General features: G+C 63.9%; 43 protein-coding genes (1 of these 43 running past the window's edge). 14 read left to right on the top strand and 29 right to left on the bottom strand.

What is annotated here, in order from left to right:
* Positions 1–3,216: the 3' portion of a DUF748 domain-containing protein gene (locus MJ606_RS14025; protein ID WP_243050157.1), read on the top strand. 441 nt of this gene lie to the left of the window's left edge; 3,216 of the gene's 3,657 nt are visible here — the last part of the coding sequence; its start codon lies beyond the left edge, outside the window; it ends in the stop codon at positions 3,214–3,216.
* A 69-nt stretch (positions 3,217–3,285) separates the two neighbouring features.
* Positions 3,286–4,479 carry a glycine C-acetyltransferase gene (gene kbl / locus MJ606_RS14020; protein ID WP_243050156.1) on the top strand — a complete coding sequence of 398 codons (1,194 nt, stop codon included), beginning with the start codon at positions 3,286–3,288 and terminating at the stop codon, positions 4,477–4,479.
* Between the two features lie 40 nt (positions 4,480–4,519).
* On the opposite strand, the gene MJ606_RS14015 is transcribed toward kbl, so the two are convergent.
* From MJ606_RS14015 to MJ606_RS14000, 4 genes are all read right to left on the bottom strand, one after another.
* Positions 4,520–5,272, bottom strand: coding sequence for a pseudouridine synthase (locus tag MJ606_RS14015; protein ID WP_243050155.1), 753 nt, complete (start codon positions 5,270–5,272; stop codon positions 4,520–4,522).
* A 115-nt stretch (positions 5,273–5,387) separates the two neighbouring features.
* Positions 5,388–6,494: an OmpA family protein gene (locus MJ606_RS14010; protein ID WP_243050154.1), complete on the bottom strand. Its 1,107-nt coding sequence runs from the start codon at positions 6,492–6,494 to the stop codon at positions 5,388–5,390.
* A 356-nt stretch (positions 6,495–6,850) separates the two neighbouring features.
* Positions 6,851–7,963 carry an OmpA family protein gene (locus tag MJ606_RS14005; protein ID WP_243050153.1) on the bottom strand — a complete coding sequence of 371 codons (1,113 nt, stop codon included), beginning with the start codon at positions 7,961–7,963 and terminating at the stop codon, positions 6,851–6,853.
* Positions 7,964–8,174: 211 nt separating this feature from the next.
* Complete coding sequence (locus MJ606_RS14000; protein ID WP_243050152.1) at positions 8,175–9,626, bottom strand: bifunctional 2-methylcitrate dehydratase/aconitate hydratase; 1,452 nt, start codon at positions 9,624–9,626, stop codon at positions 8,175–8,177.
* A 490-nt stretch (positions 9,627–10,116) separates the two neighbouring features.
* On the opposite strand from MJ606_RS14000, the gene acnD reads away from it, so the two are divergent.
* From acnD to MJ606_RS13985, 3 genes are all read left to right on the top strand, one after another.
* Positions 10,117–12,726: a Fe/S-dependent 2-methylisocitrate dehydratase AcnD gene (acnD, locus tag MJ606_RS13995; protein WP_243050151.1), complete on the top strand. Its 2,610-nt coding sequence runs from the start codon at positions 10,117–10,119 to the stop codon at positions 12,724–12,726.
* A gap of 228 nt (positions 12,727–12,954) precedes the next feature.
* A complete protein-coding gene (gene prpF, locus MJ606_RS13990; protein WP_243050150.1) occupies positions 12,955–14,139 on the top strand; it encodes a 2-methylaconitate cis-trans isomerase PrpF in 1,185 nt (394 codons plus the stop codon).
* A gap of 322 nt (positions 14,140–14,461) precedes the next feature.
* Positions 14,462–15,157, top strand: a complete 696-nt coding sequence (locus MJ606_RS13985) for a TerC family protein (protein WP_243050149.1) — start codon at positions 14,462–14,464, stop codon at positions 15,155–15,157.
* Here MJ606_RS13985 and MJ606_RS13980 read toward each other — a convergent pair.
* The 7 genes from MJ606_RS13980 to prpB all read right to left on the bottom strand — a co-directional run bounded on the left by MJ606_RS13980 (position 15,154) and on the right by prpB (position 22,064).
* A complete protein-coding gene (locus MJ606_RS13980) occupies positions 15,154–16,551 on the bottom strand; it encodes an acetate kinase (protein WP_243050148.1) in 1,398 nt (465 codons plus the stop codon). The two genes, MJ606_RS13985 and MJ606_RS13980, sit on opposite strands and share 4 nt — an antisense overlap.
* 163 nt (positions 16,552–16,714) lie before the next feature.
* A complete protein-coding gene (locus tag MJ606_RS13975) occupies positions 16,715–17,299 on the bottom strand; it encodes a hypothetical protein (RefSeq protein WP_243050147.1) in 585 nt (194 codons plus the stop codon).
* 12 nt (positions 17,300–17,311) lie between these two features.
* Complete coding sequence (locus MJ606_RS13970) at positions 17,312–17,998, bottom strand: C39 family peptidase (RefSeq protein WP_243050146.1); 687 nt, start codon at positions 17,996–17,998, stop codon at positions 17,312–17,314.
* On the bottom strand, positions 17,995–18,417 hold the full coding sequence (locus tag MJ606_RS13965; protein WP_243050145.1) for a hypothetical protein: 423 nt from the start codon (positions 18,415–18,417) through the stop codon (positions 17,995–17,997). Before MJ606_RS13965 ends, MJ606_RS13970 begins: the two co-directional genes overlap by 4 nt.
* Before the next feature lie 100 nt (positions 18,418–18,517).
* A complete protein-coding gene (locus MJ606_RS18330) occupies positions 18,518–19,504 on the bottom strand; it encodes a hypothetical protein (RefSeq protein ID WP_279236886.1) in 987 nt (328 codons plus the stop codon).
* A 447-nt stretch (positions 19,505–19,951) separates the two neighbouring features.
* Positions 19,952–21,097: a 2-methylcitrate synthase gene (gene prpC / locus MJ606_RS13950; protein ID WP_243050143.1), complete on the bottom strand. Its 1,146-nt coding sequence runs from the start codon at positions 21,095–21,097 to the stop codon at positions 19,952–19,954.
* Between the two features lie 79 nt (positions 21,098–21,176).
* Positions 21,177–22,064: a methylisocitrate lyase gene (prpB, locus tag MJ606_RS13945; RefSeq protein WP_243050142.1), complete on the bottom strand. Its 888-nt coding sequence runs from the start codon at positions 22,062–22,064 to the stop codon at positions 21,177–21,179.
* Between the two features lie 141 nt (positions 22,065–22,205).
* Here prpB and MJ606_RS13940 point away from each other — a divergent pair, with 141 nt between their 5' ends.
* Positions 22,206–23,420 (top strand): citrate synthase family protein, encoded by a 1,215-nt coding sequence (locus tag MJ606_RS13940; protein ID WP_243050141.1) that lies wholly within the window; start codon positions 22,206–22,208, stop codon positions 23,418–23,420.
* Positions 23,421–23,433: 13 nt separating this feature from the next.
* On the opposite strand, the gene prpE is transcribed toward MJ606_RS13940, so the two are convergent.
* The 4 genes from prpE to MJ606_RS13920 form a co-directional block, all read right to left on the bottom strand.
* Positions 23,434–25,350, bottom strand: coding sequence for a propionate--CoA ligase (prpE, locus tag MJ606_RS13935; protein ID WP_343214824.1), 1,917 nt, complete (start codon positions 25,348–25,350; stop codon positions 23,434–23,436).
* A 99-nt stretch (positions 25,351–25,449) separates the two neighbouring features.
* Positions 25,450–25,791 carry a hypothetical protein gene (locus MJ606_RS13930; protein WP_243050139.1) on the bottom strand — a complete coding sequence of 114 codons (342 nt, stop codon included), beginning with the start codon at positions 25,789–25,791 and terminating at the stop codon, positions 25,450–25,452.
* 154 nt (positions 25,792–25,945) lie between these two features.
* Positions 25,946–26,932 (bottom strand): malate dehydrogenase, encoded by a 987-nt coding sequence (locus tag MJ606_RS13925; RefSeq protein WP_243050138.1) that lies wholly within the window; start codon positions 26,930–26,932, stop codon positions 25,946–25,948.
* 76 nt (positions 26,933–27,008) lie between these two features.
* Positions 27,009–28,208, bottom strand: coding sequence for an aminotransferase class I/II-fold pyridoxal phosphate-dependent enzyme (locus tag MJ606_RS13920; RefSeq protein ID WP_243050137.1), 1,200 nt, complete (start codon positions 28,206–28,208; stop codon positions 27,009–27,011).
* Positions 28,209–28,464: 256 nt separating this feature from the next.
* Between MJ606_RS13920 and MJ606_RS13915 the strand changes: the two genes are divergently transcribed.
* Complete coding sequence (locus MJ606_RS13915) at positions 28,465–28,722, top strand: GlsB/YeaQ/YmgE family stress response membrane protein (protein ID WP_243050136.1); 258 nt, start codon at positions 28,465–28,467, stop codon at positions 28,720–28,722.
* Positions 28,723–28,782: 60 nt separating this feature from the next.
* On the opposite strand, the gene MJ606_RS13910 is transcribed toward MJ606_RS13915, so the two are convergent.
* From MJ606_RS13910 to MJ606_RS13900, 3 genes are all read right to left on the bottom strand, one after another.
* On the bottom strand, positions 28,783–29,217 hold the full coding sequence (locus tag MJ606_RS13910) for a YidB family protein (protein ID WP_243050135.1): 435 nt from the start codon (positions 29,215–29,217) through the stop codon (positions 28,783–28,785).
* A 157-nt stretch (positions 29,218–29,374) separates the two neighbouring features.
* Positions 29,375–29,884, bottom strand: coding sequence for a peptidylprolyl isomerase (locus tag MJ606_RS13905; RefSeq protein WP_243050134.1), 510 nt, complete (start codon positions 29,882–29,884; stop codon positions 29,375–29,377).
* 118 nt (positions 29,885–30,002) lie between these two features.
* Positions 30,003–31,868, bottom strand: a complete 1,866-nt coding sequence (locus MJ606_RS13900) for a D-(-)-3-hydroxybutyrate oligomer hydrolase (protein ID WP_243050133.1) — start codon at positions 31,866–31,868, stop codon at positions 30,003–30,005.
* A gap of 131 nt (positions 31,869–31,999) precedes the next feature.
* Here MJ606_RS13900 and MJ606_RS13895 point away from each other — a divergent pair, with 131 nt between their 5' ends.
* The gene (locus MJ606_RS13895; protein WP_243050132.1) at positions 32,000–32,656 is read left to right on the top strand and encodes a response regulator transcription factor; all 657 of its coding nucleotides are present in this window, start codon (positions 32,000–32,002) and stop codon (positions 32,654–32,656) included.
* Positions 32,657–32,665: 9 nt separating this feature from the next.
* Here the strand turns inward: MJ606_RS13895 and MJ606_RS13890 are convergent, their stop codons facing one another.
* The 3 genes from MJ606_RS13890 to MJ606_RS13880 are packed head-to-tail and all read right to left on the bottom strand — an operon-like array spanning position 32,666 to position 39,286.
* On the bottom strand, positions 32,666–35,968 hold the full coding sequence (locus tag MJ606_RS13890) for a PAS-domain containing protein (RefSeq protein WP_243050131.1): 3,303 nt from the start codon (positions 35,966–35,968) through the stop codon (positions 32,666–32,668).
* A gap of 40 nt (positions 35,969–36,008) precedes the next feature.
* Positions 36,009–37,031, bottom strand: a complete 1,023-nt coding sequence (locus MJ606_RS13885; protein WP_243050130.1) for a PHB depolymerase family esterase — start codon at positions 37,029–37,031, stop codon at positions 36,009–36,011.
* Positions 37,032–37,054: 23 nt separating this feature from the next.
* Positions 37,055–39,286 (bottom strand): TonB-dependent receptor, encoded by a 2,232-nt coding sequence (locus MJ606_RS13880; RefSeq protein WP_243050129.1) that lies wholly within the window; start codon positions 39,284–39,286, stop codon positions 37,055–37,057.
* Between the two features lie 177 nt (positions 39,287–39,463).
* Between MJ606_RS13880 and MJ606_RS13875 the strand changes: the two genes are divergently transcribed.
* Together MJ606_RS13875 and typA are read left to right on the top strand one after the other, a co-directional pair.
* On the top strand, positions 39,464–40,861 hold the full coding sequence (locus tag MJ606_RS13875; RefSeq protein ID WP_243050128.1) for a GntP family permease: 1,398 nt from the start codon (positions 39,464–39,466) through the stop codon (positions 40,859–40,861).
* Between the two features lie 369 nt (positions 40,862–41,230).
* A complete protein-coding gene (typA, locus tag MJ606_RS13870; protein ID WP_243050127.1) occupies positions 41,231–43,081 on the top strand; it encodes a translational GTPase TypA in 1,851 nt (616 codons plus the stop codon).
* A 59-nt stretch (positions 43,082–43,140) separates the two neighbouring features.
* On the opposite strand, the gene MJ606_RS13865 is transcribed toward typA, so the two are convergent.
* On the bottom strand, positions 43,141–44,397 hold the full coding sequence (locus MJ606_RS13865; protein WP_243050126.1) for a M48 family metalloprotease: 1,257 nt from the start codon (positions 44,395–44,397) through the stop codon (positions 43,141–43,143).
* A 163-nt stretch (positions 44,398–44,560) separates the two neighbouring features.
* On the opposite strand from MJ606_RS13865, the gene MJ606_RS13860 reads away from it, so the two are divergent.
* On the top strand, positions 44,561–45,457 hold the full coding sequence (locus MJ606_RS13860; protein ID WP_243050125.1) for a LytTR family DNA-binding domain-containing protein: 897 nt from the start codon (positions 44,561–44,563) through the stop codon (positions 45,455–45,457).
* Here the strand turns inward: MJ606_RS13860 and MJ606_RS13855 are convergent.
* Complete coding sequence (locus tag MJ606_RS13855) at positions 45,436–46,065, bottom strand: class I SAM-dependent methyltransferase (RefSeq protein ID WP_243050124.1); 630 nt, start codon at positions 46,063–46,065, stop codon at positions 45,436–45,438. The two genes, MJ606_RS13860 and MJ606_RS13855, sit on opposite strands and share 22 nt — an antisense overlap.
* Before the next feature lie 101 nt (positions 46,066–46,166).
* Between MJ606_RS13855 and MJ606_RS13850 the strand changes: the two genes are divergently transcribed.
* The 3 genes from MJ606_RS13850 (at position 46,167) to MJ606_RS13840 (ending at position 49,366) form a co-directional block, all read left to right on the top strand.
* The gene (locus MJ606_RS13850) at positions 46,167–46,454 is read left to right on the top strand and encodes a hypothetical protein (protein WP_243050376.1); all 288 of its coding nucleotides are present in this window, start codon (positions 46,167–46,169) and stop codon (positions 46,452–46,454) included.
* A gap of 205 nt (positions 46,455–46,659) precedes the next feature.
* Positions 46,660–48,153, top strand: a complete 1,494-nt coding sequence (locus MJ606_RS13845; RefSeq protein WP_243050367.1) for a DUF1800 domain-containing protein — start codon at positions 46,660–46,662, stop codon at positions 48,151–48,153.
* Positions 48,154–48,163: 10 nt separating this feature from the next.
* Positions 48,164–49,366 (top strand): DUF1501 domain-containing protein, encoded by a 1,203-nt coding sequence (locus tag MJ606_RS13840; protein ID WP_243050123.1) that lies wholly within the window; start codon positions 48,164–48,166, stop codon positions 49,364–49,366.
* Between the two features lie 76 nt (positions 49,367–49,442).
* Here the strand turns inward: MJ606_RS13840 and MJ606_RS13835 are convergent, their stop codons facing one another.
* The 6 genes from MJ606_RS13835 to MJ606_RS13810 form a co-directional block, all read right to left on the bottom strand.
* Complete coding sequence (locus MJ606_RS13835) at positions 49,443–50,360, bottom strand: sensor domain-containing protein (RefSeq protein WP_243050122.1); 918 nt, start codon at positions 50,358–50,360, stop codon at positions 49,443–49,445.
* Complete coding sequence (locus MJ606_RS13830) at positions 50,360–50,722, bottom strand: PadR family transcriptional regulator (protein WP_243050121.1); 363 nt, start codon at positions 50,720–50,722, stop codon at positions 50,360–50,362. Before MJ606_RS13830 ends, MJ606_RS13835 begins: the two co-directional genes overlap by 1 nt.
* 303 nt (positions 50,723–51,025) lie before the next feature.
* Positions 51,026–52,180 carry an IS30 family transposase gene (locus MJ606_RS13825; protein ID WP_243050366.1) on the bottom strand — a complete coding sequence of 385 codons (1,155 nt, stop codon included), beginning with the start codon at positions 52,178–52,180 and terminating at the stop codon, positions 51,026–51,028.
* A 531-nt stretch (positions 52,181–52,711) separates the two neighbouring features.
* Positions 52,712–52,927 carry a hypothetical protein gene (locus MJ606_RS13820; protein ID WP_243050120.1) on the bottom strand — a complete coding sequence of 72 codons (216 nt, stop codon included), beginning with the start codon at positions 52,925–52,927 and terminating at the stop codon, positions 52,712–52,714.
* Positions 52,928–52,991: 64 nt separating this feature from the next.
* Positions 52,992–53,654 carry a hypothetical protein gene (locus tag MJ606_RS13815; RefSeq protein WP_243050119.1) on the bottom strand — a complete coding sequence of 221 codons (663 nt, stop codon included), beginning with the start codon at positions 53,652–53,654 and terminating at the stop codon, positions 52,992–52,994.
* 719 nt (positions 53,655–54,373) lie between these two features.
* Positions 54,374–55,375, bottom strand: coding sequence for a hypothetical protein (locus MJ606_RS13810; RefSeq protein WP_243050118.1), 1,002 nt, complete (start codon positions 55,373–55,375; stop codon positions 54,374–54,376).
* Positions 55,376–57,671: the final 2,296 nt, after the last annotated feature.

The following is a 57,671-nucleotide window of genomic DNA, read 5'->3' as shown; positions in this document are numbered from 1 at the left end:
CGCTTCAATGCCAAGCCGTCGGACCCAAACGCACCGCCGACACGTTTCGCGCTGTCCAACATCAGCGTGCACAACGGCGACATCCAGTTCGACGATCAGGCCATGAAGGCCAGCCATCATGTCGAGCAACTGGAGCTCGGCATTCCCTTCATCGCCAACCTGCCCAGCGACACCGATGTATTCGTTCAGCCGCTGCTGGCCATGCGGGTGGACGGCAGCCCGCTGCGCATCGAGGGTCACACCAAACCGTTTGCCGACACCCGCGAATCCACCGTCAGCTTCACGCTCGACCATATGGACCTGTCGCGCTACATGGGTTACGCCCCGACCACCTTGCCCGTCGCCATTCCCAAGGGCCTGCTCAGCGGCACCCTGGACCTGCATTTCGTACAAGTCAAGCCGACGCCGCAGCTGCAACTCACCGGCAACCTGCAACTGGATGACTTCGTGCTCAACAGCAGCCACGACCAGCCCATACTTTCGCTGGGACGTGCCCAGGCGCAGCTGATCGACGTGCAGCCGCTGGTCTCCCGCTATCAGCTGGGAACGGTCAAGCTCGAACGGATGGAGCTTTTCTACACGCTGGACGCACAGGGGCACAGCAACTTCGACACGCTGACATCCTCGCCCACGCCTGCGGATGCCGACAAGAAAGCGCCACCGATGGACCTGCGCATCGCCGCGCTGCTGCTCGACGGCAATGCGGTGCATTACACCAACCCCACCCAGGACAAGCTCGACCTTACCAGCCTGCACGGCAGCCTGCAGGGCCTGAGCATGCTGGCGGCACCGCCCGCCAAGCTGGACCTGGCGGGACAGCTGTTTGGCGGCGACATCTCGGCCAAGGGAACGCTGGACCTGGCCGCATCGAAACTGATCGCATCGCTGGGCCTCAAGCAGGTGGACATGCAGCCGCTGCAGGCCATCGCCTATCAGGGCCTGGCAGCGCGCATCAGCAAGGGCAAGCTCGATGCCGATGGCCAGCTGGAACTTGACTGGGGCAAGGCGGTGAACGTCCACCTCGCCGATGCGCACAACACCATCACCGACTTCGCGCTCGAGCCCCAGTCCAAGGGTCACAACGCACCGGTGGCCTGGAACAAGCTGGACATCGAGATCAAGCTGATCGACCTGGCCAGTCGCCAGGCCGCGCTCGGCACCGTCATGGCCGATGGCCTGGCCCTCGACGTGCTTCGCGATCCCCGCAAGCGCATCACCCTGCTGGAGCTGTTTGCCGCCAAGCACCCTGCCCACAAGGCGGCGGTGGCCGATACGGGTCCGCCGTGGCATTGGAGCGTGGACCATATCGGCTTCGACAACGGCGCGATCGATTTCACCGACCAGGCCGCAGGTGGCAAGCCGGTAAAGATCCGCGTGCAGTCGCTCAAGGGCGGCATGGACAACCTGAGCGACAAACTCAACGAACCGCGCGCACTGGAACTCGAAGGCAGCGCCGGCAAGGGCAGCTTCAGCGCCTCGGGCAAGCTGCAACCCGTGCCGGCCGTGGCCGATATCCAGCTGGCCACCAAGCAGTTGGATATCTCGCCGTTCGAGTCGTACATCAGCGTCCCGCTGAACGTCACGCTTTCCAGCGCGCGCATCAGCAGCAACGGCAAGCTGCATTACGACGGCCGCGGCGCGGAGCCCAAGTTGAACTATCGGGGCAATGTGGCACTCGAGCAGGTGCGGGTGCAGGACAAGCTCACCGGCGACGACTTCCTGCGCTGGCGCACGCTCAGTGGCTCCAACGTCAACGTCGACTACGGCACCGGCACGCCCCGCGTGCGCATCGGCGGCCTGGTGCTCAGCTCGTTCTACGCGCGCATGATCGTCAACGCGGACGGCAAGCTGAACCTCTCCGACGTGGTCGCCAAACCGGAAGAGGCCCCCGTCTCGGTGACGCGCGCCGATACCACCTCGCCGGCGGCGACCGCAGCACCCAAGCCGCAGACTTCCGGCACGACCACCACCGCCTCCGTTCCTGCGGCGCCGAGCGCACCGGCCGCCGATATCCACCTGGGCGGCATCACCCTGGTCAATGGCCAGCTCAACTACACCGACAATTTCATCAAGCCCAACTACACCGCCAATCTCACCAAGCTCACCGGCAAGATCGGCGCCTTTGGCACCACGCCCGGCGATCCGCCCGCCGACCTCTCGGTGCAGGCGGCGCTGGACGACAACTCGCCGGTGGACATCGACGGCACCATCAACCCGCTGCAGCCGGTGGCCTTCCTGGACATCAAGGGCAAGGCGAACGAGGTGGAGCTGACCCGCCTTACCGCCTACTCCACCCGCTATACCGGCTATCCGATCACCGCCGGCAAGCTGACCGTGGATGTCCATTACATGCTGGACCAGCGCAAGCTCAACGCGGACAACCATATCTTCATCACCCAGTTGACCTTCGGCGATCGCGACGAGAGCCCGGGCATCAAGCACCTGCCGGTGAAGCTGGCGGTGGCATTGCTGAAGGACACGCAGGGCAACATCGACGTCGACGTGCCGGTTTCCGGCTCGCTGGACGATCCGCAATTCAGCATGGGCGGGCTGATCTGGCGCGCCATCGGCAACCTGATCGCCAAGGCCGCCACCGCGCCATTCCGGCTGCTTGGCGCGGCATTCGGCGGCGGCAACCACGAAGACCTGGGCTACGTGGAGTTCGACCCGGGCTCGGACGTGCTCAATGCCCAGGCACAGGAACGGCTCGGCAAGATCGTGGCCATGCTCAACCAGAAGACGACGCTGAACCTGGACATCATCGGGCGCGTGGACCCGTCCAAGGACGAGGATGGGCTGCGCAAGTTCACGGTCGATACCATGGTCCGCCGCCAGAAGGCGCTGGATCAGTCCGGCAAGAACACCGACACGTCCGACGCGGCGCTGGCCGCGGTAAACGTGACGCCCGACGAGTACGAGACCTACCTCAAGCGCGCGTACAAGGACGACGATTTCAAGAACAAGCCGAAAAACATCATCGGCCTGAAGAAATCGCTGGAACCCGACGAAATGCGCAGCCTGATGGAAACCAACGTCGCGGTGGACGACAAGGCCATGCATGAGCTGGCCGAACGCCGGGCCGCGGCGGTGCAGGCCTGGTTCAAGGGCAAGCTGGACGACAAGCGCGTCTCGCTGAAGGACCCCAAGCTCAACGCCGATGGCATCGACGACAAGGGCGCGACCACGCGGGTAGAGTTTGGCCTGCACCAGGGCTAGGGCCGCGCTTCCTTCACAGCATGGCCGCAAGGGATCAAAATAGCTTCTTTGCCCCGCTTGGATGTCCCCATGAGCTACCCCGGCCAGTCGCGCTACGCCAACGAACTCGAATCGATCCGTGAGCAAGGCCTGTTCAAGGCCGAGCGCATCATTGTCTCGCCGCAGTCGGCGAAGATCCGCCTGGACAGCGGCAAGGAAGTGCTCAACTTCTGCGCCAACAACTACCTGGGGCTGGCCGACCACCCCGAGGTGATCCAGGCCGCCAAGGACGCGCTGGACAGCCACGGCTTCGGCATGGCCTCGGTGCGCTTCATCTGCGGCACCCAGGACCTGCACAAGCAGCTGGAAAAGAAGATCGCCGAATTCTTCGGCACCGAGGACACCATCCTCTACGCCGCCTGCTTCGATGCCAACGGCGGCCTGTTCGAGCCGCTGCTGGGCGAGGAGGACGCGATCATCTCCGACGCGCTCAACCACGCCTCGATCATCGACGGCATCCGCCTGTGCAAGGCCAAGCGCTTCCGCTATGGCAACTGCGACATGGCCGATCTGGAAAAACAATTGCAGGCGGCCGATGCGGCCGGTGCGCGCACCAAGCTGATCACCACCGACGGTGCGTTCTCGATGGACGGCTTCATCGCCCCGCTCGACCAGATCACCGCGCTGGCGCGGAAGTACAACGCCCTGGTGCATATCGACGAATGCCATTGCACCGGCTTCCTCGGCGACACCGGTCGCGGCTCGGCCGAAGTCAGCGGCGTACTGGACAAGATCGACATCATCACCGGCACGCTGGGCAAGGCGCTCGGTGGCGCGCTGGGCGGCTTCACCACCGGTCACCGCGAAGTGATCGAGATGCTGCGCCAGCGCTCGCGCCCCTATCTGTTCTCCAACTCGCTGCCGCCGCACGTGGTAGCCGCCGGCATCAAGGTGTTCGACATGTTGGCCGCCGCCGGCGACCTGCGTGACCAGGTGAAGGAAAACACGCGTTACTTCCGCGAGCAGATGAGCAAAGCCGGCTTCGACATCAAGCCCGGCGTGCATCCTATCGTGCCGGTGATGATCTACGACGCCAAGAAAGCCCAGGCGATGGCCTCCCAATTGCTGGACGAAGGCATCTACGTCACCGGCTTCTTCTACCCGGTGGTGCCGCAAGGCCAGGCACGCATCCGCACGCAGATGAGCGCGGCACACACCCGCGAGCAACTGGACCAGGCGATTGCGGCGTTCACCAAGGTCGGCAAGAAGCTCGGCGTGATCTGATCGCGGTGATCCCTCTCCCCTGCGGGGAGAGGGATCGGGGCTAGGCCAACGCCCGCACTTCCTCGGCGCTCAGATGCCGCCACTGCCCCTTGGCCAGCTCACCCAGCGCCAGCGGCCCGATCGCCACGCGGATCAAGCGCAGCACCGCGACATCATGCGCCGCCAGCAGCCGGCGAATATGCCGGTTGCGGCCTTCGTCCAGCACGATTTCCAACCATGCGTTCTTCTCGCCGCTGCGCAGCAGCACGGCGCGTCGCGCGGCCAGGCGCTCGCCCTGCTCCATCACGCCATTCACCAGTGCATCCAGCAACGCCTGATCGGGAATGCGATCGACCTGTACGTGATAGGTCTTGTCCACATGGTGCTTCGGCTCGGTGAGTCGCGCCGCCCACACGCTGTCGTTGCTCAACAGCAGCAAGCCCTCGCTGGCCTTGTCCAGCCGACCGACCGGTCCAAGCCAGGGCAGCCCCGCCTCTTTCAACAGATCATAGACCGTGTCGCGACCGCGCTCGTCGGCGGCACTGGTGACGATGCCCCTGGGCTTGTTGAGCGCGATATAGACACGTGTCGCCACCACGACAGGCTCGTTGTCGAGCAGAATGCGTTGTCGCTGCGCATCCGTCGGGCGCTCCGGGTCGAGCACCACTTTTCCATCGACGCTTACCCTGCCCTCGCGCACGGCCTTTTCCGCTTGGCTGCGCGAACACACGCCGAGCTTGCTGAGCACGCGCGCCAACCCGTGGCGCGGTGCAGCGGCGGCTCGGTTTGACGGGTTGGGACGGGTTGAGCGCATGAACGACCGGGCGGAGAAAGTATCAACGGCGTCATGGTAGGCGATCGGCCACTCCATGCGCCAAAAGAAAAGCCCGGCTTAAGCCGGGCTTTTCAGTACTGCGTGACAGATCCGATTACTGCTGGACCTGCAGCTCCGTGCGACGGTTGCGGGCGCGGCCAGCATCCGTGTCGTTGCTGTCGATCGGGTCGTTCTTGCCGTGACCGATCGGACCTTCCAGACGGCTGGCGGCGATGCCGTGAGCGGTCAGGTAGTTGTACACGATCTTCGCGCGACGCTCCGACAGATCCTGGTTGTACGCGTCCTTGCCCACCGAGTCGGTGTAGCCAGCGACGGTGACATGGACCTGCGGGTAACGCTGCAGGGTGTCGACAGCCTGATCCAGGATGGCGACCGAGTCAGCGGTCGGCTCAGCCAGCGCCTTCTTGATGTCCGTCTCGCCCTTCTTCGGGCGGTCGAACTTGAAGTTGACGCCGCGCAGGTCGATCACGACCTTCTGCGGGCAGCCGTCCGGACCAACGATCGTGCCTTCCGGCAGATCCGGGCACTTGTTGTCACACAGGTTCACGCCGTTGCGGAACTGCTTGGAGCAGTCCGGAGCAGCCGCGACCGGCGCAGCCACCGGAGCCGGAGCAGCAGCCGGCTCGCCGAAGCGCGACACGATGCTGAAGCCCAGGAACCAGTCGCCGTAACCGTTCTTGCTCGGCTGGGTCTTGTCGTCCCAGTCGTAACGGTAGCCGGCCTCGACGCGCACGTCGGTGCTGTCGGTGACGGTCTTGGAGATGCCCGCGCCCAGCTCAGCCGCCGGCGACCAGCCGCGATCGCTGGCGTTCTGATGGTAGCTGCCGATCACGCCGACGAGGGCGTACGGACGCCATGCGGTCCACTCACCGTAGTAGAAGCGAGCAGCAACGCCGTAGTTGTTGTTCGCCCAACGACCACCGCCCAGCGAGTTGTCGACGTCACGCTTGGTGCGGTCGACGAACAGGTCGATGGAGGTATACGAATTGATGAACTTGCCAAAGCCGAGGCCATAGTAGAACTGGCGGCTGTTGGTGTTGCGATCGGTATCGTTGTAGTAGCCGCCCACGGTCGGAGCGATGTACCAGCGGCCGTCGTAGCTCGGCGTGGTCGTCGCACCGGCAGTGTTGTCTTGCGCGTGAACGGCACCTACGCCGCCCAGGGCCAGGGCAATCAGGAAGTACAAGCCCTTACGATTCATCAGGTGTCTCCTTAGTTATTGGTATTCGCGTCCGTTCCACCCCAGACGGAAATCGCGCGTCAAAACTGACTTCTACATCCAGGGATTTAAGCCATCCCTTAGCTTTGCGTCCCATCACGAAAATGTCACAAGACCGCAAGCGCGGCGAAGTGTAGCAAAACCGTTAAGCGCATCGCACGCTTTGAGAGACGGCTCTGGTGAACTGTGGTTCAGGCAAGCAGTGCAAGAGCCAACATCAAGCAAACAACTGCGACAATCTGTCCACGCATCATCGCTTGCTATCTGCACGAAATGCAGAGCCAAAAAAGAAAAGCCCGGCAAAGGCCGGGCTTTTCTGTTCTTCGCTGTGGGTTCGGTTACTGCTGAACCTGCAGCTCCGTACGACGGTTGCGTGCGCGACCGGCTTCCGTGTCGTTGGTATCGATCGGGTCGTTCTTGCCATGACCGATCGGACCTTCCAGGCGGCTGGCATCGATACCGTGAGCGGTCAGGTAGTCGTACACGATCTTCGCACGACGCTCCGACAGACCCTGGTTGTATTCCGCGGTACCGACACCGTCGGTGTAACCCGCCACGGTGACATGCACCTGCGGATAACGCTGCAGGGTGTCGACAGCCTGGTCGAGGATGGCCAGCGAATCCTTGCTCGGCTCGGCCAGCGACTTGGCGATGTCCTTCTCGCCCTTCTTCGGACGGTCGAACTTGAAGTTGACACCACGCAGGTCGATCACGACCTTCTGCGGGCAACCATCCGGGCCAACGATCGTGCCTTCCGGCAGATCCGGGCACTTGTTGTCGCACAGGTTCACGCCGTTGCGGAACTGCTTGGAGCAATCCGGCGGCGGCGGCGGCGGCGGTGCTACCACCGGCGCAGCGGCGGGCTCGCCGAAGCGAGACACGATGCTGACACCCAGGAACCAGTCGCCGTAACCGTTCTTGTTGGGCTGGGTCTTGTCGTCCCAGTCGTAGCGATAGCCACCTTCCACGCGGAAGTCGGAACTGTCGGTGATGGTCTTGGAAAGACCGACGCCCACTTCGGCGGCCGGATCCCAACCGTTGTCAAAACTGTTGTGGTGCTGGCTGCCCATCACCGCGCCCAACAGGTACGGGCGCCATGCCGTCCAGTCGAGGAAGTAATAGCGGGCTGCCACGCCGTAGTTGTTGTTCGACCAGCGGCCGCCACCTGCTGACGTATCCACGGTGCGCTTCGTGCGATCCGCGAAGAAGTCCAGCGAGAAGTTCGGCGAGAAGAAGCGGCCAAAACCCAGCCCGTAATAGAACTGCGTGCTGTTGGTGTGGCGGTCGGAGTCGTTGTAATACCCACCCACGGTCGGGGCGATGTACCAACGACCGTCATAGCTCGGCGTTGTGCTGGTCGGCGTTGCAGTAGAAGTATTGTCCTGCGCGTGAACGGCGCCGGCGCCGCCCAGGGCGAGGGCAATCAGGATGTACAAGCCCTTACGTTTCATTAGGTGTCTCCTCGTTTATTGGTGTACGCGTCCGTTCACCCCAGACGGGAATTGCATCAGCCGTGGACTCAAACTTCCTCTCGAACCCTCGGACATGACTTTTTTGAATCGTGGTGCTTATTTACCCGAAACGGGCGCGGAGTAGCTTAGCAAAAGTTAAACAAATGCAAATCGACCCCAAACGCCCGTTCATTTTCACGTCACGCCGTCTTTACAGCGTGAAGAAACCCAGGAATTCCTGAACGGGCATGGCGTCCAGCTTGGCCGGGTCCGCCGTGGCTTCCAGAATGGCCTTGACCCGATGGGCTGGCAAGTGGCCGCGCAGGGCCCCCTCGAACTTCTTCAGGAGCACCGGGATGCCCTCGGCACGGCGCTTGCGGTGGCCGATCGGGTAGTCCACGGACACCTTTTCCGTGCTGGTGCCGTCCTTGAAGAAGACCTGGACCGCATTGCCGATATAGCGCTTCCCGGGGTCGAAATAGTCCTTGGTGAACTGCGGGTTCTCGCTGACCACCATCTTGTCGCGCAGGGCATCGATGCGCGGATCGGCGGCCACATCGTCGTTGTAGTCGTCGGCGGTCAGGCGGCCGAAGATCAGGGGCACCGCCACCATGTACTGGATGCAATGGTCGCGGTCGGCGTAGTTGGCCAGCGGACCGGTCTTGTCGATGATGCGGGCGCCCGCCTCCTGGGTCTCGATCACCACCTTCTCGATCTGGTCGATCTTGCCGGCGACCTGACCATGCAGCCGCATGGCGCACTCCACCGCGGTCTGGGCGTGGAATTCGGCCGGGAAACTGATCTTGAACAGCACGTTTTCCATCACGTAGCTGCCAAACGGGCGTTCGAACTCGAACGCGTTGCCCTTGAAGGCCACGTCGTAATAGCCCCAGGTCTTGGCGCTGAGCGCCGACGGGTAGCCCACCACCCCGCGATAGACCGCATTGATGGCGTGGGTGACCGCACGGCGGCAGGCGTCGCCGGCCGCCCAGCTCTTGCGCGGGCCGGTATTGGGGGCATGGCGGTAGGTGCGCAGGGCGCCGTTGTCGATCCAGCTGTGCGAGACGGCCGTGATGATCTGCTCCTTGTTGCCACCCAGCATGGCGGTGACGACCGCCGTGGAGGCCAGGCGCACCAGGATCACGTGGTCCTGGCCGACACGGTTGAAGCTGTTTTTCAGCGCATAGCAGCCCTGGATCTCATGGGCCTTGATGGCGTAGCCGAGCACGTCGCGCACGGTCAGCGGCTGGCCGCCTTCGCGCTCGGCCTGGCGGCTGAGGTAGTCGGCCACGGCCAGGATGCTGCCGAGGTTGTCCGAGGGGTGGCCCCACTCGGCGGCCAGCCAGGTGTCGTTGAAGTCCAGCCAGCGGATCTGGGTGCCGATGGCGAAAGCAGCCTGTACCGGGTCCAGTTCATGGCTGGTGCCTGGCACGCGGGCGCCGCCCGGCAGCGTGGCACCCGGCACGACCGGGCCGAGGTGCTTGACGCACTCCGGGAACTTCATGGCAAGCATCGCCGTGCCCAGCGAGTCCAGCAGCATGTAGCGCGCGGTGTCATACGCCTCGGTGGAGTCGATCTTGTAGTCGACGACGTAGTTGGCGATGTCGACCATCGGCTGGTCGGGATCGGGACGCTTGGCGGAGCGGATGTCATGCACACTCATGGAGAGATCTCGCGGCTACGGAAGGGTGCTGCCTTGATCGTCGGACGGATGCCCCGACCGCGACAGCGTTTGCGCCATTTTGCAGCTCCGCGACACGGTCGAGTCGCTCCGCTGCGATGGCACTGGACCAAAGTCGATATTCAACGCGCCATGCGACGCTTTGCCGCGCCTCGAGGTTGGCGCCCGATGGAATCGCGAAAAAGCGAATGCAGGCCCCGGTCGGGTTGCGCCAAGGTGGCTGCGTTACAATGAAAGGATTGATAGTGCGATTTCCCGATCGTGCCTTGTCACAGGTGAAATTTTCGACTTGGTCGCCGGCACCGGGAGTTCAGCTATTGGGACACGCGCGGGGTGCCACTTGCATCCGCCCCGGCGTGCGCGGCCATGGCCCACGAGACTGGCTGCAGGTGCCGATCGAACAGCGGCGGACGCACGCCGAGTGTCGGCCTGCGGTCAGCCGGGCGTCTATCTCCAGGGTTCCTGCATATCTATGAATACCGTCTACCGCCAATCCCTCCCCGGCACGTCGCTGGATTATTTCGATGCGCGTGCAGCCGTGGAGGCGATCCAGCCGGGCGCCTATGACGCACTGCCCTATACTTCGCGCGTGCTCGCCGAGAACCTGGTGCGCCGTTGTGATCCGGCGATCCTCACCGAATCGCTCAAGCAGATCATCGAGCGCAAGCGCGAGCGCGACTTCCCCTGGTTCCCGGCGCGGGTGGTCTGCCATGACATCCTCGGCCAGACGGCGCTGGTAGACCTGGCTGGCCTGCGCGACGCGATTGCCGAGCGCGGCGGTGACCCGGCCAAGGTGAACCCGGTAGTGCCGGTGCAGCTGATCGTCGACCACTCGCTGGCGGTGGAGTGCGGCGGTTTCGACCCGAATGCGTTCGCGAAGAATCGCGCGATCGAGGATCGCCGCAACGAGGATCGCTTCCACTTCATCAACTGGACCAAGAAGGCGTTCGAGAACGTCGACGTGATCCCGCCGGGCAACGGCATCATGCATCAGATCAATCTGGAGAAGATGTCGCCGGTGATTCAGGTGCAACACGACGATCAAGGCAGGGGCGTGGCCTATCCGGATACCTGCGTGGGCACCGACAGCCATACGCCGCACGTGGACGCGCTCGGCGTGATCGCCATCGGCGTCGGTGGCCTGGAAGCGGAGAACGTGATGCTTGGCCGTGCCTCGTGGATGCGCCTGCCCGACATCGTGGGCGTCGAGCTCACCGGCAAGCGCCGGCCCGGCATCACCGCCACCGACATCGTGTTGGCGCTGACCGAGTTCCTGCGCAAGGAGAAAGTGGTCGGCGCGTACCTGGAATTCCGCGGCGAAGGCGCGGCCAGCCTGACGCTGGGCGATCGCGCGACCATCTCCAACATGGCGCCCGAATACGGCGCCACCGCCGCGATGTTCTTCATCGACGACCAGACCATCGACTACCTGCGCCTCACCGGCCGCAGCGACGAGCAGGTCAAGCTGGTGGAAACCTACGCCAAGGCCGCCGGCCTGTGGGCCGACACGCTTGCCGCTGCGCAGTACGAGCGCACGCTGACGTTCGACCTGTCCTCGGTCGTGCGCAACATGGCTGGCCCGTCCAACCCGCACAAGCGCCTGCCTACCGCCGATCTCGCCGCGCGCGGCATCGCCGGCCAGTGGGAGGAACAACCCGGCCAGATGCCCGATGGCGCGGTGATCATCGCCGCCATCACCAGTTGCACCAATACCAGCAATCCGCGCAACGTGATCGCGGCGGCCCTGCTCGCGCGCAATGCGAACGCGCGCGGCCTCACCCGCAAGCCGTGGGTGAAGAGTTCGCTCGCCCCCGGGTCCAAGGCGGTGGAGCTGTACCTGAAGGAGGCGAACCTGCTGCCGGAGCTGGAGCAGCTCGGCTTCGGCATCGTCGCGTTCGCGTGCACCACCTGCAACGGCATGTCCGGCGCGCTCGATCCGGCGATCCAGCAGGAAATCATCGATCGCGACCTGTACGCCACCGCCGTGCTGTCCGGCAACCGCAACTTCGACGGCCGCATCCATCCGTATGCCAAGCAGGCCTTCCTGGCCTCGCCGCCGCTGGTGGTGGCTTACGCCATCGCCGGCACCATCCGCTTCGACATCGAGAAGGACGTGCTTGGCCTCGACGCCGATGGCCAGCCGGTGACGCTCAAGGATATCTGGCCCACCGATGAGGAGATCGACGCCATCGTGTCCTCCAGCGTGAAGCCCGAGCAGTTCCGCAAGGTCTACGACCCGATGTTCGCTCGCACGGGCAGCATCGGCACCAGCGCCGCGCCGCTGTACGACTGGCGTGCGCAGAGCACCTACATCCGCCGTCCGCCCTACTGGGAAGGCGCCCTCGCGGGCGAACGCACGCTCAAGGGCATGCGTCCGCTGGCAGTGCTTGGCGACAACATCACCACCGACCACCTGTCGCCGTCGAACGCCATCCTGCCCGACAGCGCGGCAGGCGAGTACCTCGCCAAGATGGGCCTGCCGGAAGAGGACTTCAATTCGTACGCGACCCATCGCGGCGACCACCTCACCGCGCAGCGGGCCACCTTCGCCAACCCCACCCTGCTCAACGAGATGGCGGTGGTCGACGGCGAGGTGAAGAAGGGCTCGCTGGCCCGCGTGGAGCCGGAAGGCAAGGTCATGCGCATGTGGGAAGCGATCGAGACCTACATGGACCACAAGCAGCCGTTGATCGTGATCGCCGGCGCCGACTATGGCCAGGGCTCCTCGCGCGACTGGGCGGCGAAGGGCGTGCGCCTGGCGGGCGTGGAAGCGATCGTGGCCGAAGGCTTCGAGCGCATCCACCGCACCAACCTGATCGGCATGGGCGTGCTGCCACTGGAGTTCAAGCCCGGCACCGACCGCAAGACGCTGGGCATCGACGGCACCGAGACCTTCGACGTGGTCGGCACGCGCACGCCGCGCGCGGACCTCACGCTGGTCATCCATCGCAAGAACGGCGAACGCGTCGAGGTGCCGGTAACCTGCCGCCTGGATACCGCCGAGGAAGTGTCGATCTACGCGGCGGGCGGTGTGCTGCAGCGCTTCGCGCAGGACTTCCTCGAGGCCTCGCAAGCGGCGTGATGGCAGCTCGTGGGACTTCGCAAACCTGCTCGTCACTCCCGCGAAAGCAGCAATCCGGTACCTATCGCTTTTGGTCGGCGTGAAAGTCCTGGATTCCCGCTTTCGCGGGAATGACGGTTTCCTTGCAGGGATGACGGGTCATTCGAATATCCAAGTAGCACCACCTTGCGTTCGTGATCCCACATGCGCAATGGCGTGGGCGCGGTCCAGTCACACAGGGCAACACACATGGCACAGCTTCCCCAGATCCGCATTCCCGCGACCTACCTTCGCGGCGGCACCAGCAAGGGCGTGTTCTTCCGCCTGCAGGACCTGCCCGAGGCGGTCCAGGTACCGGGCCCCGCACGCGATGCCCTGCTGCAGCGGGTGATCGGCAGCCCCGACCCCTATGGCAAGCAGATCGACGGCATGGGCGGCGCCACCTCCAGCACCAGCAAGACGGTGATCGTGTCCAAGAGCAGCCGGCCAGACCACGACGTGGATTACCTGTTCGGCCAGGTAGCGATCGACAAGGCCTTCGTCGACTGGAGCGGCAACTGCGGCAACCTCTCGGCGGCGGTCGGTCCGTTCGCCATCGCTGGCGGCCTGGTCGACCCGGCGCGCGTGCCGCATGACGGTATCGCCACCGTGCGCATCTGGCAGGCCAACATCGGCAAGACCATCATTGCGCACGTGCCGATGACCAACGGCGCCGTGCAGGAAACCGGCGATTTCGAGCTGGACGGCGTGACCTTTCCGGCGGCCGAAGTGCAGCTGGAGTTCATGGACCCGGCGGCCGAAGAGGAAGGCGCCGGCGGCGCGATGTTCCCGACCGGTCATCTCGTCGACGACCTGGAAGTGCCGGGCGTCGGCACGCTCAAGGCGACCATGATCAACGCCGGCATCCCCACGATCTTCGTCGAGGCCTCGGCGATCGGTTACACCGGCACCGAACTGCAGGACGCGATCAATGGCGATGCCAAGGCGCTGGCGATGTTCGAGACCATCCGTGCACACGGCGCGTTGCGCATGGGTTTGATCAAGTCGCTCGATGGGATCGCCACCCGCCAGCACACGCCCAAGGTGGCCTTCGTCGCCAAGCCGGCCGGCTATGTCGCGTCGAGCGGCAAGCCGGTGGCGGCCGGCGATGTCGACCTGCTCGTGCGCGCGATGTCGATGGGCAAGCTGCACCACGCCATGATGGGGACGGCGGCGGTGGCCATCGGTACCGCGGCGGCGATTCCGGGCACCCTGGTGAATCTTGCGGCCGGCGGCGGCGAGCGTCAGGCGGTGCGCTTTGGCCATCCGTCGGGCACGCTGCGGGTGGGCGCTGCGGCGGCGCTGGTAGACGGTACGTGGACCGTCACCAAGGCAGTCATGAGCCGAAGCGCGCGCGTGCTGATGGAAGGCTGGGTGCGTGTACCTGCGGGCTGACCCCGCAATCCTCATGCCACAACGGCTCGGCCAGGCAATCTCAACAGGGTCTGCATCAGGGGAAACGCCCGTTCTGGCGTTTCTCCAAAGCCAGCCGCTTGACGCAAGCGCACCATGACATCGAAGATAGCCAAATACTGATCCCAAAAGGGAGTAGTTCCGGACACCGCCTTACGGGTGTTCTTGCGGTGGTCGTCACCACGAGCGTAAACCACGCTCCGGTCACCGCAGCGGTCATGCCGCGAACGAGACTTTTGCAGTAACGACGGGCCGCGCGTGCCTGGCGTTGCCGCATTCGTCTTGACGCGCAGGGACACGCCCCATGGAACTCACTGGTACCGACTTTCTCTCCAGCCTGCTGGCCATCGTCCTGCTCGATCTCGTGCTTGCAGGCGATAACGCCATCGTGATCGCGCTCGCCGCACGCAACCTCCCTCGCCGCATCCAGAAGAAGGCCGTGCTGTGGGGCACCGTGGGCGCCGTCGCCGTACGCCTGCTGCTGACGGGTGTGGTGGTGTACCTGCTTGAGCTGCCCGGCCTGATGCTGGTGGGCGGCCTGTTGCTGTTGCCCATCGCCTGGAAACTGTTGCAGTCGGAATCGCAGCCTTCGCACGAGGTCGATGCCGCCGGCGACTTCTGGGCGGCCATGCGCACCATTGTCGTCGCCGATGCCCTGATGGGCCTGGACAACGTGCTCGCCATCGCGGGCGCGGCCAAGGGCCATATGCTGCTGGTGATCATTGGCCTGGCGATCAGCGTGCCGCTGGTGGTGTGGGGCTCGTCGCTGATCCTGCGGATGATCGAGCGTTTCCCGATCATCGTTTATATCGGCGCGGCCGCCATCGCATGGACCTCGGCCCGGATGATCACGCACGATCACTGGCTATCGCCCTGGTTCGATGCCAACGACTGGGCCACCTATACGCTCGACGCGCTGCTGGTCGTCGGCGTCTGCCTGGGCGGCTGGCTGATGAAGCGCCGGCGCGCCAAACGGCAGGAAGCGCGGGAGCATCCCTAGAACATCATCGGCACACGTATCGTCACCGTGGCGTCAGGCGTATCGCGGGTCACGCCGACGCCCAAGGTGAAGTTGAGCGTGCGCTTGTCGCTGAGGCGCCATGAGCCGCCAATCAGCAAGGTGCCGAGCACGGTCTTGACCGAGCCCGGCACGGTTTGATTGTTCTGCTTGGTGATGCCGACGAAGCTCTGGTCGTAACCGATACTGATCGAGGCCTTCTCGTTGAGCGACAGGCCAATGCCCACGCTGACATCAGCGACGTCACCTTCCTTGACCTTGCCCAGGAACTCCGTTCCCCCCAGGAGAATCTTGCGGCTCACGTTGTCGCGCGCCACGTTGTACAGATAGCTGACGTTGCCGAAGAAGACCACCGGGTCGGACGGATACAGCCAGGTCAGGCCCGGCTGGATCGACCAGAAGCCCGAGCCGGTCGGCTGCTGCAATGGCAGGCCGGTGCCGGTGGCCGAGAGATCGACTTCATCGATCACGTTCTCCACGCAGCGCTGGACGCAATCGGTGGTGACCTGGAACGGATCGGTGCCCGTGCGCGACTTCACGCGCAGCCAGCCGACATAAAACGCCTTGTCGGGGCCGCCTACATTGAGCTGGTAGCGAGCGGTCGCCTCGATATCACCCAGGCCGTGGCCGCTGGAGCCAAAGGCGTTGTCGGTGGCCGTGCCCGTGAAGATCTCGCGGCTGATGGTGTCCTGGTGCGCATAGACATACGGAATGCGCACTTCCACCTCCAGCCGGTTGGTAATGCCGTAACGTCCGGTCAGCCAGCCGATCTGGGTGGTGTCCTTCACCTGCCGCGCGTCAATCAGGCCGATCAGGATGGCGGGGATCACCGTATAGCCGACCAGCGCCACGCGGTCGACCGAGGAGTAGCCGAATTGATAGGCCGGCTCGATGATCAGCTTGCCCTTGGGCGTGAGCACACCGGGCTGCTGGAAGATGGGCGCCACTTCGGGAGGCCGCGTGTCCTGCTTGGGCGCCTCACCCACGGGTTGTTGCGTGGACTGATCGGTAGGTGCGTTCGACGCCACCGCCTGGGACGCCGGCATGGGCAGCGCCGATGCACCAGGACCGCCTGCCGCGATATTGCCGGCGCGCTGCTTGTCCAGCACGTCCATGCCCACGGCATGCCGCAGCGACTGGTAGTCAGCCTCCTGCTCGGCCAGGGCACGCTTCATGGCATCGAGCTGCTCGATCTGCGCGCTGATCTGGCTGCGCATCGCCTCGATGCGTTCACCCTGCTCCGCCACTCGCTTTCGCACGTCGTCCGGCGAAGCATCCGCGGGCGCGCCGGAGGTCGACGCCGCGGTGGGCGGTACGGTTGTTCCGCCACTCTGCGGCGTCGTGGTTTGCTGGGCAGCGACAGGAAGGCCAAGCATCACCAGCCCTGCGCATCCTGCCGAACAGAGATATCGCCATGCCAAGTGTCGCATCATGCTTCCCCATGACTTTTTGTGCGATTCGCAGATACGAACGCGCCGTAGTGATCGACCACGGCGCGTCGGTGACATGCCACCGCCCCTGGTGATACCCCCATGGCAGCTAGTGCCCCAGGGACTGCAGTTGTGTCTGTTGCAAGGCGTCCTGGAAGTTCACCTGACGGAACGCGTTGAGCGTGTTGACCGTCGCATTCAGCGTGGTGATGCTCTTGATGTCCTGGTTGTTTAACGTGTTCTGTATCACCGTGCCAGTCGTCGTTTGGCCTAGTGCCGATGGATCAAACGTATTGTTGGGCCCGATCTGCGTAAGTGACACCGAGTTGAGCGCGGTGGACATGGCCGATGCCTGTGCCGACGTCATATGTGCGATGTCGGGAACGTTGAAACTGGTCGACGTCACCAGGTTGCCATTCACGTAGACGGCGCGGTCGATGCCAAACGAGGCTACGAGCCCGTTACCCATGTCGAACCCGCCGCGTGTCCGATCCAGTGTTTCCTGACTGACCGGCGTCCAGTCGGCGATGTCGTTGCCGTTGCCGACGACCGTGGCAGCGGCAACAGCGGGCGCCTGTATCGCAGCAGCCGGCGCTGCTGGCGGCGTACCGTCCTGCGCAACCGCCGTATAAGCGCCCGGGCCACTCGCAAGAAGCGCGACACCAAGGCAAACGATTCGTGTGATCGGTTTCATCACGCCATGCCCTCACAAGTCATCCGGCCCCTTCTTGGGCATTACGGTGTTGAAGAGATTGCCGCGATCGACACCGGTACTGATCGGCGCCGAAGGCGCCACTTTCCAGTCATTGGGGCTATTGAAAACCGCCAGGTTGCGCCGGTTGTGGATCACGAACACGAGCCCGTTGGTCCACACCGACATGAATTTGTCGCGCGACATCACGCGCGTGCCGCGCGCCGGGTCACCGACCAGCACGCGGTCATTGCGCAGTCCTTTGACCACCACGAAGTGGTGGTAGCCACGCTCGTCGATCAGCACGATGGCCGGCAGGTTCTCCTGCTCCAGCTTGTCGATGGGCACCTTGAAACCATCAGCAATAAAGCCGTTGGCATCCAAAAAACGCTTGATATCGAGCAGGGAAAAACCTTCCTTGTTGATCTTGGCCCGGTCGCCATGCGTGTACATCTGCTCGAATGCGACCTGTTCGTTCACCGGATAGCCGTACTGGTAGGTCAGCAACGTGGCGACCGCCGCCGAGCCGCAGCTGAAGTCGTATCGCTGGTGAATGGTGCTCTTGTAGCGAGCCTCCTTGAGGCTGGTCAGATGCACCGTGTAATAGCCGGTCCCATTGCCGACCACGCTCACCGGCGTGGAGGCATATCCCCCTTGCGGCAGCGCCGCGATCATGATCAGCAGCGCTGCGAACTTTTTCATGGCTTGAGCTGGACGTTCAGTACGGTGGCGCTCTGGATCAACACGTTGCTGCCGGAGTTCTGGATCACCGTTGGAATACCGGCCTCGCCGGCAAAGGAGCCACCCGTGATCAGGTTGTCGCCGGAATAGACGTGGCTTGCACTGTCGTTGCCGACGGTGCCGCTGAGCGACGTGTTCTGCACCACCAGTTCACTGCCGCCGCTCATGTCGGCCAAGGCAGCGCTATCGACGCGCTGGCCGAGATCGCCGCTCTCGCTCACGCCATCGTTCCGCACCGCCGCCACATAAACCGCGATCGGCGAGTCGGCACCCGTGACCATATAAGAGGGTGGAATACCTGCATCTTCTGCATGCAGGCATGCAGGTATCGCCGCCACGCACAACGCGGACCAGCCAAGCACCAAACGAAGGGTTCGCACGGCCATGTCTCCCAGGAAGCATTACTCACGGTACGAGTGTGTCCGGGTGTGACGGAGCACGACGGAGCGCGAGCGCTCCGTCGTGCCTCGCTACCATCACTTAATGCGAGAAGTTCAGGTTGGCCTGAACGTTCACACTCTGCTGTACCAGCGATGCCGCACCGCTGTTCTGGGCAAGGATCGAGACACCCGCCGCTGCCGCAGCGGAACCGTTCATCTGGTTGGACATATCGAAGTTGCCAGCGTTGGCATAAGCCGTGCCGCCCGCGCCGCCTGCGCCACCCGCGCCGCCCGAACCTTCGCCGCCGGTACCGCCGGTGCCTGAGCCACCAGCGCCGCCACCACCGGCATCAGCCGTGGACTCGCCACTGGTTCCGCCAGTCGCGCTTGCATAGCCGCTGGTGCCCGTCGAGGTGCCGGCACCACCCGATCCGCCGGTCGATTCGCCGCCGGCGCCCGAACTGTTGGTGCCACCACTAGCCGTACCTGTGCCGTGATTGTGCGCGTGGCTGCTGGCGTCACCGGAGTCGCCGCCATTGGAGAAGCCGCCCAGCGACGCACTGAGAGCACCCGCGTCACCCGAGGCCGCGCCCGATCCGCCGGCCTTGCCACTATGCGAAAAAGCGTCGCCGCCATCGCCGCCACTGCCGCCAAAGCCGCCGATGGCCGTGCCGCCAATGCCCTTGCCGCCGCCGGCGCCGCGACCGCCACTGGCTGCGCCGTTATTGGTTGCCGCGTTGCCGATACCGGACACGGTCACGTTGGTTACATAGCCGGAGAGATCGCTATTGGCGATCGCGATGTCCTTGTTGAACGCGTCGGATACATTGGCGCTGGCCGAACCGCCGTTGTTGGCGGCCGCGCTGCCCTGCCCGGTTGCATCGGATTCACCCGAGTTCAGCGCATCCGTCAAGGTCTTGGTATGCGTACTCGAGTTGGTATTGGTATGCGTACTGGAGTTGGTATTGGTGTTGGTTCTTGAATCAGTGAGATTGCTGGTGCCATGAGAAGTGTTGTCGTCCGCAAATGCGGGGAGAGTCAAACCCAGCCCCAGCACGATCGCGGTAGCTATTAGAGTCTTACGCATAGTCATTACTCCTGGAACGACGCGGTGACCCCCTGTGGTACTGGTGTTGCCGACCCAGCACGTGGTGATCGCAACATGCGTGCCACCTCGCCGGTAACTATGTGCTCACCCGTGATGTCCATGAAATCAGCCGTTTGAATGGACTCATGCACAGTGAGTCTGGCTTTGGCCAGGCTTGCCCAATCCCCAGGTGATTCATGGCTGTTACACCCACGGCTGAACATGCGGCGGCGTAGGGATCCATAAACGAAAAGCCATGAGTCACTCAATCAGCGGGTTGCGGCATATTCCGCATGCCACCTCTCGCAGCGGATCGTGTGTATCACCGGCGTTACACCCCTGCACACAAAACGATAGCAATGTCGTACAGGGTCCTGAACCGTAACGAAAGAAGCAAAAAAAGAGGGAGCCGATGGCTCCCTCTCTTCATACGTCGCGCTGATGCTTTCAGCGCTTTTCGATCGGCACGTAGGCCTGGTCTTCGGGACCGGTGTAGTTGGCGCTGGGACGGATGATCTTGCCGTCCTCGCGCTGCTCGATCACGTGCGCGCTCCAGCCGGAAGTGCGGGCGATCACGAACAACGGGGTGAACATGGCCGTCGGCACGCCCATCATGTGATACGCGCTGGCCGAGAACCAGTCGAGGTTGGGGAACATTTTCTTCTGTTCCCACATCAGCTTCTCGATCTTCTCCGACACGTCGAACAGCGTCGGGTTGCCGCCTTCGGTGCACAGCTTGCGCGACACTTCCTTGATGATCTCGTTGCGCGGATCGGACACGGTGTAGACCGGGTGGCCGAAGCCGATGATGATCTCCTTGCGCTCCACGCGGGCGCGGATATCCGCCTCTGCCTCCGCCGCGTTGCGATAGCGTGCGATGATCTCCATCGCCACTTCGTTGGCGCCGCCGTGCTTGGGGCCACGCAACGCACCGATGGCGCCGGTGATGGCCGAGTAGATGTCCGAACCGGTACCGGCGATGACGCGGGCGGTAAAGGTGGACGCGTTGAACTCGTGCTCGGCGTACAGGATCAGCGACTTGTCCAGCGAGTGCGCGTGCAGCTCGCTCGGCTTCTTGCCATGCAGCAGGTTCAGGAAATGGCCGGCGATCGACTCGTCGTCGGTCTCGGTCTCGATGCGCTTGCCGTTGTGGCTGAAGTGAAACCAGTACAGCAGCATGGAGCCGAAGCTGGCCATCAGGCGATCGGCGATGTCGCGTGCGCCGGTGACGTTGTGGTCGTCCTTCTCCGGCAGCACGGTGCCGAGCACCGAGCAGCCCGTGCGCAACACGTCCATCGGATGCGTGGCGGCCGGCAGCAGCTCCAGTGCGCTCTTTACCGGCGCCGGCAGGCCACGCAGACGCTTGAGCCTGGCGCGGTAGGCGTTGAGCTCGGCCCAGTTGGGCAGTACCCCGTGGACCAGCAGGTAGGCCACTTCCTCGAAGCAACCCTTGGCCGCCAGGTCGTGGATGTCGTAACCGCGGTAATGCAGGTCGTTGCCGCTGCGCCCCACCGTGCACAGCGCGGTGTTGCCCGCGGCCACGCCGGACAGGGCGACGGATTTCTTGGGCTTGGGAAGGGTTTGCTCGCTCATCGGATAGGTCTCCTCAATGCATGCGACTGTGGCCGCCCGCGGCGACGATGCCTCGGACCGGCCCATGGGTGTGGGGTGCTCAGGCTTTCTTGTTGGCGAACAGACTGTCGAGCTTGTCCTCGTAGGCGTGATAGCCGAGGAAGTCGTAGAGCTGTTCGCGCGTCTGCAGCGTATCGATGATGTTCTTCTGCGTGCCCTCGCGACGCACCGTCTCGTAGAAGTTCAGCGCTGCCTTGTTCATGGCGCGATAGGCGCCGCAGCAATACAGCGCAATGTCCACGTTGGCGTCGCGCAGCTCGTCGGTGGTGAAGAACGGCGTGGAACCGAACTCGGTGAGGTTGGCCAGGATCGGCACTTTCACCGCCGCCTTGAAACGACGGTAGTCGTCCAGCGTCTTCATCGCCTCGGGGAAGATCATGTCGGCGCCCGCCTCGACATAGGCGCAGGCACGGTCGATGGCCGCGTCGATGCCTTCCACCGCGGCGGCGTCGGTACGCGCCATGATGACGAAACCGGGATCGGTGCGGGCATCGACGGCGGCCTTCACGCGGTCGACCATCTCGTCCTTGGCCACCACTTCCTTGCCCGGACGGTGGCCGCAACGCTTCTGGCCGACCTGATCCTCGATGTGCACCGCGGCCACGCCCACGTTGATGAACGAACGGATGGTGCGACCAATGTTGAAGGCGCCGCCCCAACCGGTATCGATATCCACCAGCAACGGCATCTGGGTGGCGTCCACGATGCGACGCGCATCGGTGAGCACGTCTTCCATGGTGGAGATGCCGAGGTCCGGCATGCCCAGCGAGTTGGCGGCGACGCCGCCGCCGGAGAGATACAGGGCCTTGTAGCCCACGCGCTTGGCCATCAGGCCGGCGTAGGCGGTGATGGCGCCCATCACCTGGAGGGGCTTTTCGGCGGCGACGGCGGCGCGGAAGCGCGTGCCGGCAGATTCGGGTAGGGACATGATGATTCTCCGAAATCTCGTATTGTAGGCGATGCACTGGCAACGCCATGTCGCGGCGCAGTAAGCGCTACGGCGATGCCGATCACTGTGTCACCGTCCGATGTATTGATCAATCTTGATCGATAGGATCAATATGTCGTCATGCGCGTCGACTATTTATCCGCCCGCGAAGCCGCCACCCGCCTCGGGGTAAGTGCTGCCACGCTGTACGCCTACGTCAGCCGGGGAAAGCTCGACTCGCGTCCCGGCGCCGACGGACGCAGCCGCGAGTACCGGGCTGACGACATCGAGCGCCTGATCGAACGGCGACAGGCCGGGCGAGGCGCGGCCCAGGGCGCCGCGCACAGCCTCACCTGGGGCCTGCCGGTGCTGGAGACGCGCATCTCGCTGATCCGCCCGCAAGGACACTACTACCGTGGCGAATCCGCCATCGCACTCGCGCGCGACGGCGCCAGCCTGGAAGACGTGGCCCGGCTGCTATGGGACGGCAATGTCGACCCGTTCGCCAACGCGCCGCCCAGCCAATGGCCAGCCCCGGTCGCGCTTCTGTTGCGACAACGCGGCCTGCCACCACTGGAACGCACGATGGCGGCGTTGCCGCTACTGGGGCTGTCCAGCCCCTTCATCCACGGCATGGACGCCGTCCAGCGCCGCGAATGCGCGGCCCAGCTGCTGCGGCAAACGGCCGCCCTGCTGTGCGCCACACGCCCTGACCGGCGCCCGGTCCATCGCCTGATGGCCGATGGCTGGCATCGTGGCGATGCGGCGTTCGCCGCGCTGGTGCGAAGCACGCTGGTGCTGTGCGCGGATCACGAACTCAATGCCTCGGCCTTCGCCACGCGCGTGGCGGCCTCCACCGGCGCTGGCCTGCACGCGGCGGTGGGCGCGGGATTGGCGGCGCTGTCAGGGCCACAACATGGCGGGGCGGCCGCACGCGCACATGCGTTCATCCAGCAGGCGTTGCGCGAGCGCCGCCTCGCCGACCACGTACGGGATCGCCTGCGTCGTGGCGACGAACTGCCCGCCTTCGGCCATCCGCTGTATCCGGAGGGCGATCCGCGCGCGGCGCTGCTGTTGGCGATGCTCGATGAGATACGTCCGCGACGCCCCGGTCTGGCGCGCATCCGCCAGCTGATCGACGCCGTGAAGGAATGCAGCGGCCGCGAACCCAGCCTCGACTTTGCCCTCGCCGCGATCGCCTCGCTGTACGAACTGGGCACCGATGCCGCCTTGTCGCTGTTCGCCGCGGGACGCATGGCTGGCTGGCTCGCCCACGCACTGGAACAACAGGACTACGGCGGACTCATTCGCCCGCGCGCCAACTACGCCGGCAACCTGCCGCGACGCAAGGATTGAACGCGCGAGCCGATCAGCTGTCCGGCTCGCGCTCCAGCGCACGCCGCACCTCTTCCAGCGCGTTCGGATCATCCAGCGTCGACAGATCGCCTGGGTCGGTGTGCTGCACCAGCGCCTGCAGCGAGCGACGCAACAGCTTGCCGGAGCGCGTCTTGGGCAAGGCGTTGACCACGTAGATGCGGGCGGGCCGCGCCACGCCACCGAGCTGATCGACCACGCGCTGCTGCATGGCGCGCGCAACGTCGCCGTGGGTTTCATGGACGCCCTGCCGAAGCGTGGCGAACACCACCGGCACCTGCCCTTTCAGCTCGTCATGTACGCCCACCACGGCGGCTTCCGCGCAGGCCGGATGGGTGGACACCGACTCCTCGATCTCGCGCGTGCCCAGGCGATGCCCCGCCACGTTGATGACGTCGTCGGTGCGACCCAGGATGGTGGTGTAGCCATTCTCGTCGCGGATAGCCCAATCCAGCGAGCTGTAGAGCAGTTCATGGAAATGGCTGAAGTAGCTGCTGATGTAACGCTCGTCGTCGCGCCACACCGTGGTGAGGCAACCCGGCGGCAACGGTGGCTCGAACACCAGCACGCCCTTTTGATGCGGCGGCAGTTCCTCGCCGGTAGCCTCGTCGATCACCTTCATGCGATAGCCCGGACTGGGCAGGCCCGGCGACCCGAACTTCACCGGCTTCAAGTCAAGGCCCGGCATCAGCGTGATGGCCGGCCAGCCGGTTTCGGTCTGCCAATAGTTGTCGATCACCGGCACGCCCAGGCCTTGCGTGATCCACTCCGCCGTCGGCTCGTCCAACGGTTCGCCGGCAAGGAACAACCATTTGAGCCTGGACAGGTCGTACTTCTTCAGCCAGCTGGCATCCTGCTTCTTCAGCACGCGGATGCCGGTGGGCGAGGAAAACATGGTGCGCACGCCGTAGCGCTCGCACAGTCGCCACCAGATGCCAGGATCGGGATGCGTGGGCAGGCCTTCGTACAGCAGCGACGTCGCGCCGCCGATCAGCGGCCCGTAGACATTGTAGGAGTGGCCCACTGCCCAGCCCACGTCGGAGGTGGAGAACATCACCTGGCCCGGCGCGATATCGAACACCGTGGTGATGGACAGCGCCATCGCCACCGCATAGCCCCCCACATCACGCTGGATGCCCTTGGGCTTGCCGGTGGTGCCCGAGGTATACAGCAGGTAACTGGGCTCGTTCGACTCCAGCCAGGTCACCGGCACCTGCGCCCCTTCGTAGGAAGCTCGCAGGCTGGCGTAGTCGAGGTCGCGACCGGCCACGCGCGTCATCTGCGGATCGAGCCCACGGTCGACGATCAACACGTGCGACGGCCGCTGGCTCGCCTCCTCCAGCGCAGCGTCGATCAACGGCTTGTAGGGAATCACCTTGCCACCGCGCATGCCGGCGTCGGCGGCAATCAGCAGCGTCGGCTGCGCATCCTCGATGCGCAGCGCCAGGTTGTGCGCGGCAAAACCGCCGAACACCACGGAATGGATCGCACCGATGCGCGCGCAGGCAAGCATGGCAAACACCGCCTCGGCGATGTTGGGCATGTAGATGACCACGCGATCGCCCTTGCCCACGCCCAGCGAGGCAAGCACGGCCGCAAAGGTATTCACTTCGCGATACAGGTCGCGATAGGTGAGCTCGCGGGTGACGCCGGTCTCGCTGGAAATGGCCACCAGCGCGAGCTGGCCGCCGCGCTCGTCCAGATGCCGATCGATGGCGTTGTAGCAGAGATTGGTGGTGCCACCGACGAACCAGCGGCGAAACGGCGGATGGCTGTTGTCGAGGATCTGGCGCGGTGGCGTGTGCCAATGGATACGCTGCGCCTGTTCGGCCCAGAAAGCTTCCGGCTGCTCCACCGAACGCTGGTAGAACTCCTCGTAGCGCATCGCTCCCGTCCTCTTTCGGCTGCTGATCCAGGCTAGCCTAGATCAGCGGCACGAAACGGGCCTTGCGACCTTGGTCGAGTCGAAAAGGGCGGATGACCGTGGTGCGGCCATCACGCGCCGCCCGCATCAGAGGCAGGAAACGGCCGCGTCGCGATAGGCGGAGTTGTAGTCCTTCTTGACGTCCTGTCGCTCGTACATCATCACCTGCGCGCCGGTCCCGTCGGCCGTCACGTTGAGCAGCTCATGCGCGCCAGCCTTGTCGTTGCCCGACAGCGTGCCGGCCTGGTCCTTGTGCGACATGCTCACTTCAGCCGTCTCGGCCCACTTCGCGCGCACGCATTCGAGGTAGGTCGGAATGTCCTTGTTGGTTTTGCTGCTCAGCTTGGGCGTGCTGTCACGCAGGCCGTGGGTACCGCCGCAGGCGGTCAGTAGTGCGCAGCAGGTGGCGATCGCAATAAGTTGCTTCATGTCCAGGTTCCGGTCGAGGATCAACAGATTTAACCATGAAGCGCTGCCATGCGGAGAGGCTTGACCCTTACCGCGCAAAGCAGCGACGCGCTGCGGGGGCATCCAAAAAGAAGGGCGGCCAAGGCCGCCCTTCTTGCCAAACTACTGGGACCGCTTACTTCTTGGCGAACAGATGCTCGACGCCGGCGCGCTCTTCGCACAGTTCCTTGTCGGTGGCATCCATGCGGGCGCGCGAGAAACTGTTCACTTCCAGGCCCTGCACGATCTCGTACTTGCCGTTCTTCACCGTCACCGGGTAGCCGTAGATCACGCCCGGGGCGATGCCGTAGGAACCATCGGACGGGATGCCCATCGAGACCCAGTCGCCTTCCGCCGTGCCCAGCGCCCACGTACGCATGTGGTCGATGGCGGCCGACGCGGCCGAGGCGGCCGAGGAGGCGCCGCGCGCCTTGATGATGGCCGCGCCGCGCTGCTGCACGGTCGGGATGAAATCGCTCTCGTACCAGGCCTGGTCGACCAGCGACAGCGCCGGCTTGCCGTCCACGGTGGTGTGGTGCAGGTCCGGGTACTGGGTGGAGCTGTGGTTGCCCCAGATGGTCATCTTCTTGATGTCGGTGCTGTGCTTGCCGGTCTTCTCGGCCAGCTGCGACAGCGCGCGGTTGTGGTCCAGGCGGACCATCGCGGTGAAGCACTTCGGATCGAGGTCCGGTGCGTTCTGCTGGGCGATCAGCGCATTGGTGTTGGCCGGGTTGCCCACCACCAGCACGCGCACGTCGCGCTTGGCGTGGTCGTTCAGCGCCTTGCCCTGCGGGCCGAAGATGGCGCCATTGGCTTCGAGCAGATCCTTGCGCTCCATGCCCGGGCCGCGCGGACGCGCACCCACCAGCAGGGCATAGTCGACGTCCTTGAAGGCGACGTTGAGGTCATCGGTGGCGACCACGCCGGCCAGCGTCGGGAACGCGCAGTCGTTGAGCTCCATCACCACACCCTGCAGGGCGGGCAGCGCCGGGGTGATTTCCAGCAGGTGCAGGATCACCGGCTGGTCCGGGCCCAGCATGTCGCCAGCGGCAATGCGGAACAGCAGGGCGTAACCGATCTGGCCGGCAGCGCCGGTAACGGCAACACGAACGGGGGCTTTCATCGGGGTAACTCCTTCAACTTGGGCTAACGTACATAAGACAAGGCCCATGCCGGAGGTGGCACGGGCCCCAAGACCATCAGGTCAGTTCAGCGAAGAACGCCTGGATGCGTTCCAGCCCAGGCTGCAATTGTGCCGTGGGACAGGTGTAGGAAATGCGCATGGCACGCGGTTCGCCGAAGGCCGAGCCCGGCACGCAGGCCACGCCCTTGGCGTCGAGCAGCGCGGCGCAGAAATCGACGTCGCTGTCGATACGCACGCCGTGATGGCTCTTGCCGAAGGCCACGGAAATATCCGGGAAGGCATAGAACGCGCCCTGCGGGCGCGGGCACACCACGCCGGCAATCGCGCCCAGCGCCTTCACCACGATGTCGCGCTTGCCGGCGAATTCCTCGCACTTGGCCTGCGGAATATCCTGCGGGCCGGCGAACGCGGCCACCGCGGCTGCGGTGATCACTTCGGGCAGGCTGGTGATGTGGTTGGAGTTGAGCGTGGTGATGGCCTTGGCCACCGCCTCGGGGCCGGCCAGCAAACCTACGCGCCAGCCCGGCATGCCATACGTCTTGGACACCGAATCGACAAAGATCAAACGGTCCTTCAGTTCCGGCTTCACATGCACGAAATTGTGATAGCCGATGCCGTCGAACACCATCGAGTTGTAGATGTCGTCGGTGATGATCCAGGTGTCCGGATACTTCACCAGCACCTCGGCCAGCGCGGCGATTTCATCGCGCGTATAGACCATGCCGGTGGGGTTGGACGGATTGTTGAACAGAAACACCTTCGGCTTGCGCGCCAGTGCGGCATCGAGCTGCGCCGGCGTGAGCTTGTAGTTCTGGTCCGGGCCGCAATGCAGCACGTTGGCCTTGGCGCCGACGATGTCCGCGATGTCGCGGTAAGTGGTCCAGTACGGCGCGGCAAAGGCGATTTCGTCGCCCTCGTCCAGCAGCGCCTCGGCCAGGTTGTACAGCACCTGCTTGGCGCCGATGCCAATGGAGAGATTGGCGCGGCCATAACCGTTGAAGCCGAGTTTTTCGATATGCGCCAGGAACGCATCGAGCAGCGCATCGGCGCCACGGTTGCTGCCGTACTGGCCGCTGTCACCCTTCAACGAGTCGCGCGCGGCGGCGTACACATGCTCGCCAGGAAGAAAATTGGGGACGCCGATGGAGAAGCTGATGATGTCGCGACCGGCAGCCTTGAGCTGCTTGGCCTTCTCGGCGATGACCATGATGGCGCTGGGCTTGGCACGGCCGACGCGCTGGGCGAGCTGAGGCATGACTTCCTCGTATACGGGGGAACGAAGGCAGCAAACCCGGCGATTTTAGCATGTGGCGGCGCGTCATCCGCCCGCCCGGGATGCAAAAGCGCCCTGTCGGCTGGGCTACGTGCGTGTCATCGCGGACAAGTGCATGATGCACAAGCCGCCTGTCGCCTGGCCTGGGAGGGGGTAATAGGAGGTAGCGAGCACGCGGAGGCGGCTCGGCACGACCATTCAAGGATGCCTTTCAAACGCTGATCAAGGACTCGCGAATATGCATTGGCTCTGGGTATTCATTGTCGGTCTGGTAGTGGGTGTGATCGCCAAGGCACTGACGCCTGGCAAAGAAGCGATGGGCTGGATCATCACCGCCATCCTGGGTATCGCCGGTTCGTTCATTTCCACCTATATCGGCGAAAAACTGGGATGGTGGGGCGATGCCGGGTTCGTGCATTTCCTGGGATCGATCGCCGGAGCGGTGATCCTGCTGGTGATTTATCACCTGCTGTTCAGGCGCAACGTCACCGCCTGATCGTGTTGAAACATCGGCGACGCGTTGCGCGTCGCCGATGTCCGCTTGGCCAGGCCGGGCTCAGGCCGTCTGGTTGCCGCCGCCGAACAGCTTGCCGGCCAGCGAGGCCAGCGAACCCAGGTCGAGGCCACCCGTGGCCTGCGTGGGCACCTGGCCATCCGGCGTGAGGTGGTCCACGGCATGGGGCAGCACCTGCGACAGCTGGCCAAGCAACTGGCCGGGATCGACGCCGAGCTTGCCGGCCGCCTCCTGCACCAGCGGCCCCAGCCCGCCATTTTGCAGGGCCTGGCCCAGCTGGTCGCTCGACACCGCCTGATTGGCACCGCTGCCCACCCAGGACTGGGCCGCCTCGCCCAGCCCGTGCTGCTGCAGCACGGCCACCAGGCCTTGTACGCCCCCTGCTTTTTCAATCAGCTGGCCCGCCACCGCAATGAGCGAGGAACCGCCGGCGGCATTGCCCTGACCACCACCGAGCAAATCGTTGAGAAATGACATGGCTACATCTCCTTGAGGATGGGATGACACACAGCATGCGGCATGTGGCGCTGTTCGATTCTAGGCCCCGGCTCCGTACGCTGCCATGACAATCTGCCCATGAAAAAGCCGCCATTCGGCGAATGGCGGCTTTTTCACATCAATACAACGAATGAACTTAGCCGCGCTCGTCGAGCACCGCGTTCCATTCCTTCACGCGATCGGCCTGGGCGGCCAGCAGCGCGTCGACGTCGCCTTCCAGGGTGACCTTCTCGATGATGTCGCCCTGGCGGATGGCGTCGACCACGGCCTGGTCCTCGGGACCGACCACTTCGCCGAACACGCTGTGCTTGCCGTCCAGCCACGGCGTGGCGCCATGGGTGATGAAGAACTGGCTGCCGTTGGTGCGCGGACCGGCATTGGCCATCGACAGCACGCCCGGCTTGTCATGGCGCAGCGAGGGATCGAACTCGTCCTCGAAGCGGTAGCCCGGACCGCCACGGCCGCTGCCTTCCGGGCAACCGCCCTGGATCATGAAATCGGCGATCACGCGATGGAACGACAGGCCATCGTAGTAGCCGCGACGGGCCAGGTTGACGAAGCTGGCCACGGTCACCGGGGTCTTGTCCTCATGCAGGCGCAGGTGGATCGGACCGCGGTTGGTGTTGAAGGTGACGTTGATGGTCATCGGAAATCCTGTTTGCAAAGGCAGCGCGCGGCCACAGGCGCCCTGCGGGGCGGCAAGGATACCCCAGCTGGTGCCCGCTGCAGGCCCCCGGCGACTTGCTTCGCCGCAAAAATCCGCCTCATCCGGGCCCTGCCGTCCAGGGCGCGGGCAGGTCCAGCGCGGCGGGCGTCAGCGCACCGGTGCCGCGCGGCTGCGCCGCCGGCGTCGGCACCAGGGCCGGCCATGGGGCACCCTCATAAAGATGTGCCCACATCCGGTCCAGCGCGGCATAGCCATAAGGCAGCAGCGGCACGTGCTTGTCGCCAAAACCCGGCAGGGCGAGGAAGGCGTCGAAATGCTGCGCGTAGGGCACCTTCCAATACAGCGGATGCCCGCCCTTGGCACGCAACCAGGCCATGTAGGCTTCGGAGGTGAAGGCGGTGGGCAGCAGCCCATCGGCGGCGCCATGCACCACCCATAGCGGCAGGCTGGCCCGCGGCGGCTTCACCGTGGTGGCGGCCACGCCGTCGCGCAGTGGCTGGGTGCTGGCGTCGGTGTCGTCCCACAGCGCGCGCAGGCACAGGGCGCCCGGCAAGCCCGGATCGGGCGAGTGGTCGGTGCCGCCATACAGGCCCACGCCATTGCCCGGTGGAATACCCGATGCGTCGGCCCACCAGGCGGCGCGCACCGCCGGCACGGCAGGACCCGGCGCACCATCCGCCGCCATCGCGGCGTAGTGGAAGCCGCAGGGCATATCGTCCGGTCCACGCCGCATATAGGCCGAGGCGTAAGCGGCGGTCACCGCGCGCCACACATCGAACGACGTGGTGGATGCGGCGGTCGCCATCGCCTCGTCGCTCCAGCCGTGCGCATGCAGGCGTTGGTAGGCGTCGGCGGCCTGCGCGCTGATGCGGTCGCCACCAAGCAGGCCCCGCTCATGCAACTGATGGCAGCGCTGCGCCCAGGCGGCGGGCTGCTCGCCCTTGGGGGTGCGGGCCAGCGGCGTGGCGTCGAAACGGCTGTCGAGCAGCGCGCAGGGCAGATACAGCGAGGCTTCGGTGGCGTAGTCGTACAGCGCGCGCCCCTGCCCCGGCACGTTCACGTTGGGCTCCAGCGATACCACGCCAGCCAGCAGATGGTCGTCATCGAGCCCCGCCGCCTGCAGCACGGCGCCGCCACCGTTGGAAAGGCCGGTGGCGATGATGCGCGTGTTCTGCGCCGTGAACGGCGCCTGGTCGGGAAAGGCGCGATCGAGCATGGCCAACCCGAAGCGGGCGGCCTGCAACACGTGGCGTCCCCAGTCGGCTTCGGGGTTGTCGCCAGAATGCGCGTGCTTGACCGCAACGCCGGTGTGCTGGGCGCCCGCCGCCGGCTCGAATTCCAGCGTGGCGGTGCCGCGCCTGGCCCGGGTGCCGTCCAATGCTACGCCACTGTCGTCGGCAAGATCGAAATAGCCCGCGCCGGTGCCCTTGTCCGTATAGGCCACGGCGCAACCACGCGGCAGGCCCCACGCGCCAGCCAGCGCAATGGCGCCATAGATGCCGCGCGAGCCGGACGACGCCGTCACCACCAGGCAACGGTGCGAACGATCGAAGCGGTCGGGTACCTGCAGCAGCACGCGATGCGGCGAACGGGCGCCGGGAATCCAGGCGAACGCCTGGTATTCGCGCCCCGGCACATCGGGCACGGCGCCATACACGCTGCCGTAGCCGCCCAGCGGCCCGAGATCGGCAATGCCTTTCCAGCTGGTCTGGATCGCCCGTCGCCGCAGCTCCTCGGCCGTGGGCTTGGACGGCTGCGCAAACGGCGCCGGCGCTGCCGCCAGGCCAGACAGGCCCAGCCCCGCGCTGAGCAGATCGTCGCCGGCGCGGTGTTCGGTCACGCGCACCTCGCCATGCACGAAATCAGGGACTTGCATGCCGGACTCCTTGGTCGCGGGCGTGGCCGCGCACGACGCCAGCACCGGCGCGAGCAGCAGGATCCATCGAGAGAGTGGATTGGTCATGCCGTCCACCTTAACAAGTGGGAGCGCGCTCACCATCGTACGAAAGTCCAGCACACCGGGGGTCGCCACCGGGTGACGGCATGACTTCCTGATCTCGACGTAGGCAGTTCCCCCCGCTAACGTCGGCGGCCATGACACGCCTGCTGATCGCCGACGACCATCCCCTGTTCCGCGCAGCGCTGCGCCAGGCCGCCCAGGAAAGCGTGGCCGATTGCACGGTGATGGAGGCCGCGGACCTTGCCGGAGCACTGCAGACACTCGCCGCCGACCCCGACATCGACCTGGTGCTGCTGGACCTGCACATGCCCGGCAGCCAGGGGCTGTCGGGATTGGCCACGCTGCGTGGACAACATCCGGGCGTCGCGGTGCTGGTGGTGTCGGCGCATGACGAACCACGCACCGTGCGCCGCGCGCTCGACCACGGTGCCGCCGGCTTCATTCCCAAGAGCGCCAGCCCAGTCGAAATCGCCGACGCCATTCGCAACGTGCTCGACTGCGGCAGCTGGCTGCCGCCCGCATTGGCGCAGGCCGTGGCAAGCATGCCGGCCGACCCCGTGGATATTGACCTGGCGACGCGCCTGGCGCGCCTCACCGAACAGCAATACCGCGTGCTCGCCCTGCTGGGCGAAGGCCTGCTCAACAAGCAGATCGCCGATCGCCTCGCCATCCAGGAACGGACGGTGAAGGCGCACGTCACCGCCATCTTCGAAAAGCTCGGCGTGCGCAACCGCACGCAGGCGGGCGTGATGTTGCGCTCGCTGGATTTGAGCGAGTCGACGCGGCTCTAGGCCAAGACCTCACCCACGCGCCACCGCCACGCGCTGCAACACCTGTCGCAACGCCAGCGGCTTGAGCGGCTTGTACAACACGCCAAGGCCACGATCGAGCAGGCGCTGGCGCAGTTCGCCATCGCGGTCCGCGGTGAGGATCACAGTCGGCACATCGCGCGCGGCATCGCCCAGTTCATGCAGCACATCCAGCCCGGTGCGCCCCGCATCCAGGTGGTAATCGAAGATATGCAGGTCCGGACGCCAGGGCGCGGCCCGCGCCTGCTCCAGCGTGCGCGCGGCATGCACCTGCCAGCCCCAGCCGGTCAGCAGGACGCTCAATGCGGACAGCGCGGCCGGCTCGTTGTCGAGCACCAGCGCGCGTCCGGCGGGCAGCGGCTGGGGTTCCAACGCCACGGCCGCCGTTGGCGACCGATGCTGCGCACATGGCACGCTCAGCTCGAACACACTGCCCTGCCCGCTCCACGAACGCAGCCCGATCGGATGGTCGAGCAAGGCCGCCATGCGCTGGGCGATCGACAGGCCCAGCCCCAGGCCCTGCCCACCTGCCGCGCTGCCGCGGCGAAATTCCTCGAAGATCCCCCGCTGCTCGGCCAGCGGTATGCCCGGCCCGTTGTCCCACACCTGCAGTTGCACCCGCCCGCCGTGTCGCCGCACGCCGAGCAGTACGCGCCCGCGCTCGGCATAGCGCAGCGCGTTGGAAAGAAAGTTCTGCAACACGCGGCGCAACAGCTGCGGATCGGAATGCACCCATTGCCGGGTACCCACCACGTCGAAGCGGATGCCGCGATCACCCGCCAGGGCGCGGAACTCCGCCGCCAGCGGATCGAGCACGTCGGCCAGGGCGAAATCGCGTGGTTGCGGTTGCAGGCGCCCGGCTTCCAGCCGCGCCATATCGAGCAGGCCGGCGAGCAAGCCCTCGGTGGCGGTCAACGCACCATGCAGATGCTGCGTCGTGGCGGTATCGCTGCCGCGCTCGGCCAGCGTGTGCGCAAACAGCTGGGCCGCGTGCAGTGGCTGCATCAGGTCGTGACTGACCGCCGCCAGGAAGCGACTCTTGGCTTCGTTGGCGCGCTGCGCCTCGGCGGTGGCCGCCGCCAGGGCGCGCGTGCGCTCTTCCACGCGCAGTTCCAGCGTCTCGTTGGCGCGCTTGAGCGCCGCCTCGGCCTGGCGGAACGCGGTGACGTCGGTGAAGGTGGCGACGAAGCCGCCCCCGGGCATGGGATTGCCGCGAATCTCCACCATGGTGCCGTCGGGAAAACGCCGCTCGGAAAGATGCTGCGTACCCGCGCGCATATGGGTGAGGCGTCGCTGCACGCGCGCGTCGGATTCACCGGGACCAATCATGCCCCGGTCGATGTTGTAGCGGGTGAGATCGGCCACCGGACGCCCCACCTGCAACAGCTCGCGCGGATAACCGAACAGGCTGGCGTAGCGGCTGTTCCACGCCACCAGCCGCAGCTCCGCATCCACCACGCAAATGCCCTGGCTCATGTTCTCCAGCGCCGCCTCCAGCACGCGCTGGTTGAAGCGCAGATCCTGCGCGGCTTCGCCCACGATCGCCGCCACCGTATCCAGCTCGTCGCGACGCTGCTGGCGCACCACTTCCAGCAACAGGCGCGCGGAAGAGGCGCCGATCACCGCCGCCAGCTCATGCTCCACCGCAGCAATGCGCGCGCTGCCGGCGGCACCGCTCATCGCCGCGTCATCGAACAAATGAACCACGCGGTCCGCCGGCAGAAAACGGGTGGCCAGCGCGCGCAATTCCATCAGCCCGATATCGCCCATGCTCACCGCACGCGGTGAGCGGCCAAAACGCGAGCCGGCCACGGCGACCATGGTGGCCACATTGGCGATCAGGCTAAGCACCACCGCACGCCCCAGACGACTCCAGTCATCCAGTCCAAGCAAACCGTCCGGTCCCAGCCACGCCACTCCCAGCGGCCCCTCGTGCAGCCAGGCGCCGCCATGCGGCTGCATGGTCGGCAGCAACACATAGAGCCACACCAGCGTGCCCACCGCGAGGCCGGCCGCCACCGCGCGCGGCCCCAGCTGCGGCCGATACACGGCCGCCAGCAACGCAGGCGCCAGGCCGGCCAGCGCGGAAAAGGACACCGCACCGATATCGGCCAGCGCGTCGTTGCGTGCCAGCACACGACTGTAGGCCCAGGCCAGCAGGATCACCGCCAGGATGGCGACACGACGCTGGTTGATCACTTCGCCACGCAAGTCACCCTGCTCGTCACGCCCCCAGCCGGCACGCACCCGCAGCGGCGCGATGAAATGGTTGACGATCATCAGGCTCAACGCCAGCGTCGCCACCACCACCATGCTGGTGGCCGCGCTCAGTCCGCCGAGAAAAGCCAGCAGTGCCAGCCCGTGCTGGCCGCGCGCCAGCGGCAGCGCCAGCACGTAGAGATCGGATGGCACGCCACCGGGCCCCAGCCATGCATCACCCAATCGCGCCAGCGGCAGGATCGGCAAGGAGATCAGCAGCATGTACAGCGGAAACAGCCAACGCGCGGTGCGCAGATGCGAACTGTCGCGACACTCCACCACGCCGGCATGGAACTGGTGCGGCAGCGTGAACATGGCCAGCGCGCCCAGCAGGATCAGCGCGGGAAATCCGTTGCTGTCGTGCTGGGTGGGCGCCGCGGCGATCAACTGGCGACTGGCCGGCGAGAGCAACAACGTACCCAACGCCAGCATCGCGCCGAGCTTGAACAGCGACTCGAACGCCATCGCCAGCACCAGGCCGCGGTTGTGTGCCATCACGGAGGCGCGCCGCGTGCCGAACAGCATGGCGAACAGCGCCATCAGCAAGGCCACGTAGAGCGCACTGTCCTGCCAGGGATCGGTTTCGGACAGCTGCCCCCGGCTGAGCATGCCGTAACTCATCGCCACTGCTTTGAGCTGCAAGGCGATGTACGGCACGATGCCGATCAACACCACCACCGTGACCAGGGCAGCCAGACCGGTATGCCGCCCCAAGCGCACCGCGATGAGGTCGGCCAGCGAACCGGCGTTGTAGTCGCGCGCCAGCTGCACCAGCCGGCGCAGCACCGTCACCGCGAACAGATACATCAGGATCGCGCCGACGAAAGTCGGCGGCAGCCACCAGCCCGAGCGGCTGGCCTGGGTGACGGTGCCATAGAACGTCCACGACGTGCAGTGGATGGCCAGCGACAGCGCGTAGACGATCGACCAGCGCCGTTCGAACAACGCCGGGCGCCGTTCGCCGATGAGCGCGACGCCAAACAGCAGGCCCAGCCAGATAAGCGCGGCGGCGGTAATCGTGCCGGCGGTCAACATGGCGTCGCGCTACGCCCTCTCCCCCGTGGGGAGGTTGGAATCAATGAGGCAACCCCAGCGCCTTGACGGCGCCGACCAGCCAGCGCAACTGCACGCCCTGGCGGCTGTCGTAATCGGTTCCGGAATAGCCCCACCAGTCCCAGCATGCCTGCGGATTCAAAGGCGCCGTGCTCGCGCGGGTCTGAGGATACAGGACCGCCACGTCGTACACGTCGGCCCAGCGGTTGAAGCCCGCGTCCTTCACGAAGGCCTCGCCCACCGCATCGGCATTCTGCTTGCACCCGTGGAATGCCACCAGCAGGCCGCATGGCTTGCCGGCCAGGCAATCCGGCGGCAGGTAGATGTAGCCCTCCTTCGCCAGCAGCGCATCGGTTCCGCCAGGACGGTACGCGTCCTGGTCGAAGCGGCGCAATTCACCCCTGGCCGTGGTGGCCGCGTGCTCGGGCTTGCCGAACAGCTGGCTGAAGATTTCACCGGCCGCATCGAAACCGCAGTGGCCAAGATAGGGCGACACCGACTTGTCGCAGTCGTCACCGATGGCCGCGATCGGCAGATTGTGCGCAAACGCGCGGTCGCCATCGTCATGCACCTGCATCGTCTTCAGGCCGGGCTCGCCATCGCGCAACAGCTGGTAGAACCGTGCGCCCGCCTCGGCGACGGCCGGCGCCACCAGCGCATCGTCCTTGCCATGCAGCAGGTAGACCCGGGCATGCGCCAGATCCTTCAACGGACCGATCTCGCCCGCTGCCGAGCGCTGCCGGGCGCGTGCCACCAGGGCGGCTGCGTCGGGCGCCGGCACGCCTTTCATGCAGGTACTCAGCGCCAGGTCCAGCCGACCCGCCGCGCAACCGTAAGGGCCACCCGCCACCATGGCCGCCCCGGAAAACAGCTCGGGATACGCCATCTGCGCCTGGGTGGCCATATACGCCCCCGAAGACAAACCGGCCACCGCCACCCTCGCCGGCTCCAGCCTGAGCTTGGGCAAGGGCGCGGCGGCCTCATCCGCCCATGCGGCGCCTCCCAGCAGGATCAATCCGAACAGCAGGCCGGCGAAACGACGCATGGGCTTCTCCTTCGTAAGCAGCATCAGAACGAATAGCGCGCGCTCAACGTCACCATGCGCGGCGGACCATAGAAACCGGTGACGATGTCCAGTGCCGCGATGTTATAGCCGGTGGTGCGATACGACTTGTTGGCCAGGTTGGTGCCCTGCAGGCTCAGGCTCCACGGCTGGTTGATATGCCAGATCACCCCGGCATTCCACAGCCCGTACGACGGCTGCATGATCAGCGGCGACAGCGTGGTCTCGGGATAGACGCTGGTCTGATAGGTGTAGTTGATGCGGCCGCTGACGCTGCCGCCATCGGCCAGCGGAATGGTGTGCTCCAGGTTCAGGCCGCCGGACCACTTCGGTGCGTTGGTGAAGCGCTGGGTGTCGGCAATGTTGACGCCGCCGCTTTCGAATTGCGTGTACTTGGTATGCAGGTAGGCGAAGTTGCCGCTGAAGGTCCAGTTCTCCACCGGCTTCCAGGCGAATTCTTCTTCCAGGCCATCGATATGGCCCTTGCCCGCATTGGTGAAGTCGCCGAAGAAACCTTGCGTGCCATTGGGCAAGGTGTACGAAGTGAACACCGACAGCTGGATATTCGAATAGATGTTGTGGAACAGCGCGGTGTTCAACATCAGGCTGTCGTCGAAGAAGGACATCTTGCTGCCCAGTTCGAACGACTGCACCTTTTCGTCCGCGATCGGACGGCAGGATTCGGGAATCGCCGAGCAGTTGGCGCGGATGTTGTAGCCACCCGAATGGAAGCCTTCGCTATAGCTGGCGTAGAGCTTGACCTGGTCGGTGGCGCTATAGTCCAGCGACACCTTGGGCGAGGTGTTGTGCGAGGTGTGCGCGCCGCTGAAATCGGCCAGCACCGAGATGGGATTGGTGAACGTGGCATCCGCGTAGCCATAGTTCTGGATCACCGCCGACTTCTTCTCGTCGGTGAAGCGCAGGCCCACGTCCAGGCTCCACACCGGGCTGATGTCCCAGGTGAAATCGCCATAGCCCGCATAGCTCTTGGTGCCGATGCTGCCGCCGGTGCTGCCGTATTGCGACAGGCCCAGCGTGCTGTACGGCGGCGAGCCAAGGAAGATGTTGTCGATCGAGCCCTTCGCCGTGCCGTTGAAGTAGTACAGGCCGAACACGCCGTGCACAGCGCCGCCGTTGTCGTAGTTGGCCTGGAATTCCTGGGTGAACTGATGGTCCTTGTAGATCGCCGAGACGTCGGCGATCTGCTCGGGCAAGGTGTCGAAGTCGATATTGCTGTTGGTGGACGAGCCGCGATAGGCAGTGATGGATTTCAACGTCCACTCCTGGCTGACGATCCAGTTCAAGGTCAGCGCGGTGCCCCACAGCGTGGTGTTGTTCAACTGCGGCATGCCGCTGCGCGTGTCGTAGTCGCTCGACAGCGGCTGGTAGGCCGGGTCCAGCCCGTTGACCGTGAGCATCTTCGCGCCGCGCGGATTGGAATTGTCGCGCAACCCGTCCACCGAGAGCTCCGCATTGAAGTCGGACGAGGGGAAAAAGCCCAGCGAGGCGCGCGCCGCATTGGTGTTCTTGTTGCCGTTGCGGCTACCGTTGAGCAGGTCGGTGCCGAAGCCGTCGTTGTGCTCGCTGGCATAGGCAATGCGGCCGCGCCACACGCCATCGGAAGTGGCGCCGCCAAGGCTGCCCTTCACGTCCTTCTCGCCATGCGTGCCCACGGTGGCTTCCACCGAGCCGGTGGTCTGCGTGGGCAATGGGTTGGACACATACTTGATGGCGCCGCCAATGGTGTTCTTGCCGTACAGGCTGCCCTGCGGGCCGCGCAACACCTCGATGCGGTTGACGTCGAACACGTCCAGCATGGTGCCCTGCGGGCGCGCCATGTACACGTCATCCAGATAGATGCCCACGGCCGGGTCGAAGCCCCAGGTCGGATCGGCCTGGCCAACGCCGCGGATATAGGCGGTAAGCGTGGTATTGGAGCCGCGCGCGGCGTAGATCTGCAAGGTCGGCACCTTGCCCTGCAGGTCGCCGAGGTTCTGCACGTTCTGGTTGTACAGCGACTGCGCGGTGAATGCGCTGACCGCAATCGGCACGTCCTGCAGGGTTTCCTCGCGCTTGCGCGCGGTGACTTTCACGCCCTCCAGCTGCTTGGCTTCGGACGGCTTGGCCGTGGTGGTGGTCGAGTCGGTGCTCTGCGGAGCATCGTCGGCATACGCGGATGCCAGACAGGACAGACCCACGACCAGGCCGATCGCAAGACTCAGATGCGTGCGTTTCATAGCTCCCCAGCTCCCCTCGCTTTGACGCATCCTGGGGACCCAGGATGCCGAATGCCGTGGAGCTTAGGCAGCGCGACCGATGCCCACACTTGTACCTTGGTACAGTGCCGCCGGCCCGCACCGCTCCGGATACTCGCTGCCCAACGATGCCCATGAGGGGCATCCGGGGAATTGACGATGGCATTTCTGATCGTGTTGGCCGCGCTGTGTTTCCTGATGTTGGCGGCCTATCGCGGCTACAGCGTGATTCTGTTCGCGCCCATCGCGGCGCTCGGCGCGGTGTTGCTGACCGAACCCTCGCTGGTGGCGCCGATATTCACCGGCCTGTTCATGGACAAGATGGTCGGCTTTCTCAAGCTGTACTTCCCCGTGTTCATGCTCGGCGCGCTGTTCGGCAAGCTGATCGAGCTGTCGGGTTTCTCCAAGGCCATCGTGGCCGGCACCATCGGCCTGGTGGGACGCAGCCGCGCGATGCTCTCCATCGCCCTGGTCTGCGCGCTGCTTACCTACGGCGGCGTGTCGCTGTTCGTGGTGGTGTTTGCGGTATACCCGTTCGCAGCCGAACTGTTCCGCCAGTCGGATATCCCCAAGCGGCTCATTCCCGGCACCATCGCACTGGGCGCCTTCACCTTCACCATGGATTCGCTGCCTGGCACGCCGCAGATCCAGAACATCATTCCCACCGCGTTCTTCGGCACCACGGCATGGGCGGCGCCGTGGCTGGGCATGCTGGGCGCGGTGTTCATCCTTATCGTGGGCCTGCTCTACCTGGAATCGCGCCGGCGCAAGGCGGCCGCTGCCGGCGAAGGCTACGGCACCGGATTGGTGAACGAGCCCGCGCCTTTCGAGGGCGGCAAGCTGGTCCATCCGCTGATCGCGCTGCTGCCGCTGGTGCTGGTGGGCGTGGCGAACAAGCTGCTGGGCGACGCCATACCCAGGCTCTACGGCGCCAGCCATGCCTTCGTGCCCGCCGTGATCGGCGAGGCCAAGCCGGTGGTGCAGGAGATCGGCAAGATCGCCGCCATCTGGGCGGTGGAAGGCGCCCTGCTGCTGGGCATCGCCTGCGTGCTGCTGTTCGCCTGGCGCCCGGTGGCGCATCGCTTTGCCGAAGGCAGCAAGGCCGCGGTGGGCGGCGCCCTGCTCGCCTCCATGAACACCGCCTCCGAGTACGGCTTCGGCGCGGTGATCGCCGCGCTGCCGGGCTTCCGGGTGATCGCCAACGCGCTGCATGCGATTCCCCACCCGCTGATCAACGAAGCGGTGACGGTCACCGCCCTGGCCGGCATTACCGGGTCCGCTTCGGGCGGCATGAGCATCGCCCTGGCGGCCATGGCCGACACCTTCATCCATAACGCCCAGGCGGCGGGCATCCCCATGCAGGTACTGCACCGCGTGGCCGCCATGGCCTCCGGCGGCATGGACACCCTGCCCCACAACGGCGCGGTGATCACCCTGCTGGCAGTGACGGGCCTGACCCACCGGCAGTCCTATCGGGACATTTTTGCGATTACGGTGATCAAGACAATGGCGGTGTTCGTGGTGATTGGGGTGTATGCGGGGACGGGGTTGGTTTGATCGCCTGGTGCTGGTTGTTGCGCCATCGCGTTGACGCGTTATCGCTAGCTTGCTCGCCTGCGGCGGGCTTCCGCCCTCCTGCCGCGGCTCGGAAGCCCGCCGCAGGCAAGCCCGGTCGCGGAAACGACAGACCAGAGCACAGGCACTGGGTCCCTGCTTCCGCAGGAATGACGAGCCAAAAGCGGGCACAATCCGCACCAGCCCGGCCTTCGCCAAGGAATCCGCCCCCTCCGGGGAGGACGGCCCCACCCCTCTTCCCAGCCCCCGTACAGCGCCCTTCAGGCAAGCTGTCACATAAGTCCGTATAATCGTCCGATTAGCCCCTCTGAAACCTCACGTGACGGCCTGATCGCCGCCCGAGACGACCTCATGTCCATCGAAAATCTGCGCAATATCGCCATCGTCGCCCACGTCGACCACGGCAAGACCACGCTTGTCGATCAGCTGCTGAAACAGTCTGGCACGCTCTCCGAGCGCACCGTGCTGGCCGAGCGCGTGATGGACAGCAACGACCAGGAAAAGGAGCGTGGCATCACGATCCTGGCCAAGAACACGGCCATCACCTGGGAAGACAAGAAGACCGGTACCAAGAACCGCATCAACATCGTGGACACCCCAGGCCATGCCGACTTCGGCGGCGAGGTGGAGCGCGTGCTGTCGATGGTCGACACCGTGCTGATCCTGGTCGACGCGATGGACGGCCCGATGCCGCAGACCCGCTTCGTGACGCAGAAGGCGTTCGCGATGGGCTTCAAGCCGGTGGTCGTGGTCAACAAGGTCGACCGCCCGGGCGCCCGCCCGGAGTGGGTGGTCGAGCAGGTGTGGGATCTGTTCGAGCGCCTGGGCGCCACCGATGAGCAGATGGAATTCCCGATCGTCTACGCCTCGGCGCTCAACGGCTATGCCTCGCTCGACGAGAACGTCCGCGAAGGCGATATGACCCCGCTGTACGAAGCGATCATGCAGCACGCGCCCAAGCCGGACGTCGATCCGGAAGGCCCGTTCCAGATGCGCATCAGCCAGCTGGACTACAACAACTTCGTCGGCATCATCGGCATTGGCCGCATCCAGCGCGGCACGCTGAAGAAGAACATGCCGGTGGCCGTGATTGACCGCAACGGCAAGAAGCGCCAGGGCAAGGTCGCGCAGGTGCTCGGCTTCCTCGGCCTGGAGCGCATCGAACAGGAAACCGCCGAAGCCGGCGACATCGTCGCCATCTCGGGCATCCCCGAGCTGACCATTTCGGACACCGTCACCTCGCTGGACACGCCCGAAGCGCTGCCGCCGCTGACCGTCGACGAGCCGATGATCAGCATGACCTTCCAGGTCAACAACTCGCCGTTCGTCGGCAACAAGGACCTGTCGGGCGGCAAGTTCCTCACCAGCCGCCAGCTGCGCGAGCGCCTTGAGCGAGAGACGGTGCACAACGTCGCCCTGCGCGTGGAAGACGGCTCCGACGCCGACAAGTTCCTGGTGTCGGGCCGTGGCGAACTGCACCTGTCGGTGCTGATCGAAAACATGCGCCGCGAAGGCTACGAACTGGCCGTGTCGCGCCCGGAAGTAATCATCAAGGAAATCGATGGCCAGAAGATGGAGCCGATCGAGCAGCTGGTGGTCGACCTCGAGGAAATCCACCAGGGTCCGGTGATGGAGCGCCTGGGCATCCGCAAGGGCCAGTTGAAGAACATGGAGCCGGACGGCAAGGGCCGCGTGCGCCTGGAGTACATGATCCCGGCGCGTGGCCTGATCGGCTTCCAGAACCAGTTCAAGACCCTGACCCAGGGTTCGGGCCTGCTGTTCCACGTGTTCGACCATTACGGTCCGATGGAAGTCGGCGCGATCGCCAAGCGTCCCAACGGCGTGATGATCGCCAACGCCAGCGGCACCACCCCGGCTTACTCGCTGGGGCCGCTGCAGGAGCGCGGCAAGCTGTTCGCCGCCGAGGGTGACTCGGTGTACGAAGGCCAGCTGATCGGCATCCATGCCAAGGACAACGACCTCACCGTCAACGCCATCAAGCCCAAGCCGCTGACCAACATGCGCGCCTCGGGCAAGGACGATGCGATCCAGCTCACCCCAGCGACCAAGTTCACGCTGGAGCAGGCGCTGGATTTCATCGACGACGACGAGCTGGTCGAAGTCACCCCGAAGGAAATCCGCATGCGCAAGAAGCACCTCACCGAGAACGATCGCAAGAAGGCCTCGCGCGGCGCGGGCTGATCCAGCGGATCGGCTCTGTGGAAGAAAGCCGCCTTTGGGCGGCTTTCTTTTTCCAGGCTTCAGCGCGAGTCCGCCCCAGGCATGGCGCACGCATCGGCATAGCGCAATGGCTCGCCGGTGAGCCAGGGGTGGTAGCTGTTGGCCATGCGGATGCGCTCGCCCAGCGACGGGTGCGTATCGCGAAAGATGCGTTCGAACCGGCCCGGCTCGGCCAACTCGGCGTCGCCCACCCAGCCGGCGAACAGCTGCGCCGCCGCGGTGTTTTCATGGGTCAGTTCGAGCCCGAAACGATCGGCCTCCCGCTCGATATGGCGATCGAGGGCAAGAAACAGCGGCGTCACCGCCAGCCACAGCACCGTCATGCACAGCACCAGCAACGGCAGCGAGGCCGGGTCATCGACACGATCGAAGCCAAAGCGCGCATGCCAGCGCGCCAGGGCAAGCTGGCCCAGTCGCTGCATCAACCAGAAGCCGATCGCCAGCAGCACGCTGATGATCAGCAGCGCCTTCCAGTTGTCACCCAGCACGTAGTGCTTGAGTTCGTGCCCGATGGTGAAACGAATCTGCGCCATGCTTTCCTGCTTGGCCAGGTCCTGATCCAGCACGACGCGATTGGTCGGCCCCAGCCCCGCCACCGTCGAATCGTCGCCGCCGACCAGCACGGTCACGTTGGGGATACCGCAGCGTGCGGCCAGTGCCTTGGCCTGCAGAGCCATCGCGCCGCTGGCAGGCCGGTATACCGTGGTCAACGGATCGACCCACAGCGGCTTGATCACCAGGATGAACAGCACGACCGGCACCAGCGCCGCTGCCGCCCATGCCCACCACCAGCGTGGGCTGCGTCGGATCAATGCATACGGTATCCACAGGAACAACGCGGCCGTGATCATCACGGCAACCACCGTCACGCCCTGACCCAGCAGCCATTGGCCAGGTCCTTCGTGGACAAGGCCAAGCGAGAACGGCAGCCGGTAATGGCGCAGGTAGTTGAAAGGCAAGCTCAACAACGCATTCAACAGCGCGTAGACGCCACCGAACAACGCCACGGTGGCATAACGGCGCCCACCGACCAGGTGCCCGCAAGCGTGACTGATGCGCGCACCGATACCCGAGAACAGGAAGGCCGCGGGTATCAGCAGTGCGAGAGATTTTTCGACGACCCAATACAGGTTCATCTCGTGGCCGAGCGCGATGGCTTTGGCCGAATCGATGGGAACGGACACCTCCGCCGCCACGGCGCCGGCCGCCCAAAGTGCGAGCCATAGCATCGGCGCAAGCCATCGGCCAGGCCGGCGACCGGCAAACGTCAACCTCATGGGGGAGTGTTCCTGCAGGCAGTGAAGGTGACTCCCAGTGTGGCCATGCCGCCCCCGCCGCAGCCAGACCGGCCCGCCCCCTTCTGGACACGTTTCGTCACAAAATGAAGAGGTTGGCGGCACGGCTATGGACGCCCTGGCGCCATCGGGGCAGACTCCCGGCATGTCCGCGCTCGATGTCCCCGCACGCGTTTTCCGCATCACCGCATGGCCCACCTGGCTGGTGGAGTGCGCCTGCGGCTTGCTTTACTGGCTCGCGTTTCTGGTGGTGCTGGAACCGGACAATGTGCTGCGCGCCAACCAAGCGGGGCATCCGCTGGCGGCCGGGCAGGAAGCATTGCGCATCGTCGTGGCCGCCCTGCTCGGCAGCGCGGTAACGCCCTTGTTGCTGGGGTTCTCGCGGCGGTTTCCGTTGCATGGTCCCCGGCGGCTGCGCCATGGCCTGGTGCAGCTAAGCGGGATCACCAGCCTGGCGTGCGTCCTGATCGTTGTCTCGTGTTTCCTTGCCGCCTGGGGCTACAAGGGCGCCTGGCTTCCCTCGCCCGCCTACATCCGCGACGAACTGGTCGGCAATGGGCTGCTGCTCGCCTTTGCCTTGCTGGCACTGGTAGCCATGGCGAGCGTCGCCTCCCGCCTGCGCGCCAACGCCGCGCCGGACAACATGGCGGGTCGAGAGTCGCCGTACCTGACGCGCATTCCGGTCAAGCATCGTGGACGGCAGGGTTTTGTCGAACTGGCCCAGGTCGACTGGATCGAAACCCAGGGCAATTACCTCGTGCTGCACGCGGGCGCGGCGGCCCACATGATCCGCGAGACTTCGGTGTCGTTCGAGGCCAAGCTCGATCCGCAATGCTTCGTGCGCATTCACCGCCGCACCCTCGTGGCGATCGATCGCGTGCGCCAGTTGCAACCGCTCACCAATGGCGATGCCTTGTTGCGCCTGGTCCATGGGCATGAGCTGCGCGTGAGCCGCAGCTACCGCAAGGTGCTCGCGGAACGTTGGGCAACCACCCGGCGGTCACAGCCAACTACCGCGGACTATCGGCCCGATCCCGCCTGACTCACTGCCAGCTGCGCCCGCTCCAGCGCCGCGACACGGCGCTCCAGCCGAGGGCCGAGATAACAGTGCGAACCGCAGGGCAGCAGCCCCGCTTCGCCGAAGGCCTTCAGATACCAGGACGGCGCGCGCGAGTGGAAGCCTTCCAGGTCACCGTCCACACCGTCCTTGCTGGTGAACACTTCGAGGAAGGCGACGCCCTCCAGCATGTCGCTGATGCCGCCAAGGCCGGCACGAATCTCGGCCGGCTTGAGGTAATGCAGCACGTCGGTGCACACGATCAGGTCGAAGCGGTGATCGAAACGCAGGTATGCCAGTTGCCCAAAGCGGGCCAGGCCGATGTTGCGGCTGCGGCCGTAACGCGCCACCGCGTATTCGCTGGCGTCCAGCCCCTGGTAATGGAGCCCCGGGCGCAAGCGGCGCAGCGGCGCACGCCATACGCCCTCGCCACAGCCCACGTCCAGCACGCTGCGTATGCTGCGCCCCAGGTAATACTCCGCCTGTGCCACGGCCATGGTCACCTTGCGGCGAAGCTCCGCGGGCGAGCCGACGGCGTGATCCGGGTGGCGGTACCATTTGTCGAAATAGGCGCGGTCGTAGGTCTTGGGCACTAGGCTTCTCCGGCAAGGGCGACATGTTAGAGCCTGCGATCACCTGCCGTGAACATGCACTGGCGCAGCGTGCAAGCCAGTGGAACCTGGGAGTACGCACCATGCCCACGATCCGCCTTCGCATTACCGGCAGCCGCGACGACGCGGATACCCTGATCACGACCCTGCACGGCATCGATGGGATCGAGCATGTGGAGGAGATCGACGATCCGTCGCCCTATCTGCGCGACGACTCCAGTTCCAGCGACCTGGTCGACGACAACGGCAGCGAGCTGTTCATGGTCGAAGTACAGGCTGCCGACAGCCGCCATGCCGATGCCGTGCGCGCGGTAACCGAGGTGGAAGCCTCGCTGCTGGGCGTGGTGGTGGAATTTGTGGACGAGTTCTGAGACGGCGCCGGACCCGCCGCATGAATCTGCGCCGAACGAAATGGCGCTACGGCCGGTGTTCCAGTAAGCGGGACGACAACTATCGCGTTGACACTGCCTGGCAACCGTCGAAGCACCACCTCGCCACCAGGAATCCCGACGCATGCACCAGACCTCGAAAGCCCCGCCCCATCTTGCTCGCCCATGGCTGGTCTTACTGGGATTCATGCTGGTGCTGGGGCCGGCCGCGCTGCTTGCCCGCGAACCGCGCGCGCTGAGCGAGGACGACGTCGCCTGGCTGCGCCGCGACGGCTTTGAACTGGATAGCGCCACGGTGACGCGATATCGCGAACTGGGCCGCTCGCGCTTCCTCGATGAGCAACTCGACGACCGTGGCGACGACCAGCTGCCCCAGCCGATAGCCGCGCTGATCGCCAGCTACGAGGTATCCACCAAGCCCACGGAGCAATTGCTTACCGAGCTGCGTGACGACCAGGAAAAAATCAAGAACATGCCCGATGGCGACGACAAGAACGCCGCCAGGAAAGCCCAGCAGCAGCATGGCAACGATTTGCTGCAACAGGCGCAGCAGATCGAAATGCTGCATGCCATCTATGGCGAGAACCAGCTCAAGGAACAGATGGTGTGGTTCTGGCTCAACCACTTCAGCATCTATGGCGCCAAGGGCCGCGTGCGCTGGGTGGCTGCCGACTATGTGCAGAACAGCATCCGCCCGCACGCGCTGGGCAAGTTCCGCGACCTGGTGATGGCCACGCTGGAAAGCCCGGCCATGATGGAGTTTCTGGACAACGCGCAGAACGCCAAGGATCACGTCAACGAGAACTACGCGCGCGAGCTGATGGAGCTGCACACGCTGGGCGTCGGCTCCGGCTACACCCAGCAGGACGTGCAGCAGCTGGCGCTGATCCTCACCGGCTCGGGCGTGGCGCCGCTGCGCGATCGTCCCGGCCTGCAACAGCATCCGCGCTATGCCGCCATGTTCGTACGCAACGGCATGTTCGAGTTCAACCCGGCACGCCACGATTACAGCGACAAGGTGCTGTTCGGCCAGAAGATCAAGGGCAGCGGCTTTGACGAAGTGACCCAGGCAGTGGAGCTGATCACCCGCCAGCCGGCCTGCGCGCAATTCATCTCAAAGCAGATCGCCGAATACTTCGTGGCCGATGCGCCGCCGCCCGCGCTGGTGGCGAAGATGGCCAGGACCTTCGAGCGCACCGATGGCGATATCGCCCAGGTGTTGCGCACCATGCTCGATTCGAAGGAACTGGCCGCCAGCTACGGCAAGAAGTTCAAGGACCCGATGCAGTTCGTGGTGTCCTCGGTGCGCATGGCCTACGACGGCAAGCCCATCGCCAACGCCAAGCCGCTGCTCAACTGGCTCAACCAGCTCGGCGAGCCGGTGTTCGGTCGCCTGACGCCGGACGGCTGGCCGCTGGATGGCGCGGGCTGGTCCAGCTCCGGGCAAATGGCCAAGCGCTTCGAGATCGCCGGCGCCATCGGCACGGGCAACAACCGGCTGCTGACGCCGGAAGGTGCGCCCAAGATCGGCGGCGACTTTCCCATGCTCACCACCAAGCTCTATTACGACACGTTCGATCCGCGCCTGAGCTCGCCGACCCGCGATGCGCTGGCCAAGGCAACCTCGCAGCAGGAGTGGAACACTTTCCTGCTGTCCTCCCCCGACTTCAATTACCGCTGAGGCTGACCGCATGAACCGTCGCGAATTTCTGCTCGCCGCTGCCACTGCCGCCGTCGCCGCGCCCGCCCTCTCTTTCTCCGGCCGGTTGTTCGCCGCGCCTGCCAGCACGCCCCGCTTCCTGCTGGTGTTTCTGCGTGGCGGCTACGACTGCAACAACCTGCTGATTCCCTACGGCAGCGATTTCTACTACGAGTCGCGTCCCACGCTGGCGATTGCCAAGCCCGATCCCTACAACGCCAACAGCGCCATTGGCCTGGATGATCACTGGGGCCTCAACCCGGTGTTGCGCGACTCGATCTACCCGCTGTGGCAGAAACGCCAGATCGCCTTCGTGCCCTTTGCCGGCACCGACGACATGTCGCGCAGCCACTTCGAGACACAGGACAACATCGAGTCCGGCGAACCCAGCGGCGCGCGCAGCGACTATCGCTCCGGTTTCATGGCGCGACTGTCGAGCCAGCTCACCCATGCTCCCTCCATCGCCTTCACGGACGCGTTGCCGCTGACTTTCCAGGGCAGCAAGCAGGACATCCCCAACATCTCGTTGCGCGGCAATACCAAGCCGGTATACGACGACCGTCAGGCCGCCATCCTGGCCGGCATGTATCGCGACACCTCGCTCGCTTCCGCGGCGGCGGACGGACTGGAACTGCGCCAGACCGTTTCCAAGGAACTGCAGGAAGAGATGATGAAGGCCAATCGCGGCGCGCCGAACGCGAAGAGTTTCGCCGACGAAACGCAACGCATCGCCACCATGATGCGCGACCAGTACCGGCTGGGCTTCGTGGATGTGGGCGGCTGGGACACGCACGTGAACCAGGGCAGCACCACCGGCCAGCTCGCCAACAATCTGGCCAACCTCGGCAAGGGCCTGGCGGCATATGCGGACGCGCTGGGCGACGAATGGAACAACACCACCGTGGTGGTGGTATCCGAATTCGGCCGCACCTTCCGCGAGAACGGCAGCAAGGGGACCGATCATGGCCACGGCACCGTGCACTGGGTGCTGGGCGGCAAGGTCAATGGCGGCCGCATTGCCGGCCCGCAGGTCGCCGTGAATGCGCAGAGCCTGCTGCAGAATCGCGACTACCCCGTACTCACCAACTACCGCGATCTGCTGGGCGGCCTGCTGGGCCGCATGTGGGGCTTGTCAGGCAGCCAGGTGCAGCAGGTGTTCCCGGGCGCCAAGCCGCAGGATCTGCAGCTGGTTTAACCGCGCCATGGCCCATGGGTGCCGCTGCCTGTGCTGCAACAACGCAGCTTGCGGTAAGCACCTGCGTCGACCTGGCTTAGGCCTCCCGGCCGGCAGATGGCACCAGCAGCCCCTTGGCAATCGCACCGTGCAATGCGCCCAGGCCGCGCACCAGATGCAGGGTGGCAAACAGCAGGATCACGCCTATCGCGCACATCACGATCGCCGATGCCCAGTTGCCCTCGTGGCACAACCATGACGGGATGCCGCAGTCCCAGATGAAGATGTCGGCCTGATTCAAACCCTTCAGCACCGGTATGCTCATGAAGCCGAGCGAGAGACTGATCAAGGTTACCGTGATGACGAAATAGATGATGCCCAACGGCAGCATCAACATCATGTAGAACAGCGTGGTCCACGTATGGCCATCGGTAAAAATGGCGCCCACGCGCTGCATGATCGACATGCCCGCCTGGCCCGGATGCGGCGGCCGTCTTGGCATGCGCACACCCAGCATGGTTTCCACGATGCGCCCTTCAAGCAGCGACAGCGCGCGCACCGTCCCCAGGAACAACACCATAAAGGGAATGCCGATGATCAGCACCGCCAACCCCAGCGACAACGAAATGCCGGTGACCGCCCAGGTGAAGTAGAAAATGCCGGTGGCCAGCGCCAACACCATATAGAACAACGCGCCCCAGGTGCGGGAATCGGCCGCCACGCCAAAGAAGCGACCGAGCGCGGACCGGCGCCTGGGTGCCGGCGGCGGGCGCAGCGCGCGCTGGATCTTGATTTCCTGGTCGCGATAGATATCCGCCACTTCCTCCGGCGCGCCGTAGGTACCCACCACATGGGCCAGCATGTCGGCCTCGCTGCGCGTGGGGTCTTCGGCCAGCTCGGAGCGCAGATGCTCCTCCGCGTCGTAGAGCGCGTCCTGTATCAGCGCCGGATCCGCACCGCGCAACGCGGCGCGCAGTTGCTTGAGATATTCGGCAATCGTGCGTGGTGCGTTCATTACACCCCTCCTTGCAAAACGGCATCGACGGAATCGCGCGTGGCGTTCCAGGCATCCACCCAGTCGCGCAGCACGTCACGCCCCGGCCTGGTAATGCGGTAATAGCGACGCGGCGGCCCGCTGACCGAAGGCTCGACCTCGCTGGCCAGCAACCCCGCCGCCTCCAGGTTGCGCAGCACGGGATACAGCGCACTCTGCTTCCCCGACAGCACGCCCTCGCCCACCTCCTCCAGGCGCTTGGCAATCTGATAGCCATACATCGGCTGTCGCGACTGCCCAAGCACAGCCAGCAGCACCAACGACACGGTGCCCGTGGATAGCTCCTTCTGGAATTTCTTCAGATGGCCGGCGTTGTCTTCCACATTCCACCCGCACTGCTACTTACCATGGAGTGCACCATAGTATTTAGTTAACACTAGTACATGGGCCTGAAGTCATGGCCGGGTGGACAGAACTGATGGGCATGACACCAATGTGTGTACCAGTTGTACAAACATTGGTGTCAGAGGGGCGGCACAAACATTGGTGTCAGCGGGCGCAGTCGACCGGGGCCCGGCTAGATGAGCGCTACAGGGCAAGCTTCGGAATCTTTTGGAGAAAGGACTGCCTTGATACCGAGCCAAGCGCTGTGACGGCCCACGTAAGGTCCGCTCTGGGTTGCGGATTCAGCCGATCGTTGCAACGGTTTGATGAAATCGTTCCGCCGGTGTTTCAAAGTTTAAGGTCTTTCGTGGCCTTCCGTTCAAGCGCTTGGCGACAGCATTGAGTTGCGCCTGCGTGATCTCGGACAGATCCATGCCTTTGGGGAAATACTGGCGGAGCAGTCTGTTGGTGTTCTCGTTCGATCCGCGCTGCCACGGATTGTAGGGGTCGCAGAAATACACGTTGATATCGGTAGCCAGCGTGAAGCGATGATGCTGGGCTAGCTCCGAACCGCGATCCCAGGTAAGTGATCGGTACAGCTCGTGCGGCAGCTTGCGCGCATGCTTGATCAGCGCATCCACGACCGTCTCGCTGTCCTTGCCATCCAGCTTGATCAGCATGACAAAGCGGGATCGTCGTTCGACCAAGGTAGCGATGGCGCTATGCCGGCCACCAAACAACAGATCACCTTCCCAATGACCGGGCACCGCCCGGTCTTCGACCTCCGCGGGGCGTTCGCGGATGGAGATCGCGCCAACGATCTGCGCGTGACCCTCCGTCTTCTGTGTGTGGTGTCGTGAACGGCGCATGGCCCGCGTGCACCGAAGATGCTCCAAAAGCTCTTTTTTCAGGGCGCCACGCGCCTGGATGAAGAGACTTCGGTAGATCGTTTCATGCGACACCTGACGCGCCTCATTGCCCGGATAGCGGTGCTTTAGCCAGCCGGCTATCTGCTCCGGCGCCCACTGCTGTTGCAGCTTACTGGCGACCAGGCGCGCCAGGACGCGGTGACGAGCTAACTTGCAGGTCTTGGGGCGGCGAGCGCAATCCCAGGCGCGTTGGTCGGCGTGGTTGGCCCGGTAACGATCCTTCCCGCCGTTGCGGCCTACTTCCCGGCAGATGGTGGATGGTGCCCGGTGCAACCGCGTGGCGACCGCGCGGATGGATTGGCCAGCCACCAGCCCTCGGGAAATCTCCTCGCGCTCGGCCAGCGACAAGGTCCGATCAGCCCGTCCTCGCGCCTCCGGGCGAATGCCTCCCGTGGCCGAAAGTATCCGGCGTACCGCCGAATGGTGCCGATCGAACAGCCGGGCTATCTGATGCAGTGACTCACCCCGTTGCCAGCGATCCCCCTCCTTGATATTTAGGCGGATGCGGTCTTGGTCAGACTTGCTGATCGAAGGACCGCTTTTTCCCCAGCGTTCGAGGTCGCTCGGCCTGGTCAGCGAGATGCTTGGACCGCCACCGTAATTGCCCTGTTCAATTTCGAGTGCCAGAACGCGGCCGTCCTCGCGATATTCCAACGTGAAGCGCCCCGTGCTCTGTACAACGAAGCCGTTCGAGCTGCTGACGCCTTGCTTGTTGATCCAGGTGAACACCTGCCCTCCTGTGCGATGCAGTGTCCGCTAGAAATCCTCGTTCAGACCCTTCAAGCCAAGATAGACCCCATATGAATCGTTGGCGCCAAGGTCGACGGGTCTAGCCTTCAGCATTGTTCCGTCCTGGCTGGCCTGCATGCCAGACACCGGGGCAGTACCGCCTGCTACACGGCGATCGGCGAGTGTGGGACCCGGAAACCTGAGTCGAACCTCGGCTAACTCAAGCGCGATGGCGATGCGCTCACCAAAGCGTTCATGCAACGCTTACACCCACGCTTCGATTTAGCACCGCTACCCGCGTATAGCCGTTGGCACTCCGCATAAGCCGCCTCATGTCATCGAATCAGGTTTTTTTTGCTCTGCGTCCGACACAATCTCTTCCAATGCTTTAAGCACTTCGTCCGACGAGAAGTATCTTCCAGATAGACGGGCGCGCTTTCCAGCCTCAACTCCTCGCACAACAGCCTCGCGGCGTGCAAGCTCACGGCGCAAAGTTCGTTCCACAAAATCAGATACTTCACTTCCCCCACCGAGAGCCTTCTTCATGGCTTCCAGCAAGTCGGGGTCCAATGGAAGGTCCCAGCAGACTCTATTGCACATAGCAGCGTCCTCAAGTTTCTTCCTCAAAGGTAAAGGCACTCTTAGGGATGTATGCCAGCTGGGACCACTTATCAACGACCCATTCCACTGCATCTCTGTCCCCGAGACCAGCGAAGTAGCAGGATAGACGCTCAGCGCTAAGTACAGACATTGCTTTACGTGCCCCATCAACGACACGCATGGAGAAGGAACGATTCAACCTTGTTGCATCACAGATCATGTCGATGACGAACTGATCTTCAATGTTCGGTCTGTGTAAGTAAGTCAATGCAGTCCGGTAGCCTATCCCAAGCACCTTGAGTTCGTGCCTATTGCCTTGCTTGAAGTACTTCTTCTGATAGAGCTCGGCCGACACAGGGTTGGCATCCAACACCGCGGCCGCCGGCACGCCAAGACTTCGAATAAGTAACGACGCAGGTGGGATATACAGCGGCCCCATCTCCATAAACTCCTGTACTACACGCGTTGCCGCATATATGTGCTTCGCCTTCATCACTGATGGCAACGGCCAGTAGCGAAATCCGATCCAATCGTCAAAAAGCCTTGGACAAGAAGACTCCCATGGGGCATTAAGCATGTCACCGAGAGAGATCCCTTGGACGGCACAAAGGTTAATCAATGAGCGCAACGTCGGCCGCAGAAGCCGCTTACGAACGTGCTTCTCGAGACGCATGATCTGACCATTGAGGCGTCCACATTGCTTACCATGCCCGGCGGCGACCAACCGCACACCTTGCACAAATTTTGTGTAAGCCTCCCACGGGAGCGGCTCACCACGCGGTGTTGCACAGTACTCCACCAGCGCCTCGATTTGCCTGTCAACCCAGATAAGAAAGGGACTCGGTCTAAAGGAATTAGCCGCGTGACCCAATGATCTCCTGCATGTCGAACATACTCGCCGACGATCCATATCATGCGAATTCCTTTGAAACGATCCACATCGATAGCAAGCGTGCTCCATCCGGCAATCATGTATTGGACAGCAAGTTAGGAGATCGATCGACCAAATCAGCGGCTCATAGTCACCGTCACCCCAGCGGTCATAGCAAACAGGGCACCAACGTCTTTGACGTTTCCCATATAGATTTGAATTGATGGACAAGACTCTTGATAGCGCCCATAGAGTTCCGTACCGCAGCGACGTCTGACCGGTTAGAACCTCAAGCTTTGCCACCCTTTCACCTACCTTGGCGGTGAAACCACCATCAACCTCAATAGCAGCATCTGCCCATCGTCTACCCAGAAGATGGTGGGCCATCGTCGCCCTGGAAAATCCCGTAACCCAGGCCAATCGATCCAAATAGAACTGGAGATGTTCGACGAGCGGCGTCCCTATGCCGCGGAGACTCAATGAAGGAAGCACTGTCCAGTTAGGAACTCGATCGCTCCGGTTCATGGAGGACCCTCCGATGCCTCCGCCAATATCCTCTCGATAGATCGAGCGCTTGCCGGTGAACTAAGCGCATCGTATTGACGGGCGTCTGCGTGGAGTGTCGTTAGTGTGAACTCACTTGCAATCGCCGCCTCAAGATGACGGCGCTGTATAGAATGACATCCATCCATGAGCCGCGAATCATCCGCTCTCTGATAGTACGCAACCAGTTCCCCGAAAACCCCTGCGCTGGATGCGTAGGCCATATCCAAGGATGAATGAACAAGCCCCGTCCGATGAAACCGATAGTTCCTTGCAACGGTTACGGCCAGCCTCTCGAAATCAGCTCGATCATCGGCTTTTTCATACCTGTATCTGTCGACGAATACAAACCTCGATCGCCTGATGATCTCAGCGTTGCCCTCCCAAAGACTCGCCATGCGTGGAACTCCAAACATCACCAGCGACGCATTTGTCTCTTCCGCTAAGCACATGAGATTGACCATGTGGTCAACCGGATTTTTGTGCATGACTGCGTACGTGATAGACGCCGATTCGTCAATGAATATGGCTCTAACACTTCGAGCAATGATCATTCGTTCAACGTGAGTTCTAAGGTAATGCTCCGTCCGAAGAGATCTCACGTCCAGCCATTGCAACGTACCCAAGATCTTGTCCGTTCGCTCAATGGTGCAATCTGCACTTTGGACCTCTTTGCGATTGGCCACCCATCCTATATCCGGCTCGAATAGCGCAAGATATAGGCGAAGAGTGAACTCCTTCGAGTTGAAGTAGGAGCCACTGGTCGGAGCAGCCCTGACTGCAATGGCGGGAATCTTTCCAGTACCCCAACCCGAAGGACTACCTGCGTACGATCGCATCACGTCATATCTGATCTCAGACTTCCCCACGCCTGACATTCCAACTACAAATATGATTTGGCCGCGCATTTGCGTGTCGAGCGCCCGCAGCACGGCCTGCCGACCCTTCTCAAATGCCGGGTGCTTGATGATGGTCCTCATTCTGAATCCTCCGTCGAGAACGGCTTGATCAAATGCCCTTCTGAGGACCATTTCTGCGGCCGCCCCTTTGGAGCGCTTGGAACGACCCGCGCCTCCAATTCGACGATCAGATGCTCAGTGCTTTTGGCGACGGCGTTCGCCTCAGCTGTTCGAATAGATCGCTCCCTTCTTTTGGCGTTACGGATCCGCGCATTTTCAGTGCGTATATCTCGATCGAAGAGCGCCTCCGTGAGCTTATCCAGGTCGCTGCAGGCCCCACTCTTTAGGCTATCTGCCGTAGTGGCCATCAACCAGCCCGTGGCAAACTTGACATACATCCGACGACTGTCTACACAATCCAGCCGCTTCTCTACCGCATGGCCGGTACTTATGCGGCGCAATAATTCACCGCTGGTGTAAGTTCGCTGCAGGTACCTAATACCCCGGCCTCTGTCTACTTTGACATCGCGCTCCAGGGGTACTGAAGTTGCAATGAGAAAGTCATCGCGACTTTTCACTCTAACGAGGCCGGTTGTTCCGAAAAGTCCGGAAAGCTCTACGCATTTTTCATCGGGACTAAGGCGTTCAGATCCATGAGGAATCGACGGCATATCCTCGAATACATACTTATCAAGAAGATCAACGATCGTCTTGTAGTTATGGCAAGCCGTAGCGCGACTTTTCTGACGTGAGGTTACTGAGCGTCCTCGCTGGTCCGGCTCAGTGCTACCCAAGAACCGATGAGCGTGCTCGGCATTGATTCGACCGAGCGCATTCTCGGCTAGAGAGTTCTTCCTCGGGTTTCCCGGCGGAGGCTGTATCCTAGTCGCGCCGTAGAGTGAGCAGAACCACTCGAACCAGTCACCAGTATATTCGGATCCTCCATCTGCCACCCAGAAGCGAGGTAGAAAGCCCTGCCTGTGTAGAACGTCCCGAATTAGGACGGCGAGAGCATTCCGGCATGCGTTGCCGAACATCACAGAACGCCCTAACGGCCGCCCCGTAGCCGAGTCCATCGCGATGTAGATGGTCGGACAGTCGAAACCCAATTGACTGAGCAAGTCTGGACTACAGCGGACATCAAACTTCGTCGAGTCGATATGCACCATGAGTCCAGGGACCGAACATCTAAGCGTTCTCTGCGAAGGTTCGATTGCCGGCTCGGCAGCGTGATACCCCCTGTATCCTCCCTCCGTATACGCTCTCACCAAGTGGCTTTCCCGTCTAAGTCGGGTATGAAATGTAGTCCGACTCGGTGCTCGGATGCCCGCACTCTCGCAACGCGCACATAGAGCATCATGCGCCTGAACTTTCGTACGCAGAAGCGCATCCCTGCGAAATCGCGTCACCGCCCAACTGAGAATCTCTTCCTGATCACCCGTCAGCTGTGAAACTCTCCGCCCCGACCTCTCATAGTGGGTCAAGCAAACAGCCAAGGCGCTTTCTCCCAATCGCTGGGCTTCAACAACCTTTCTAACTAGTGGCGCATAACGGCGAGTTGTCTTCTCCTTTCCCTCCAGCATCCGACGGACTCTTTCCAAACGCAGAACACCGTGCTGGTGGTCCACGGGGCGCGCCGTGAGAACTGCGGAACAGAGAGTCGGTTGCGCCAACGCCAACTGCAAGTCTGAAAGAATCTGGCTGTCGCACTCACGTGCTCGATCTTTCGATGCATACAGAGTGAAGCGTTCAGAGGCGTCGATCGGAACTGATTTGACTGGGCCGAACAGATAGCCCTTTGCTATAGCTGCTAAGACGTGGCCTCCCGTAAGCCCCTTGATCTGGTCAAGTGCCTCTCGCAGCGTTAATACACCCCCATCTAAAATCCTCCGTAACCGCCTAACGCAGCGGTCAGCCACTCCATCGGCGGGATTCGGCATAAGTGCGCCGTAGAGCGCCAGTAAGTTGGCCTGATAGACACCATGCGGTTCTGGCGGCGACCAGATTTCGTAGCTAAGCCCTTTGTCTCTTGCCCAATCCATGACTGGCGGCCTCAGCCATTGATCATCTTTGACTATCCATTCGTCTGGATGTTTTTCCGCTAGTCTTTCTAGGCTTCGGCGCGGCTTACATTCAATCAAGCGAATGCGATCCTGATCAAACACCATAAAGTCGATCGTCATCGACGATGTCTTGCCATAGCGCTCGACATTCTTCGGGCTTACTTGCACCCAATACTCGTGACTGCTGCTGAAGATCTCGAGCTCAAGACCTAGAAGGAACTCTCCGGTGTAGCTCTCAAAGCGCCGACGAGTGGACCGGCCAGCCTTTCGTAGACATCTTCGAGCCATAATTTCTGGCAGTCGAGGAGGTCGGT

This window comes from Dyella sp. RRB7, assembly GCF_022761115.1.
Taxonomy (GTDB): domain Bacteria; phylum Pseudomonadota; class Gammaproteobacteria; order Xanthomonadales; family Rhodanobacteraceae; genus Dyella.
This window is presented reverse-complemented; position numbering and strand designations above follow the sequence as displayed.

Bases quoted from the DNA above. Each gene is read 5' to 3' on its own strand.
- kbl (WP_243050156.1), top strand. From the start codon at position 3,286: ATGAGCTACCCCGGCCAGTCGCGCTACGCCAACGAACTCGAATCGATC.
- MJ606_RS14015 (WP_243050155.1), bottom strand. From the start codon at position 5,272: ATGCGCTCAACCCGTCCCAACCCGTCAAACCGAGCCGCCGCTGCACCG.
- MJ606_RS14010 (WP_243050154.1), bottom strand. From the start codon at position 6,494: ATGAATCGTAAGGGCTTGTACTTCCTGATTGCCCTGGCCCTGGGCGGC.
- MJ606_RS14005 (WP_243050153.1), bottom strand. From the start codon at position 7,963: ATGAAACGTAAGGGCTTGTACATCCTGATTGCCCTCGCCCTGGGCGGC.
- MJ606_RS14000 (WP_243050152.1), bottom strand. From the start codon at position 9,626: ATGAGTGTGCATGACATCCGCTCCGCCAAGCGTCCCGATCCCGACCAG.
- acnD (WP_243050151.1), top strand. From the start codon at position 10,117: ATGAATACCGTCTACCGCCAATCCCTCCCCGGCACGTCGCTGGATTAT.
- prpF (WP_243050150.1), top strand. From the start codon at position 12,955: ATGGCACAGCTTCCCCAGATCCGCATTCCCGCGACCTACCTTCGCGGC.
- MJ606_RS13985 (WP_243050149.1), top strand. From the start codon at position 14,462: ATGGAACTCACTGGTACCGACTTTCTCTCCAGCCTGCTGGCCATCGTC.
- MJ606_RS13980 (WP_243050148.1), bottom strand. From the start codon at position 16,551: ATGCTTGGCCTTCCTGTCGCTGCCCAGCAAACCACGACGCCGCAGAGT.
- MJ606_RS13975 (WP_243050147.1), bottom strand. From the start codon at position 17,299: ATGAAACCGATCACACGAATCGTTTGCCTTGGTGTCGCGCTTCTTGCG.
- MJ606_RS13970 (WP_243050146.1), bottom strand. From the start codon at position 17,998: ATGAAAAAGTTCGCAGCGCTGCTGATCATGATCGCGGCGCTGCCGCAA.
- MJ606_RS18330 (WP_279236886.1), bottom strand. From the start codon at position 19,504: ATGCGTAAGACTCTAATAGCTACCGCGATCGTGCTGGGGCTGGGTTTG.
- prpC (WP_243050143.1), bottom strand. From the start codon at position 21,097: ATGAGCGAGCAAACCCTTCCCAAGCCCAAGAAATCCGTCGCCCTGTCC.
- prpB (WP_243050142.1), bottom strand. From the start codon at position 22,064: ATGTCCCTACCCGAATCTGCCGGCACGCGCTTCCGCGCCGCCGTCGCC.
- MJ606_RS13940 (WP_243050141.1), top strand. From the start codon at position 22,206: ATGCGCGTCGACTATTTATCCGCCCGCGAAGCCGCCACCCGCCTCGGG.
- MJ606_RS13930 (WP_243050139.1), bottom strand. From the start codon at position 25,791: ATGAAGCAACTTATTGCGATCGCCACCTGCTGCGCACTACTGACCGCC.
- MJ606_RS13925 (WP_243050138.1), bottom strand. From the start codon at position 26,932: ATGAAAGCCCCCGTTCGTGTTGCCGTTACCGGCGCTGCCGGCCAGATC.
- MJ606_RS13920 (WP_243050137.1), bottom strand. From the start codon at position 28,208: ATGCCTCAGCTCGCCCAGCGCGTCGGCCGTGCCAAGCCCAGCGCCATC.
- MJ606_RS13915 (WP_243050136.1), top strand. From the start codon at position 28,465: ATGCATTGGCTCTGGGTATTCATTGTCGGTCTGGTAGTGGGTGTGATC.
- MJ606_RS13910 (WP_243050135.1), bottom strand. From the start codon at position 29,217: ATGTCATTTCTCAACGATTTGCTCGGTGGTGGTCAGGGCAATGCCGCC.
- MJ606_RS13905 (WP_243050134.1), bottom strand. From the start codon at position 29,884: ATGACCATCAACGTCACCTTCAACACCAACCGCGGTCCGATCCACCTG.
- MJ606_RS13900 (WP_243050133.1), bottom strand. From the start codon at position 31,868: ATGACCAATCCACTCTCTCGATGGATCCTGCTGCTCGCGCCGGTGCTG.
- MJ606_RS13895 (WP_243050132.1), top strand. From the start codon at position 32,000: ATGACACGCCTGCTGATCGCCGACGACCATCCCCTGTTCCGCGCAGCG.
- MJ606_RS13890 (WP_243050131.1), bottom strand. From the start codon at position 35,968: ATGTTGACCGCCGGCACGATTACCGCCGCCGCGCTTATCTGGCTGGGC.
- MJ606_RS13885 (WP_243050130.1), bottom strand. From the start codon at position 37,031: ATGCGTCGTTTCGCCGGCCTGCTGTTCGGATTGATCCTGCTGGGAGGC.
- MJ606_RS13880 (WP_243050129.1), bottom strand. From the start codon at position 39,286: ATGAAACGCACGCATCTGAGTCTTGCGATCGGCCTGGTCGTGGGTCTG.
- MJ606_RS13875 (WP_243050128.1), top strand. From the start codon at position 39,464: ATGGCATTTCTGATCGTGTTGGCCGCGCTGTGTTTCCTGATGTTGGCG.
- typA (WP_243050127.1), top strand. From the start codon at position 41,231: ATGTCCATCGAAAATCTGCGCAATATCGCCATCGTCGCCCACGTCGAC.
- MJ606_RS13865 (WP_243050126.1), bottom strand. From the start codon at position 44,397: ATGAGGTTGACGTTTGCCGGTCGCCGGCCTGGCCGATGGCTTGCGCCG.
- MJ606_RS13860 (WP_243050125.1), top strand. From the start codon at position 44,561: ATGTCCGCGCTCGATGTCCCCGCACGCGTTTTCCGCATCACCGCATGG.
- MJ606_RS13850 (WP_243050376.1), top strand. From the start codon at position 46,167: ATGCCCACGATCCGCCTTCGCATTACCGGCAGCCGCGACGACGCGGAT.
- MJ606_RS13845 (WP_243050367.1), top strand. From the start codon at position 46,660: ATGCTGGTGCTGGGGCCGGCCGCGCTGCTTGCCCGCGAACCGCGCGCG.
- MJ606_RS13840 (WP_243050123.1), top strand. From the start codon at position 48,164: ATGAACCGTCGCGAATTTCTGCTCGCCGCTGCCACTGCCGCCGTCGCC.
- MJ606_RS13835 (WP_243050122.1), bottom strand. From the start codon at position 50,360: ATGAACGCACCACGCACGATTGCCGAATATCTCAAGCAACTGCGCGCC.
- MJ606_RS13820 (WP_243050120.1), bottom strand. From the start codon at position 52,927: ATGAAGAAGGCTCTCGGTGGGGGAAGTGAAGTATCTGATTTTGTGGAA.
- MJ606_RS13815 (WP_243050119.1), bottom strand. From the start codon at position 53,654: ATGCGTCTCGAGAAGCACGTTCGTAAGCGGCTTCTGCGGCCGACGTTG.
- MJ606_RS13810 (WP_243050118.1), bottom strand. From the start codon at position 55,375: ATGAGGACCATCATCAAGCACCCGGCATTTGAGAAGGGTCGGCAGGCC.